The organism is Streptomyces sp. NPDC029152, assembly GCF_055564355.1.
Genome location: NZ_JBVHWR010000006.1, coordinates 283903 through 339065, shown reverse-complemented (window position 1 = coordinate 339065; position 55163 = coordinate 283903). Strand labels below are relative to the sequence as shown.

Below are 55163 nucleotides of genomic sequence, written 5' to 3'. Positions count from 1 at the left end.
GGTGCTCACGCCCCTGCTGCGCCTGCTCGGCCGCACCCTCCTGCTCACGGTCACCTGTCTGCTGGCGGCCGTGCTGTGCGCCGGCGTCGCGCTGCCGGTGCCGGTGTGGGCGCTGGGCGTGATGCTCGTCGTCCTCGGCTTCTGCCTGGGCGTCGGCCAGCCGCTGTCCATGACGACCGTCGTCCAGGCGGCCCCCGACGAGGCCCGCTCCACCGCCCTCGCCCTGCGCCTGACCGGCAACCGCCTCGGCCAGGTCGCCGCGCCCGCCGCGGCCGGTCTGATCGCCGGCGTCGCGGGCGTGGCCGCGCCCTTCGTGATGCTCGGCGCCCTCCTCCTGCTGTCCTCCGGCGTCGCCCTGCGCTCCCCGGCCGGGCCGGCGCCCGACCGCGCGTCCGCCGACGGCCCCGGCCGGGCCCGTACGGCGCGTCGTACGGCGCGACAGGGCCGCGGCCGCCGCGAGGGCCCGCCGGGCCACGGGGGATGACGGCGGCCACCACGAGGGAGGCGGCCGCACTCGTCCTGGCCGACGTCCTGCCGCCGGTCGCCGGAGGAGGCGTCGGCGTCGCGCGGGCGGCCCGGGACGGTCTCCGCCGGACCCGGGCGGCCGGGGACTGTCGTCCGGGGGCGCCGCCCCGACGGCCGCCCGCCCGGCGCCCCGAGCGTGTGGACCGGCCCGGCGCCCGCCGGGCCCGGAGGAGTGATCCCGTCGGCACCCGGCCCTCCGGGAGGGTGAACCGCGCCACCATGGTGGCCGCCCCTGGTGCCGTAAAACTATCGGCGCTAGTTTGGGGCCGGACGACGATGCCCGCCCGGAAGGAACGCGATGAAGGCACACGACGGCATGTACATCGACGGGGCCTGGCGCCCCGCCGACGGCCGGGACACGATCGACGTGGTGAACCCGGCCGACGAGCAGGTGATCGGCAAGGTCCCCGCCGGCACCGCCCTGGACGTGGACGCCGCCGTACGGGCCGCCCGCGCCGCCCTGCCGGGCTGGGCCGCCACCCCGCCCGCCGAACGCGCCGCGCGTCTGGCCGCCCTGCGGGACGTGCTGGTGGCCCGCAAGGACGAGATCGCCGAGACCGTCACCGCCGAGCTGGGCTCGCCGCTGCAGTTCTCGCAGGCCGTGCACGCCGGCGCCCCGATCGCGGTCGCCGGCTCCTACGCCGAGCTGGCGGCGACGTACTCCTTCGAGGAGAGGATCGGCAACTCCGTCGTCCACCACGAGCCGATCGGCGTGGTCGGCGCCATCACCCCCTGGAACTACCCCCTCCACCAGATCGTCGCCAAGGTCGCCCCGGCGCTGGCGGCGGGCTGCACGGTCGTCCTGAAGCCCGCCGAGGACACCCCTCTCACCGCCCAGCTCTTCGCCGAGGCGGTGCACGAGGCCGGCGTCCCCGCGGGCGTCTTCAACCTGGTCACCGGCCTCGGCCCGGTCGCCGGCCAGGCCCTCGCCGAGCATGCGGACGTCGACCTGGTCTCCTTCACCGGCTCCACCGCCGTCGGCCGGCGCATCGGCGCGATCGCCGGCGCCGCCGTCAAGAAGGTCGCCCTCGAACTCGGCGGCAAGTCCGCCAACGTGATCCTCCCGAGCGCCGATCTGGCCAGGGCCGTGAACGTCGGCGTCGCCAACGTCATGTCCAACTCCGGCCAGACGTGCAGCGCCTGGACCAGGATGCTGGTCCACCGCGACCGGTACGACGAGGCCGTGGCGCTCGCCGCCGAGGCCGCCGCGAAGTACGGCGACCGGATCGGCCCGGTCGTCAACGCCAAGCAATGGGAGCGGGTGCGCGGCTACATCGAGAAGGGCGTCGCCGAGGGCGCCCGCCTCGTCGCGGGCGGCCCCGAATCCCCGCGCGAGCGGGGCTGGTTCGTCAGCCCGACCGTCTTCGCCGACGTGACCGAGGACATGACCATCGCCCAGGAGGAGATCTTCGGGCCGGTCCTGTCCCTCCTGCGCTACGAGGACGAGGAGGACGCCCTGCGGATCGCCAACGGCACGGTGTACGGCCTCGCCGGGGCCGTCTGGGCCGGGGACGAGGCGGAGGCGGTCGCCTTCGCCCGCCGCATGGACACCGGCCAGGTCGACATCAACGGCGGCCGCTTCAACCCGCTGGCGCCCTTCGGCGGCTACAAGCAGTCGGGCGTGGGCCGCGAACTGGGCCCGCACGGCCTCACCGAGTACCTCCAGACCAAGTCCCTCCAGTTCTAGACCCAGGGGAGCCGTTCACGTCATGGCCGTCCGCACCGCTGTCCGTGCCGCCGTCGTACCCGCCGTAGGCGCCCCGCTGGAGGTCACCGGGATCGAGCTGCCCGAGCCCGGCCCCGGCCGGGTCCGGGTGAGGCTCGCCGCCGCCGGGGTCTGCCACTCCGACCTGTCCCTGTCCAACGGCACCATGCGCGTGCCGCTGCCCGCCGTCCTCGGCCACGAGGGCGCCGGCACGGTCGTCGCCGTCGGCGAGGGCGTCACCCACGTCGCGCCCGGCGACGGCGTCGTCCTCAACTGGGCCCCGTCCTGCGGCGTCTGCCACCCCTGCTCGCTCGGCGAGGTCTGGCTGTGCGCCGACGCCCTGGCCGGCGCCGCGAACACGCACGCCCGCCGCGCCGACGACGGCACCGGCCTGCACCCCGGCCTGAACGTCGCCGCGTTCGCCGAGGAGACGGTGGTGCCCGCGTCCTGCGTCCTGCCCTGTCCGGACGGCATCCCGCTCACCGACGCCGCCCTGCTCGGCTGCGCCGTCCTCACCGGCTACGGCGCCGTCCACCACTCGGCGAAGGTCCGGGAGGGCGAGACGGTCGCCGTGTTCGGCGTCGGGGGAGTGGGCCTCGCCACCCTCCAGGCGGCCCGGATCGCGGGCGCGTCGAAGATCGTCGCGGTCGACGTCTCCCCGGAGAAGGAGGAACTGGCCCGCGCCGCCGGCGCCACCGACTACCTGGTCGCCTCCGACACCACCGCCCGCGAGATCCGCGCCCTCACCGGCAAGCAGGGCGTCGACGCGGCCGTCGAGTGCGTCGGCCGGGCCGTCACCATCCGCACCGCCTGGGACTCCACCCGGCGCGGCGGACGCACCACGGTCGTCGGCATCGGCGGCAAGGACCAGCAGGTCACCTTCAACGCCCTGGAGATCTTCCACTGGGGCCGCACCCTGTCCGGCTGCGTCTACGGCAACGCCGATCCGGCCCGCGACCTGCCCGTACTGGCCAAGCACGTCCGCGCCGGCCGCCTCGACCTGGGCGCCCTGGTGACGGAACGCATCGCCCTGGACGGCATCCCGGCGGCCTTCGAGAACATGCTGGCGGGCAAGGGCGGCCGGGCGCTGGTGGTCTTCTAACGCCTCGCGTCCGCGGGGCGCGGCTCCGGAGTCCCGCCCGGCTCCGGAGTCCCGCCCGGCTCCGGGGCCCCGCCCGGTTCCGGAGCCGCCGCCGCGCGCCTCCTGGACCGCGACACCGCCACGCCCGCCAGGCACAGCGCCCCGCCCGCCAGGGTCAGCAGCCCCGGCACCTCGCCGAGCGCCAGCCACGACATCAGGACGACGAGGGCGGGCACCGCGTACGTCGTCGCGCCCATCCGGCCGGCGGTCGTCCGGGCCAGGGCGTACGCCCACGTCGTGAACGCCAGGGCGGTCGGGAACACGCCCAGGTAGACCATGTTGAGCGTCGCGGAGGCGGGCGCCGTCGCCGCCTCCCGCACCAGCTGCCCGGCGAACGGCAGGCAGACCACCGCCCCGACCAGGCACCCGAACGTCGTCACCTGCAGCGCGCTCGCCCGGCCCAGCGCCGGCTTCTGGGCGACCACCCCGCCCGCGTACGCCACGGCCGCCAGCAGGCACAGCACCACCCCGGACAGCGAGGAACCGCCCTCGCCGGACATCGACAGGCCCACGGTCACCGCACCGGCGAACGACACCGCCATCCCCGCCACCAGCCGCGGCGGCAGCGCGTCCCCGAGCAGCCGGGCGCCGAGCAGCGCGATGAGGATCGGCCCGACGTTCACCACCAGGGCGGCCGTACCGGCGTCCACCTGCTGCTCGCCCCAGTTCAGGACGACCATGTAGAAGCCGAACCACAGCAGCCCGGACATCACGATCCCCCGCCGGGCCGGCCGGGGCGGCAGGCCCTCCCGGCGCACCAGGCAGATCACCCCCAGCGTCAGCGCGCCCGACAGCAGCCGCCCGAGCGCCAGCGCGCCGGGCGAGTAGGCCTCGCCCGCGCTGCGGATGGAGACGAAGGCCGAGGCCCACAGGACGACGGTGACGGTGGCGGCGCCGGCGGCGAGGAGGCCGGCACGGCGGGACGGGGCGGTGCTCATCATGCTCCAGAGGCTAGGCAGGAAGGGGGCGTGGGACCGGCGGGTTCCGGACGGGGTGCCCGCGCTCAGCGCAGCAGCGCCGGGTCGATGCCCAGCAGCCCGGACAGCGCGTCCTCGCCCGCCGGCGTCACCTTCACCGCCCGCTCCGAGCCGATGCGCACGCACCAGCCCGCGTCCAGGGCGTGCCGGCACAGGGCCGCGCCCGCGACGCCCGCGAGGTGGGGGCGGCGTTCGGTCCAGTCCAGGCAGGCGCGGGCCAGCGGCCGGCGGTTCGTGCGGTCGAGGCGGATCCCGGCGGCGTCGAACCAGCCGAGCCCCGCGTCGGTGAGCGCGAAGCCGGTGTCCTGGCGCAGCAGCCCGCGCCCGGTCAGCGCGTCGGTGACCGTGATCCCGAGCCGCCCGGCGAGGTGGTCGTAGCAGGTGCGCCCGCGGGCCATCGCCGACCCGGCGCTCGACGCCCGCAGGGTGCGCGGACGCCGCGTGGCCGCCTCGGGCGCGACCTGTGCGGCCAGGTCCTCCACGAGGTGCGCGATCCGCTCGTCGGCCAGCCTGACGTACCGGTGCCGCCCCTGCCGCTCCTCGGTGAGCAGGCCGCCCGCGACGAGTTTGCCGAGGTGTTCGCTCAGCGTCGACGCGGCGACCCCCGCGTGCCGGGCCAGTTCGCCGGCGGTCCACGCCCGCCCGTCGAGCAGCGCCAGCAGGCAGGAGGCCCTGGTCTCGTCGGCGATCAGCCCCGCCAGCCGCGCGAGCCCGGGCGCTTCACCGTCCTTGTCGGTCATGCGTCCAGGATGCGGCACGGACCCTTCGGCGGGCGCCGAAGGGTTCAGGCCGGGGAAACAAGCGCTCTTTTCGATTCATTGGAGGGCATAAGGGTACGAAGAGGGCGCGAGTGGGAGGCGGCATGGTGGACACGGACGTACGGCACCGGAACCACGTCACGGTGACCGGTGATCCCGACGGGCCGGTGGTGGTCCTGGCGCACGGCTTCGGCTGCGACCAGAACATGTGGTGCCTGGTGGTGCCCCGGCCGGCCGGGCGCTGCAAGGTCGTCCTGTTCGACCAGGTCGGTTCGGGCCGTTCCGACCTGTCGGCCTGGGTCCCCGAGCGGTACGCGTCGCTGGACGGCCACGCGCAGGACGCGGTCGACGTCCTGCGGGCGCTGGACCTGAGGCGGGTGACGTTCGTCGGGCATTCCGTGAGCGCGACGGCCGGCGTCCTGGCCGCCCGCGCGGCACCCGACCGCATCGGCTCCCCGGCCATGGTCGCCCCCTCCCCGCGCCACCTCGACGACGACGGGTACCGCGGCGGCTTCACGGCGGCCGACGTCGAGGAACCGCTCGCCTCGCCGGAGTCGAACCACCTCGGCCGGTCGTCCGCGACGGCGCCGGTCGTCATGGGCGACCCCGACCGGCCGGAGCCGGGCCGGGAACCCACCGACAGCTTCTGCGCGACCGACCCGGCGATGGCCCGCGTCTTCGCGCGCACCACGTTCCTCTCGGACGCCCGTGGGGACCTGGAGGGGGTGAAGGTGCCCACGCCGGTCCTCGAACGCGCCGAGGACGCCATCGCTCCCCGGGAAGGCGGCGCCTTCGTGCGGTCACGTGTCCCCGGCGCCCGTCTGGTCACCCCGGACGCCACCGGACACTGCCCCCGGCTCAGCGCCCCCGAGGCCACCGCCGACGCCCTGCTCTACTTCCTGGACCGCGTCCATGGCACCCGCCGAGCCCCCTGACCCCGCCCCCGGCGCCGGCCGGGGCGGGCGGACGGCGCCGACCGGTGGCGTGCCGGGCCCGGAGGACAGCGCCGAGGACCTCTACGACTCCGCCCCCTGCGGATTCCTGTCCACGGCCATGGACGGCACCATCGTCAAGGTCAACGCGACGCTGCTGGACTGGCTCGGCCTGGAGCGGAGCGAGGTGGTGGGCCGGACGCGCTTCTCCGACCTGCTCACCGTCGGTGGCCGCCTCTACCACGAGACCCACTTCGCACCCCTGCTGGGCCTGCGGGGCGAGATCGGCGGGATCGCGCTGGAGATGCGGACGGCCACGGGCGGACGACTACCGGTGCTGGTGTCCGCCGCGGTCAAACGGAACGCGGACGGCGAACCGGTACTGATCCGCACCACCGTCTTCGACGCGTCCGACCGACGCGCCTACGAGGAGGAACTGCTGCGCCGCAGGACGGCCGCCGACGAGGCCCGCGACCTGGCCGAGGCGGTGCGGCGGGATGCGGAGGCGGCACGCACCCGCTCCGAGGCCGACCGGGCCCGGCTGACCGACGCCCTCGCCGTGCTCCAGCAGGCCCTGCTGCCCGCCGAGCTGCCCACCGTCCCGGGCCTGGAGGTGGCCTCGTACTACTACACGGCGTCACCCGACCGGCTCGGCGGCGACTTCTACGACCTGTTCGCCCTCGACGCCAGGCGCTGGGCGTTCTTCCTCGGCGACGTGACCGGCAAGGGCCCCGAGGCCGCCGCCGTCACCTCCCTCACCCGCTACACCCTGCGGGCGGCCGTTTTCCACGACTCCGACCCGGTCAGTGCCCTGACCACCCTCAACGCCGTCCTGTACGACCGCTACGGCGACGAGGCGGACCCGCGCCACTGCACTGCCGTCGTCGGTGTCGTCGAACCGGACGCCGACCGGGGCCGCGCCGCGGTGCGCCTCGCCTCCGGCGGCCACCCGTCGGCACTCGTCCTGCGGGCCGGTGCCCCGGTCGACGGCCCCGGGCGGGCCGGCTACCTCACCACTCCCGGCGGCATGCTGGTCGGCGCGCTGCGCGACGCCTCCTTCACCCCCGCCACGACCGTCCTCGGACCCGGCGACACCGTGCTGCTCTACACCGACGGCCTGACCGAGGCCCGCACGGACCCCGGCCGCGCCGTCCTCTACGGTGAACAGCGGCTCCGGGACTTCGCCGCCCGGCAGGCGTCGACGGCGCCCGGCGACGTGATCGCCGCCGTGGCCGCACTGCTGGAGAAGCTCGGCGACGGTGTCGACGACGACACCGCCCTCCTCGCCCTGGGCGTCCCTAGCCGTCCCGCGTGAGCCGCTCGTACTGCTGCGCCAGCCCGTCCAGCAGCGCCGTCAGCCCGGTCTCGAAGGCCCGCTCGTCGATCTTCTCCTGCTGCTCGGCCAGGAGATGGGCCTTGCCGAGGTGGGGGTAGTCGGCGGGGTCGTAGGCGCTGGCGTCGTCCGGGAAACCCCGGGCGAAGGAGCCGAGCGCGGAGCCCATGACGAAGTACCGCATCAGCGCGCCGATGGACGTGGCCTGCGCCGGCGGCCAGCCCGCCGCGACCATCGCGCCGTAGACGGCGTCCGCGAGGTGCAGCGCGGCGGGGCGGCGGCCGGGTCCGTGGGCCAGTACCGGGACGATGTTGGGGTGGTCGCGCAGGGCCGCCCGGTAGGAGACGGCCCAGTCGTGCAGTGCGGTCCGCCAGTCCCGGCCGTCCTCGAACATCGACAGGTCGACCTGCGCGCTGACCGAGTCGGCCACGGCCTCCAGGATCTCGTCCTTGGTGCGGAAGTGGTTGTAGAGCGAGGGCCCGCTGACCCCCAGTTCCGCCGCGAGCCGGCGCGTGGAGACGGCCGCGAGGCCCTCCGCGTCCACCAGCGCGCGGGCCGTCTCGACGATCCGGTCGGTGCTGAGCAGGGGCTTGCGCGGTCGGGCCATGGCGCACATAGTAGGGCTGCGACCATAAACTAGCAGTGCTAATTTAAATGTCCGGCTTTCAAGAGACGTCTGTCCGGATCCGTCTTCTGTGGGGTGACCCGTCATGAACCTGGAGCTCAGCGAGGAGCAGGCCGCCGTACGGCAGCTCGCCCGGGACTTCGTGGAGCGCGAGATCGCCCCCCACGTCGTCGCCTGGGACCGTGCCGAGGAGGTGGACCGGTCCATCGTCAAGAAACTCGGCGAGGTCGGCTTCCTCGGACTCACCGTCGACGAGGAGTACGGCGGCTCCGGCGGCGACCACCTCGCGTACTGCCTGGTGACGGAGGAGCTGGGACGCGGCGACTCCTCCGTGCGGGGCATCGTCTCCGTCTCCCTCGGCCTGGTCGCCAAGACGATCGCCGCCTGGGGGGACGAGGAGCAGAAGCGCCGCTGGCTGCCCGGGCTGACCTCCGGCGAGTACGTCGGCTGCTTCGGCCTGACCGAGCCCGGCACGGGGTCGGACGCCGGCAACCTCTCCACGCGCGCGGTCCGCGACGGCGACGACTACGTCGTCAACGGCACCAAGATGTTCATCACCAACGGGACCTGGGCCGACGTCGTCCTGCTCTTCGCCCGCTCCACCGACGCCCCCGGCCACAAGGGCGTCTCCGCCTTCCTGGTCCCCACCGACACCCCCGGCCTGACCCGCCGCACCGTCCACGGCAAGCTCGGCCTGCGCGGCCAGGCCACCGCCGAACTCGTCCTGGAGGACGTCCGCGTCCCGGCCTCCGCGATGCTGGCCCCCGAGGGCAAGGGCTTCTCGGTCGCCATGTCGGCGCTCGCCAAGGGGCGGATGTCGGTCGCGGCCGGCTGCGTCGGCATCGCCCAGGCCGCCCTGGACGCCGCCGTGCGGTACGCGGGCGAGCGCGAGCAGTTCGGGAAGACCATCGCCCACCACCAGCTGGTGCAGGAGCTGATCAGCGACATCGCCCTCGACGTGGACGCCGCCCGGCTGCTGACCTGGCGCGTCGCCGACCTGATCGACCGCGGGCAGCCCTTCACCGTCGAGTCCTCCAAGGCCAAGCTGTTCGCCTCGGAGGCCGCCGTCCGCGCCGCCAACAACGCCCTCCAGGTCTTCGGCGGCTACGGCTACATCGACGAGTACCCGGCCGGCAAGCTGCTGCGCGACGCCCGCGTGATGACCCTCTACGAGGGCACCAGCCAGATCCAGAAGCTGGTCATCGGGCGCGCCCTGACGGGCGTCTCGGCCTTCTGAGTACCCGGACTGAGTACGTCGGCGGATGTGTCCCGGGCCACGTCCGCCGACGCTTGTCCCCATGAGTGACACACCGGTCAAGCAGCAGAGCACCGCCGCCTTCTACGGGCAGGCCGTCGCGTCGTTCGCGGTCGCCATGATCGCCACCTCCATCGGCATCTACCAGCTCCGGGCCGACGCCTGGGTGCGCGCCTTCCTCGCCATCGCCGTCCTGTACCTCGTCACGTCCGCCTTCACGCTGGCCAAGATCATCCGGGACCGGCAGGAGGCCGGGCAGATCGTCAGCCGCGTCGACCAGGCCCGGCTGGAGAAGCTCCTCGCCGAGCACGACCCCTTCGAGAAGCTGGGATGACCTGCGGCCGGGCACCCCTAAGCGGCCGCTCAGCTTCGGCGGTATGGTGGAGCTCCTGTCACCGAGAGGGGCGAACAAGCGATGAGTACGGCGGCCGAGACGGCGGGCGGCGACATCGAGCCGTGGGAAGAGGTCACGCCTGACGCGGCCCGGCGACTGCTGGTCGCCGCCGTGGAGGCCTTCGCCGAGCGCGGGTACCACGCGACCACGACCCGCGACATCGCCGGGCGGGCCGGCATGAGTCCGGCCGCGCTCTACATCCACTACAAGACCAAGGAAGAGCTGCTCCACCGCATCAGCCGGATCGGCCACGACCGGGCGCTCGGCATCCTGCGCACGGCGGCCGAGGGCGAGGGCAGTGCCACGGAGCGGCTCGCCGAGGCCGTCAGCTCCTTCGTGCGCTGGCACGCCGGACGGCGCACCACCGCGCGCGTCGTGCAGTACGAGCTGGACGCGCTCGGTCCGGACGCCCGTGCCGAGATCGTCGCGCTGCGCCGCCAGGTCGACGCGCAGGTGCGGCGCATCATCGAGGAGGGCGTGGCCTCGGGCGAGTTCGAGGTGGCGGACGTGCAGGGCACGACGCTCGCGGTGCTCTCCCTCTGCATCGACGTCGCCCGCTGGTTCAACGTGAACGGCCCCCGCACGCCCGACGAGGTCGGCGCGCTCTACGCCGACCTCGTGCTGCGGATGGTGCGGGCCAAGGAGTCCGGCGCCGCTCAGGGGCGGTAGCGGCTCACGGGTGGCGGCGGCTCACAGGTAGTAGCGCGAGACGGACTCGGCGACGCACGCCGGCTTGTCGCCGCCCTCGCGCTCCACGGTGAAGGCGACGGACACCTGGATCCCTCCCGCGACGTCCTCGACGCCGGTGATCGTCGCCGTGGCGCGCAGCCGCGAGCCGACCGGGACGGGGGAGGGGAAACGGACCTTGTTGGTGCCGTAGTTGACGCCCATCCTCACGCCCTCGACCTGGATCAGCTGCGGCCCGAAGAGCGGGAGCAGCGACAGGGTCAGGTACCCGTGCGCGATGGTGGTGCCGAACGGGCCCGCGGCGGCCTTCTCCGGGTCCACGTGGATCCACTGGTGGTCGCCGGTCGCCTCCGCGAACAGGTCGATCCGCTTCTGGTCGACCTCCAGCCAGTCGGTGTACCCCAGCTGCTCGCCCACCGCCGCCTTCACGTCGTCGGCGGATGTGAAGATCCTCGGCTCTGCCATGTCCCGGCCTCCCGCGTCGAAATTTTCTAAGCAACTGCTTAGCATGGTGGCCGCCGGAGCCCATGTCAACGGACCCGGCGGGTGACGGGGTCGGTAGGGTTCGAGGAGTGCCTCAGATTCCCGAGAAGATCCACGAGCTCACGGTCGGCCAGCTCGCCGCGCGCAGCGGCGCCGCCGTCTCCGCCCTGCACTTCTACGAGTCCAAGGGCCTGATCAGCAGTCGCCGCACCTCCGGCAACCAGCGCCGCTTCAGCCGCGACACCCTGCGCCGGGTCGCCTTCGTGCGGGCCGCGCAGCGCGTCGGCATCCCGCTCGCCACGATCCGCGAGGCGCTCGCCGAGCTGCCGGAGGGACGCACGCCCACCGAGGAGGACTGGGCGCGGCTCTCCGAGGCCTGGCGCTCCGAGCTGGACGAGCGGATCAAGCAGCTGAACCGGTTGCGGGACCACCTCACCGACTGCATCGGCTGCGGCTGTCTGTCCCTGGACACCTGTGTCCTGTCCAACCCCGACGACGTCTTCGGCGAAAGCCGCGCGGGCTCCCGCCTGCTGGTGGAACGCAGGACGGGGACGGCGCCGGCCGGCAGGCGCACGCCGGCCCCGTCCGACGCCGCGTGCTGCGACTGAAGGACCCGGTCCCGGCGCCCGGCGGTCACCGGCCCCGGTCCGAGGCGCCGGTCGCGCACCGCGGGACCGCGCACCGGCGCCGCCCCCGAGCACGGCCACGGCGCGCACGGGCCCCGCATCCGGTCCGGCGCCGCCCGTGCGCCGTCGGGTGCGCGCGTCGCGGCGTTCCCGGGGGCGGCGCGGGACGGCGCGCCCGCAGGCCGCCGGCTCCGCGTCCGGGGGACGTGCCGGGCGCCGCCGGACGGGGTTCACCTCCCGCGGCGCCGGGCCGTCCGCCACTCGGTCAGGCCCGCCTCGACCAGCTCGGCGTTCGACCGGGCGGGCCGGCCGTCCGGCAGGAGCAGGGTGTCCTCCAGGCCGATGCGGGTCGCGAGGCCCAGCCGGCCGGCCAGGCGCAGCACCGGCCAGGCGCCGCCGTCCTCGCCGTGCAGCAGCACCGGGCGGCCGTGCGCCGTGCCCAGGCCGGCCAGCAGGGTCCGCGCGGACGCCTGCGCGGTCGCCGCGCCGGTGTCCGTGACCTCCGCCAGCACCCGCAGCACCCTCGGCCCCAGCGGCGAGCGCGCGAACCGTTCCGCGCCGTCCGTGCCGGACCAGACGCCCGCCTCGACACCCACCCCCCGCTCGATCAGCGCGGCGGCGACCGCCTCGGCGCCCGGCTCGTGCCAGTTGACCGAGGCGTGGTCGGGCAGCGCCTCCCAGCTCCGGATGCGCGCGACCCGGGCGTCCGGCTCGGGCTCGGCCCAGGCTCCCGTGGTCACCCCGACCGGCACCGCCTCCGGCACCCGCGCCCGTATCGCCCCCAGGGTCGCCGCGAGCACCCGCGGCGACAACGTGTCCTGTCCGCACGGGGACTTGGGATGGACATGGACGTCCGTGGCCCCGGCGGCCACCGCCCCGGCCACGGCGTCCGCCATCGCCTCCGGCGTCAGCGGCACCACCGCACCGTCGGCGGCCCCGCGGGCCCCGTTCACGCACACCTGCACCATCCCCCCATGGTGCAGGGCGCCACTGACAACACCCGTCGGGGGCGCGGCGTCCCCGGCGCACCCCCTCGGCCGCTACGCCGACATCAGCAGCCGTTCACGCCGGGCCTCCGCCAGGGCCTTCGGGGTCAGCACCGGACGCGGCACCAGGATCCCGCAGTCCGTGCAGACCGGGCCCGTCGACGGTTCGTGGTCCAGGTCGTGCTTCCAGACCAGCCGGTCCCCGTCGCACACCGGGCACACCGACCCCGGTTCGCGCTCCAGCGCCGAGATCAGCCGTCGCAGCACCTCCGCGAGCGGCCCGTCGGGATGGACCTCCGGGTCGTCGCACCAGGCCACCCCGAAACCGCCCCAGGTCAGCCGGTGCCAGTCGTCCACGCTGCCCGGCCTGCGCAGTCCGTCGTGCTTCTCCTTCCTGCGCCGCTCGGCGAACTCCACCTCGTAGGCCAGCCACACCGAACGCGCCTCCTCCAGCTCCTCCAGCGCGGCCACGAGCCGCGCCGGGTCGGGGGAGCGGTCCTCGGGGCCGAACCCGGCCCGCGAGCACAGATGGTCCCAGGTCGCCCTGTGCCCGTAAGGGGCGAACCGCTCAAGGCACTTGCGCAGCGAATAGCGCCGTAGCGCCAGGTCGCACCGTGGATCGCGGACCTGTCTCGCCAGACTCCGGAAACCGGCCATCGCCCTGCACCTCCGTCACACCTGCACCTGCTTCTCGGTCACTTCGGTCACTTCGGCGTCGTCGTACGGAGTCGTCCTCCCGACGTCGCCGAGTAGACGTATCGACGCGCGATCCGGCTCCATCCGATTTCCGATGTCTCCCATCAGCCGATCGCACCCGCTCCGAAAACTGACGCATGTTCACCTCGCAACTCGGGGATACCGGCGGTAACGTCCGGGCCCACCCTCGTCGGGAGGAGCTGCCATGCAACGGCGCACCCCACGCAACGCCCTTGACAGACTGAGAACTCCCCGCCGCTTCCACGGGTTCCTGAAGAGCGCATCGGTATGCGCCCTCATCGCCGGTCTTCTGTCACCGCTTTCCCCCGCGGTGGCCGCCGACACGGGCGCCACCACCCCCACGACCGCGCGGGCGGCGGCCGCCGACCACTGCGGCGGCCGGTGTTCCGACATCCTGCCGCCCGGCCAGAACGGCAACGCCACCCTCGCCCAGATCCTCCTCAACCAGGCCTTCGGCACCCAGCCCGCGCACGCCGAGGACCAGCTCGGCCCCTACGCGAACCTGGCCACCGGCTACCCCGGCCTGACCAACGACAAGATCAACGCCTTCTTCGGGGACGCCTCCTTCGGCGTCCCCGCCGACCAGGTCGCCTCCACCGTCCGCCCCGCCGGACGCGACGACGTGACGATCGTCCGCGACAAGAAGACCGGCGTGCCGCACATCACCGGCACCACCCGCTACGGCACCGAGTTCGGCGCCGGCTACGCCGCGGCCCAGGACCGGCTGTGGCTGATGGACCTCTTCCGGCACGTCGGACGCGGCCGGTTGACCTCCTTCGCGGGCGGCGCCCCCGCCAACCAGGGCCTGGAGCAGCAGTTCTGGCGCAGCGCCCCCTACACCGAGGCCGACCTGGAGGCGCAGATCGAGAGCGCCGCCGCGAAGGCCGGAGAGCGCGGCGCCCAGGCCCTCGCCGACGTGGACGCCTACGTCGCCGGCGTCAACGCCTACATCGACGCCTCCGACAAGGGCCGCTACTTCCCCGGCGAGTACGTCCTGACCGGCCACAAGGACGCCGTCACCAACGCCGGCGCCATCGAGCACTTCGAGCGCGCCGACCTGGTCGCGCTGGCCTCCGTCATCGGCTCCCTCTTCGGCTCCGGAGGCGGCGGCGAGGTGAACAACGCGCTCTCCCTCCTCGCCGCCCAGGAGAAGTACGGCGTCGCCGAGGGCACGAAGGTCTGGGAGTCCTTCCGCCAGCGCAACGACCCCGAGGCGGTCCTCACCCAGCGGGACGGCAGCTTCCCGTACCTGCCCCGCCCCGACGCCCCGCAGGGCCGCGCCCTGCCCGACGCCGGCTCGGTCCGGGCCGAACCCCTGGTGTACGACCGCACCGGCAGTGCGGCCGGGGCGGGCGCGACCGGCGCCTCCGCCACGGCCGCGGACACCGCCGTCACCTCCGCCCGGCGCGGCATGTCCAACGCCCTCGTCGTCAGCGGGAAGCACACCGCGAGCGGCCACCCGGTCGCCGTGTTCGGCCCGCAGACCGGCTACTTCGCACCCCAGTTGCTCATGCTCCAGGAACTCCAGGGCCCGGGCCTGAGCGCCCGCGGCGCCTCCTTCGCGGGGCTGAGCATGTACGTCGAGCTGGGCCGCGGCCAGGACTACGCCTGGAGCGCGACCACTTCCGGCCAGGACATCATCGACACCTACGCGGTCGAGCTGTGCCAGGACGACCACCACTACCTCTACCGTGGCACCTGCACGCCGATGGAGAAGGTCGAGCGGAAGAACGCCTGGAAGCCGACCGTCGCCGACTCCACCGCGGCCGGCTCCTACACGATGCGGGTCTGGCGCACGAAGTACGGTCCGGTCGAGTACCGCGCCACGGTCGGCGGCAAGAAGGTCGCCTACACCACGCTGCGCTCGTCCTTCCTGCACGAGGCCGACTCGATCATCGGCTTCCAGATGCTCAACGACCCGGACTACCTCACCGGCCCCGAACGCTTCCAGGGCGCGGTGCAGCACATCAACTACACCTTCAACTGGTTCTACGCCGACTCCGAGCACACCGCGTACTACAACAGCGGCGACAACCCGGTGCGGGCGAACGGCGTCGACGCCGAGTTCCCGGTGTGGGCGGGCGAGGCGTACGAGTGGCAGGGCTGGGACCCGGCCGCCAACACGGCCCGGTACACGCCCCCGTCGGCCCATCCCCGCTCCGTCGACCAGGACTACTACGTCTCCTGGAACAACAAGCAGGCCGAGGACTATCCGGCCGCCTCCTGGGGCAACGGCTCCGTCCACCGGGGCAACCTCCTCGACGACCGCGTGAGGAAGCTGGTCGCCGCCGGCGGTGTCACCCGGGCCGCGCTGGTGAAGGCCATGGCCGAGGCGGGCCTCGCCGACCTGCGGGCCGAGGACGTGGTGCCCGGCCTGCTGAAGGTGATCGAGTCCGCGCCGGTGACCGACCCCGCGGCCGAGGCGGCCGTGGTCCGGCTCAAGGCGTGGCTGGCGGCGGGCGCCCTGCGCACGGAGACCTCGGCCGGGTCGAAGAAGTACGCCCACGCCGACGCGATCCGCACCCTGGACGCCTGGTGGCCGCTGCTGGTGAGGGCCGAGTTCGAACCCGGCCTCGGCGGCGACCTGTACACCGCCTTCACCCGCAACCTGCCCGTCGACGAGTCACCGTCCGCCGCCCACGGCCCGACCGGCGCCCACGCCGGCAGCGCCTTCCAGTACGGCTGGTGGAGCTATGTCGACAAGGACGTCCGGTCGGTGCTCGGCGAGCCGGTCAGGGGACCGCTGGCGCGGGAGTACTGCGGCGGGGGCGACCTCGCGGCCTGCCGGGACACCCTGGTCTCCACCCTGAAGGAGGCCGCGGGGCGCACGGCCGCCCAGGTGTATCCCGGCGACGACACCTGCGGGGCCGGCGACCAGTGGTGCGCCGACTCGGTGATCCACCGCACCCTCGGCGGCATCGGGCACGGCGGCGTCTCCTGGCAGAACCGGCCGACCTACCAGCAGGTCGTGGAGTTCACGTCCCACCGGTGACCGGCCGGCACCGCGGCCGGCGGCAGAGGTCAGCGGTAGAGGAGGTACTGGCGGCGGGTCCTGCGGAACGCCGCCAGTTCCCTCTCCCAGCCGTCCACCACCTCGTCGGTGTCCGCGCCCGCGTCGATCATCGTGCGCACCTGCGTGGAGCCGGTGAGCTTGTCGATCCAGTCGTCCGGCCGCCAGGCGAAGCCGTCCCAGGTCCGCTTCGCGGTCACCAGGAGGGCGATCCCGGTGCGCACCGGGTCGAAGGCGGCCCGGTCGTGCACGTGGAGCTGCACGCCCCCGACCGTCCTGCCCTGGAACTTGGAGAAGGCGGGCGCGAAGTACGCCTCCCGGAAGCGCACGCCCGGCAGGCCGAGTTCGTTCGCGGCGGCGGCCCAGCGCCCGTCGACGCCCTCCGCGCCGAGCAGTTCGAACGGACGGGTGGTGCCGCGCCCCTCCGACAGGTTGGTGCCCTCGAACAGGCACGTGCCCGAGTAGACCAGAGCGGTGTCCGGCGTCGGCATGTTCGGGCTCGGCGGCACCCAGGGCAGCCCGGAGGCGTCGTAGAACTCCGACCGCTTCCAGCCCGTCATCGTGACGGTCTCCAGCGGCACGGGCGACGGCAGGAACTCGCCGTTGAACAGCAGCGCCAGCTCGGCGACGGTCATGCCGTGCGCCTGGGCGATCGGCCGCCGCCCGACGAAGGTGGCGAACTCCTCGTGCAGGACGGGCCCCAGGGCCGCCCGTCCGGTCACCGGGTTCGGCCGGTCCAGCACCACGAACCGCTTGCCCGCGAGCCGGGCCGCCTCCATGCAGTCGAACAGCGTCCAGATGTACGTGTAGAAGCGCGCGCCGACGTCCTGGATGTCGAAGACGACGGTGTCCACGCCGGACGCCGTGAAGACGTCGGCGAGCGGCTGTCCGCTCTTCAGGTACGTGTCGTGGACGGGCAGCCCGGTCGCCGGGTCGTCGTAGCGGCCCTCGGAGCCGCCGGCCTGCGCGGTGCCGCGGAAGCCGTGCTCGGGACCGAAGACGGCCGTCAGGTTCACCCGGCCGTCGGCGTGCATCACGTCCACGATGTGGCGCGCGTCCCGGGTGACGCCGGTGGGGTTGGTGACGACGCCGACCCGCTCGCCCTCCAGCAGGGCGTAGCCGTCGTCGGCCAGCCGCTCGAAGCCGGTGCGCAGCCGGCGGCCGCCGCCCGAGGGGGCCGCCTGGGCCGGGCCGGCGCCGGCGGCCGAGGCGGTGGCCGCCACCGCGGCCGTGGTGGCGAGCAGGGTCCGTCTGGACAGCGTCATGCGGTGACCTCCGTGATCGCGGCGGGTGTCATGCGCACGCACGCTAACCCGCGCCCTGGGCCCCGCGGAACGACCCGGACCGCGGTTCACCTCTTCCGCCGGGCATACCGACTGGTTAGTCTGTCGTCCGGCAGCGCCCGAGCCGTGTCGAAGGAGACCGATGGTGGAAGCCGTGCAGGATGCCGGAGTCGTCGTCACCGGGGCGGGAGGCGGCATCGGCGCCGCGCTGGCCCGCCGCTTCGCGGCCGAGGGCGCCCGGGTGGTCGTCAACGACCTGGACGCCGGACGGACGAAGGCCGTCGCCGAGGAGATCGGCGGCATCGCCGTCCCCGGGGACGCCTCCGCGATCATCGGCGAGGCCCGCGACGCGCTCGGCGGCACGGTCGACGTCTACTGCGCCAACGCCGGCGTCGCCTCCGGCGGCACGGAGGCCGCCGAGGAGGCCGTCTGGGCGCTCGCCTGGGACGTCAACGTCATGGCCCACGTCCGCGCGGCGCACGAGCTGATCCCCGACTGGCTGGAGCGCGGCGGCGGGCGCTTCGTCTCCACCGTCTCGGCGGCCGGGCTGCTCACCATGATCGGCGCCGCCCCCTACAGCGTCACCAAGCACGGCGCGTACGCCTTCGCCGAGTGGCTGTCCCTCACCTACCGCCACCGCGGCGTCAAGGTGCACGCCGTCTGCCCGCAGGGCGTGCGCACCGACATGCTGACCGCCAGCGGCAGCGCGGGCGAGCTGGTGCTCGCGCCGACCGCGATCGCGCCCGAGGACGTGGCGGACGCCCTGTTCGAGGGCATCGAGGAGGACCGCTTCCTGATCCTCCCGCACCCCGAGGTCGCCGGGTACTACGAGGCCCGCGCCGCCGAACCCGAACGCTGGCTGCGCGGCATGAACCGCCTCCAGCGGCAGTGGGAGGAGGCGGCGGCCCGATGACCGGCTCCCGTTACGCCGCCCAGCCCTGGCTGGACCTGCTCACCGACGCCCAGAAGGCCCCGCTCCACCCGGACGCCTCCCTGGTGCACGCCCTGCGCCGGGCCGCCGCCGAGGCCCCCGACCGCCCCTTCCTCGCCTACTTCGACGGCCGCCTCTCCTACCGCGAGGCGGACGAGCTGACCGACTCCGTCGCCGGGCACCTCGCCGCCCGCGGCCTGGAGCGCGGCGACCGGGTCGCGGTCCTGCTGCAGAACTCCCCGCACTTCGTGCTCGCCGTCCTCGGCGCCTGGAAGGCGGGCGCGGTCGTCGTGCCGGTCAACCCCATGTACAAGTCGGGGGAGGTCGGCCACGTCCTGCGCGACGGCGAGGTCGCCGCCCTGATCTGCTCCGACCGGGCCTGGGAGGCGTACCTGCGCGAGACGGCGGCCGGCTCGCCGGTGCGGATCGTGCTCACGGCCTGCGAGCTGGACCTCCAGACCCGCGGCGACGCCCGCGTGCTGGCCTTCGAGCGGCTGCCGCGGGCCGCCGACGCCGACGACCTCACCGAGGCGGCCCGCGCCGGCCACGAGGCGCCCGGGGGCCGCGACCCCGAGTCCGACGGCACCGCGCTCATCAGCTACACCTCGGGCACCAGCGGCACCCCCAAGGGCGCCACCAACACGCACCGCAACATCATGTACAACGCCGAACGGCAGCGCACCGGCCTCGGTCTGCCCGAGGCGCCGGTCTACTTCGCGCTGGCGCCGCTGTTCCACATCACCGGCATGGTCTGCCAGCTCGGCGCCTGCCTGAACAGCGTGGGCACGCTCGTCCTGGCGTACCGCTTCGAGGCGGGCGTCGTCCTGGACGCGTTCGCCGAGCACCGGCCGCACTACACGGTCGGTCCGTCCACCGCCTTCATGGCGCTGGCCGCCCACCCGGACGCCACCCGGGAGCACTTCGCGTCCTTCGCCACCATCTCCTCCGGCGGCGCCCCGCTGCCGCCCGCCCTGGTGGAGAAGTTCCGCGCGGGCTTCGGCCCGTACATCCGCAACGGCTACGGGCTCACCGAGTGCACCGCGCCCTGCGCCTCCGTGCCGCCCCACCTGGAGGCGCCCGTCGACCCGGTCTCCGGGACCCTCGCGGTGGGCGTGCCCGGCCCCGAGACGGTCGTGCGGATCGTGGACGACCAGGGCGAGGAGGTGCCCTTCGGCGAGCAGGGCGAGATCGTCGTCAGCGGGCCGCAGGTCGTCCCCGGCTACTGGCGCCGTCCCGACGCCACCGCCGAGACCTTCCCCGGCGGCGAGCTGCGCACCGGCGACATCGGCTTCATGGACGACCGGGGCTGGCTCTACGTCGTCGACCGCAAGAAGGACATGATCAACGCCTCCGGCTTCAAGGTCTGGCCCCGCGAGGTCGAGGACGTCCTCTACACCCACCCGGCGGTGCGCGAGGCCGCCGTCGTCGGCGTCCCCGACGGGTACCGCGGGGAGACCGTCAAGGCGTACATCAGCCTCCGCCCGGGCGCCGACACCGACCCGGACGCGCTGGCCGCGTACTGCAAGGAGAGACTGGCCGCCTACAAGTACCCGCGTCAGGTGGAGATCCTGACCGACTTGCCGAAGACGGCGAGTGGGAAGATCCTCCGTCGGGAACTGCGTTCCCGTACGCACGACGACGGACAGTGAGACAACGGAAAGGCAGGTGACGGCAGTGCCCAGGACCACGGACGGGGACGGCACTCCGGTGCCGCAGCGGCTCCTGGCCGCCGCCACCCGGCTCTTCGCGGAGCAGGGCTACGACCGCACCTCGGTGCAGGAGATCGTGGAAGCGGCCGGCGTCACCAAGGGCGCGCTCTACCACTACTTCGGCTCCAAGGACGACCTCCTGCACGAGGTGTACGCGCGCCTCCTGCGCCTCCAGCAGGAACGCCTGGACGCCTACGCGGACTCCGACGGGCCGGTCGAGGAGCGGGTGCGCGACGCGGCGGCCGACGTGGTCGTCACCACCATCGACAACCTCGACGACGCGTCGATCTTCTTCCGCTCCATGCACCAGCTGAGCCCGGAGAAGAACAAGCAGGTGCGCGCCGAGCGCCGGCGCTACCACGAGCGCTTCCGGGCGCTCATCGAGGAGGGCCAGCGGGCCGGCGTCTTCACCAAGGAGGTCCCGGCCGACCTCGTCGTGGACTACCACTTCGGCTCCGTGCACCATCTGTCGACCTGGTACCGCCCCGACGGCCCGCTCAGCCCGCAGGAAGTGGCCGACCACCTGGCCGACCTGCTGCTGCGGGCGCTGCGTCCGTGAGGCGACCGGTGAGGTGATCGGCCAGGGCCGCGGCCGCGGGATTGCGCGGCCGCGGCCCCCGCCCGGTCAGCACGACCGTACGGCCCGGTTCCGGCTGCCGGACCGAAACGCACGGCAGCCCGGCCCGCTCGCCGACCCGCCGCGGCACGAACGCCACCCCGATCCCGGCCCGCACCAGGTCGACCAGCAGCCCGATCTGGGTGACGTCGCAGGTGATGCGGCGCTCCAGACCGCAGTGCGCGGCCAGACGCCGCACCGCCGTCTCCAGGCCGGTGCCCGCGCGGAAGTCGACGAACGGCTCCTCGGCGAGGTCCTTGATCAGCGTCCGTCCGGCCTCGGCGAGAGGGTGGCCCGGAGCGGTGATCAGCACCAGCTCCTCCTGCCAGGACGCGTACGGGACGAGCCCCTCGGGCAGCGCGCCCGCGTCCGGCACGAGATACGCGAGGTCCAGTTCGCCGGCGCGCAGCGCCTCGGTCAGTTCACCGACCGGCGCGTCGCGCACCGACACCTGGACGCCGGGGAACCGGCGGTGGAACGTGGCCAGTTCGGCGGGCAGGTCCACGCAGGTCAGCGTCTGGATCGTGCCGATGGCCACCCGGCCGGTGGCCAGCCCCGTCACCGCCGCCACCGCGTGCCGCGCCTCCTCGGTGCCGGCCAGCAGCGCCCGGGCCCGCGGCAGCAGGGCACGGCCCGCCTCCGTCAGCACGGCCCGGCGGCCGGTGCGGTCGAACAGGTCGGCGCCCAGCTCCCGTTCGAGGTTGCGCACCGAGGTGCTGAGCGCCGACTGCACGATCAGTTCGCGGCGCGCGGCGGCGGTGAAACTGCCCTCGGTGACGACCGCCATGAAGTGACGGAGCTGACGGATCTCCATCCATCTATTCTAGAGATGGGCCGTAGCGAAACGATCTGTTGGACCGACGGCCGGTCCGCGAGCCAGCCTGAGGGCATGACTCGCAGACCTTCGCCGTGGTCCCGTTTCGCCGCGTTCTTCCGTGCTCTCGTGCACACGGACCATCACTACTCCGGCGGCTACTAGGGGAACTTCCGCCGGAGACGCTCCCGCTAGAGGTACTTCTTGATCTCCCGGCGCGCCAGCGAGCGCTGGTGCACCTCGTCCGGACCGTCGGCGAGCATCAGCGTGCGGGCACCGGCGTACAGCTCGGCCAGCGGGAAGTCCTGGCTCACGCCGCCCGCGCCGTGCAGCTGGATCGCCCGGTCGAGGATGCCGACCACCGCGCGCGGTGTGGCGATCTTGATGGCCTGGATCTCGGTGTGGGCGCCCCGGTTGCCGACGGTGTCCATCAGCCAGGCGGTCTTCAGCACCAGCAGCCGCAGCTGCTCGACGGTGACCCGCGCGTCCGCGATCCAGTTCTGCACGACGCCCTGCTGGGCCAGCGCCTTGCCGAAGGCCGTGCGGGAGGTCGCGCGGCGGCACATCAGCTCGATCGCCCGCTCGGCCATGCCGATCAGCCGCATGCAGTGGTGGATCCGGCCGGGACCGAGCCGGGCCTGGGCGATGGCGAAGCCGCCGCCCTCCTCGCCGATCAGGTTCGACACCGGTACGCGCGCGTGGTCGAAGGTCACCTCGGCGTGGCCGCCGTGGTAGTGGTCCTCGTAACCGAAGACCTGCATCGCCCGGTTCACGGTCACGCCCGGCGTGTCGCGCGGGACCAGCACCATCGACTGCTGGCGGCGGATGTCCTCGCCGTCCGGGTCCGTCTTGCCCATCACGATGAAGATCCGGCAGTCCGGGTTCATCGCCCCGGAGATGTACCACTTGCGGCCCGTGACGACGTACTCGTCGCCGTCGCGCTCGATGTGCGTGGTGATGTTCGTGGCGTCCGAGGAGGCCACGTCCGGCTCGGTCATCGCGAACGCCGAGCGGATCTCACCGGCGAGCAGGGGTTCGAGCCACTGCTTCTTCTGCCGCTCGTCGGCGAACTGGGCCAGCACCTCCATGTTCCCGGTGTCGGGCGCCGCGCAGTTCGTCGCCGTCGGCGCCAGCTGCGGGCTGCGGCCGGTGATCTCGGCGAGCGGCGCGTACTGGAGGTTGGTCAGTCCCGCCCCGTACTCGGCGTCGGGCAGGAAGAGGTTCCACAGGCCCTGGCGGCGGGCCTCGGCCTTGAGGTCCTCCACGACCTGGGGGGTGTCCCAGGGGGAGGCGAGGAGGGCGCGCTGCTCGTGGGCGACCTGCTCGGCCGGGTAGACGTGCTCGTCCATGAAGGCCAGCAGCCTGGCGCGGAGTTCCTCGGTGCGTGCGTCGAACGCGAAGTCCATGGCGGTTCAGCCTTCCTGGAGGGTGGTCAGGCCGTGCTCGATGAAGACGGGGACGAGTTCGCCGATGCGGTCGAAGCCGCGGCCGACCGTCTGGCCCAGCGTGTAGCGGTAGTGGATGCCCTCCAGGATCACGGCGAGCTTGAACCAGGCGAACGCCGTGTACCAGGCGACCGAGGACACGTCACGCCCCGAGCGCTCGGCGTACCGCTCGATCAGCTCGGAGGGGGCGGGGTGGCCGGGTGCCTGGGCCGTGGTGGAGACGGGGGAGTCGGGCATGCCGAGCGGCCGGCTGTACATGACGAGGAGACCGAGGTCGGTGAGCGGGTCGCCGAGCGTGGACATCTCCCAGTCGAGGATCGCCCTGATCTCGTCGTCCTCGCCGCCGATCAGGACGTTGTCGAGCCGGTAGTCGCCGTGCACGACGGTCGGCGCGGGGGAGCGGGGCAGCTCCCGGCCGAGGGTGGCGTGCAGCTCGTCGATGCCGGCCAGGTCGCGGTTGCGGGAGGCGTCCAGCTGCTTGGCCCAGCGGCGGAGCTGGCGGTCCAGGAAGCCCTCGGGGCGGCCGAAGTCCCCGAGGCCCACCTCGGCGGGGTCCACCGCGTGCAGTCCGACGAGCGTGTCGACCAGGTTCAGCACGGCGGCCCGGGTGCGCTCGGGGCCGAGCGGGGCGAGCTGGCCGGCGGTGCGGTACGGGGTGCCCTCGACGAACTCCATGACGTAGAAGGGCGCTCCGAGGACCTCCTCGTCCTCGCACAGCAGCACCGGGCGCGGCACCGGTACGTCCGTCGGGTGCAGGGCGTCGATCACCCGGTGCTCGCGCCTCATGTCGTGCGCGGTGGCCAGCACGTGGCCGAGCGGGGGGCGCCGCACGACCCACCTCGAGGCGCCGTCCGAGATCGCGTAGGTGAGGTTCGAACGACCGCCTTCGATCAGCCGGCCGGACAACGGGCCGTTCACCAGGCCGGGCCGCTCGCGGGCGAGCAGGGCACGCAACCGGTCGAGATCGAGTCCGGGCGGGTGGTCGGGGCTCATCGGCGCTCCTCGGGCAGGCGAACGATACCCGACTCATGATGCCGACCGGTCGGTATGGCGTCCAGTGGGTGGGTGGAACGTGATCGGGGCCACCCTAGGCCGACAGCTCCCGGCGCGGGGGCGCGGGGAGCTGTCGGGTGCCCGGGAGCGGGTGCGGGAGCGGGTGCGGCCCGTCGGTCAGTGGTCGTCCCAGTGGCCGTCGTGGGCGGCGTGGCGGTGGCCGTCGTGGAGGTAGTCCACGTGGTCGCCGTGCTGCACGCGCGCGTGCCCGCAGTCCTCGCCGTGCCGGTGGTCGTGGCTCTCGTGGGCCGTGTGCCCCGAGGTCTCGCACTCGTCCCAGTGGCCGCCGTGCTCCCGGTGCAGATGCCCGTCGTGCGCGTAGTCGACGTGGTCGCCGTGCGGGACCTCGGTGTGGCCGCAGGCCGGGCCGTGGGCGTGGTCGTGCGCGGTGTGTTCCTGGTGGAGGGTGGTCATGGCGATCACCTTAACGGTGCATATCAGTACATTCGGCTTGCGTCACGTCCGAGTACCCCAGAGGGTCGAAGCCATGAAGGCGATCAGCTACGCGCGGTACGGCGGCCCCGAGGTGCTGGAGTACGGAGACGTCCGCGATCCGCGGGTGGGACCCGACTCGGTGCTGGTGAAGGTGCGGGCCGCCGCCGTCAATCCCGTGGACTGGAAGTGCCGCGAGGGCCACCTCGACGCGCTCCTCGAGCCCGTGTTCCCGGTGGTCACGGGATGGGACGTGGCGGGGGTCGTCGTGCAGCCCGGCGCGTCCGTCACGGAGTTCGCCGTCGGGGACGAGGTGATCGGCTACGTCCGCGAGGACTTCCTCTCCCGGGGGACCTTCGCCGAGTACGTGGCGGCGCCCGTGCGCACCCTCGCGCGCAAGCCGCGCAACCTCTCGTACGAGGAGGCGGCCGGGCTGCCGCTGACCGGGCTGACCGCCTATCAGGTGCTGGTGAAGACCCTGCGGGTCAAGCGGGGCGAGACCCTCCTCGTGCACGCCGCCGCGGGCGGGGTCGGCTCCGTCGCCGTCCAGCTGGGCCGGTACCTGGGCGCGCGGGTCATCGGCACGGCCAGTGAGCGCAACCACGACTACGTGCGGGATCTCGGCGGGGAGCCGGTGGTGTACGGGGAGGGTCTCGCCGAACGGGTGCGGGGGCTGGCGCCCGAGGGGGTGGACGCGGTGTTCGACACGGTCGGCGGCGAGACGCTGCGGATCTCGGCGAACCTGCTGGCCACCGAGGGGCGTCTGGTGTCGATCGCCGACCCGGACGCCGTCGGCTACGGCGGGCGGTACTTCTTCGTACGCCCCGACGCGGAGGACCTGCTGCGGCTGACCGGACTGGCGGAACAGGGGGTGATCGCCGTGCACGTGGCGGAGACGTTCCCGCTGGAGCGGGCGGCGGACGCGCACCGGCGGAGCGAGGAAGGGCGGACGCGGGGGAAGATCGTGGTGACGGTGAGCGGGGAGGCGGAGGGAGCGCCGGACGCGTCCGGGAGGCCCTGGAGGACCTAGAGGACCTAGAGGACCTAGAGGACGAGGACCGCGCCGCACACCGCCAGTCCCACCGTGCACAGCGCGGCCGCCGCGGCGTCGCCGGGGGCCATCACCCGGGGCCTGCTCGTCGAGGCGAGGGCGCCGATGCGGCGGTGGGCGACGTACAGGAGGACCAGCCAGAGCGCGCAGCACAGCGCCGCGGCGACGACCGCGGAGGGCGTCGGGCCGCCGTGCAGCGCGGCCTTCGCGGCGAGCACGGTGACGACGGTGCCGGACAGGGTCGTGCGGCGCCAGGCGAGGCGGGTGCGCTCGGGCTGGAGCCCGGGGTCCCGTTCCGGTGCGGTGCCGGGGCGGGGGCCGGGGTCCGCGCTCATCCCTCCCACCCGGCGAGGACCACGACGACCATGACGAGGGCGACCACGGCGACCACGAGGCTGAGCAGCGCCGGGAAGCGGGAGACGGGGAGGTCCTCGCCGCGGCGCATGGCCCGCTCGCAGCGCACCCAGTGGTTGACGGCTCGCAGGGAGCACAGGACGCCGGCCGCGAGGAGCGCGAGGGCGAGTCCGACCCGCCAGCCCCAGCGCAGGTCGGGCAGGAACTGGTCCACCGCGAATCCGCCGCCGATCAGGGCGAGGGCGGTGCGCAGCCACGCGAGGAAGGTGCGCTCGTTGGCCAGCGAGAACCGGTAGTCGGGCGTCCCGCCTTCCTGGCGTACCTCCTCGGGCGCGAACCAGAGCCGGAGATTCTGTACGAATGCGATCACGCGGGGACCCTATCGGGCGACGTGCGGCGCGTGGACGGGGTGCCTGCGGCGGCCTGTGCGGGTTCGGTGGGGGTGCGCGGGTGCCTGCGGCGCCTCTGCGGCTCCGGTAGGGGTGCGCGGGTGCCTGCGGCGGCCTGTGCGGGTGTGGTGGGGGTGCGGGGTGCCTGCGGCGCCTGTGCGGGTTCGGTGGGGGTGCGCGTAGCGCCTTGGGTCCGCTGGTGGGTCGGGGCCGCGCCGGGGGGTGTCCGTCCTCGGAACGGCGCGGAATCGGGTGCTGACCAGCAGGCGGGGCGTTGACGCGCCAACCGCTGCGGGCGGACACCCCCCGACACGTCCCCTTCCCGCCGTACGCGACTGACCCGCCGTCCCCGCTCAACTGCGGGCAGCCGCCGTGCGCCGCCGTCCCAGCTGGGGGCAGCCGCCGTGCGCCGCCGTCCCAGCTGGGGGCAGCCGCCGTGCGCCGCCGTCCCAGCTGGGGGCAGTCGTGCCGCTGGGGCGGCACGGGTGGGCGGTGGGGGTCCCCCCGCTCGAGCGAAGCCGAGAGTGGGGGAGGCAACCCGGCAGCGCGGGGCGCGCGCCCACCCCCGCCCCACACCCACGCCGGGCACTCCTGCGACGCAGGGTCACCTCACCCACCCTCCCCCCGCCAAGCCCGCAGCCGCGCATACGCCGCCAACCCGTCCGGCACCCACTCCCACTCCCGGATCCGCTGCTCCACCTCCGTCTCCTCCAGGAACCCCCACCACGCCACCTCCTCCACCTGCGGGGCCACGCGCGAGGTGACGCGCACGTCGTACACCGCCGACCACCACGTCCGCCCGGCCCCGTCGTCGTACAGGAACTTGAAGAGGAACTCCGGCCGCGCGAGCCCTTGCACCCCCAGCTCCTCCTCCGCCTCCCGCGACGCCGCGTCGTCGTAGGACTCACCCGCGCCCACCACCCCGCCGACGAACATGTCGTACAGGGACGGGAAGACCAGCTTCGTCGGCGTGCGGCGGTGGACGAAGACGCGGCCCCGCGCGTCCCGGGCCCGCACGAACACGCAGCGGTGGCGCAGCCCCCGGGCGTACGCGTCACCCCGCCGGGCCTGCCCGGTCACCCGGTCGTTCTCGTCGACGATGTCGAGGATCTCGTCAGCGCTCATGACCCCATCCAAGCAGCGGCCGACGGGGGCCGGCGTCAGCGCCGTTGCAGGTCCCGCGCCGGGTCGCGCTCGCCCGTGCCCTGCGGCATCGCCGGATGCATTCCGAGCAGCACGATGCCCGTCACCACCGCCGTGAGACCGCCCGCCTCCCACGCCAGCGCCCCGGCGTCGGTCCGCAGCCGGTCGCCGAGGAAACCGACCCCGCAGGCGATGCCCGCGAGCGGCTGAGCCGCCGTCAGGGCGGGCAGCGACCTGCGCAGCGGCGCCGTCTCGAACGCGCTCTGCACCAGGACCAGGCCGGTGACGCCGAGCCCCAGCACCGCGTACGGCTGCCAGCCGGTCAGCAGCCCCGTCAGGCCGCCCGCCGACAAGCGCTGCCCGCTCACCCGGGTCAGCGCGTCCTGCACCCCGTACACCAGCCCCGCGGCCAGCGCCAGCAGCGCCGGTCCCCAGGTCAGCCGTACCCGGCCGGCACACGCCGTGAGCAGCAGGGCGAGGCCGAGCACCACGCCGAAGACGACCCAGTGGCGTACGGGGTCGGTCACCGTGCTGCCGCCGCGCGGCTCGCCCGCCACGATGAACGCGCTGACCCCGCCGGCCAGCAGGGCGAGGCCCGCCCAGCCCTGGCGGCCCAGCGGCTGCCGGGTCTGTGCGCGGGAGAGGGCCAGGGCGAAGAGCAGGTTCGTCGCGAGGAGCGGCTCGACCAGGGTGACCTCGCCGTCGGCCAGCGCGATCGCGCCCATCACCATCCCGGCCGCCATCAGACCCGTGCCGCCCAGCCAGCGGGGCACCCGCATCAGGTCGAGCAGCAGCCGCGGGGAGAGGAAGTCGCCCAGCGGGGCGCGCTGGGCGGCGTTCTGCTGGAGGACGAACCCGAAGCCCAGACAGCACGCGGCGCTCACGGCGAGAACCAGAACCAGAACCGACACGCTGCGTACCTCGATCGTCAGGCCGGGCCACGGGGTGCGTGGGAACCGACTCTAGTGCGGGCGGGTCCGGTGCGCCGGGCGAGTGCCCGCATCCGGGTGTCCGGCACCGTCGGGACCCGACGACCCGCGTCACAAGTTCCCCTTTTTCAAGGGCAGTTGACGCGTGTAACGACGCTGCGGGCCTTGACGTCAAGCCTTGGCTGCCGGTTTGCTGTGCGTGATCAGTGCATGGCAAACCGGCTACGACGACCGACCGGGTCGCGTGAGGAAGTTCCCGCGGTGCCCCCACCCCCGCCTCCCCTCGGCCGCGGCCGCAGACGCACGGCCCGGTCCTTCGACGAAGCGCTCGACGACGCCGAACTCGTCACCGCACGGAGCGCGTTGGCCCAGGGGCGCTGGCAGTCCGCCCGTTCCCTGCTCGTCCACACGGGGGACGACTGGGACCGCCGCGGGCACCGGGTCACCGTCCTCGCCAGGGAGACCTACTGCGCCGCCTGGGCCCGCGAGTGGCTGCTCGCCGAGCCCGACTCCGCCGACGCCCGCATCCTGCTCTCCCTGGCCCTCGTCCACCGCGCCCTGCGCGGGAAGGAGAAGCCGGACAGGGCCCGGGAGGCGTGCCGGGACGCCGCGGCGCTCGTGCCCGCCGATCCCACGCCCTGGCTCGGACTGCTCCTGCTGGAGCGCGCGCTCGGCACGGACGGCGAGGTCGTCCGCGCCTTCGAACAGGTGCGCGTCCGGTACGCCGACCACCACCACGCCCACCATCTGATGGTGGCCCGGCTCGCCGAACGCCGCGACGACGCCCCGGATCCGTTCCACGAGGCCTACGACTTCGCCGACTGGGCCTCCGAACAGGCCCCCGCCGACTCCCCGCTGGCCGTCCTGCCGGTGGTCGCGCACGCCGAGCGCTACCGGGTGCTGGCCGCCGCCGGACACCTGTCCGCCGACCCGCGGGCGTCCGGCCACTGGGCCGGCCGCCGGGCCCGGCTGGTGATGAAGGCGGCCTTCGACTGGTGGCTGGAGTGGGAGCAGGACGGCCATCCGCGCCGCCTGGTCGACCTCAACTTCCTCGCGCACGCCAAGTCCTGCGAGGGCCGCGGCGCCGAGGCCGCCGCCCTGTTCCACCGCATCGGCGAGCACGCCACGCCCGCCCCGTGGTCGTACCCCGACCGCGACCCGTACCCCGCCTTCCGTGCCGCCCGCGCCGTCGCGCTGGGCACGACCTGACACCCCGACACCCCACAGTGAGGACGGTTCCCCCGATGGCCACGGGCAGTTCGCGCACGACCGGATCCACGAGCGACGGCGGCATCAGCACCTTCAAGGGGGAGGAGCGGGCGCTGCGCGCGGACCGGCTGGGCACGGGGGGCCTGCTCCTGTCCGTCCTCGCCGCCACCGGGCCCCTCATGGTGGTAGCCGGGGTCATGCCCACCACGTTCGCGGTGATGGGCATCGTCGGGCAACCGCTGCTCTTCGTGATCCTGGGCGTGGTGCTGATCCTGTTCAGCGTCGGCTACGCCGAGATGAGCCGCCACGTCCACAACGCGGGCGCGTTCTACGCGTACATCTCCCGCGGCCTCGGCGGCACCGCCGGCGCGGGCGCCGCCCTCGTCGCGCTGGTCGCCTACAACGCCCTCCAGGTCGGCATCTACGGCATCCTCGGCTTCGAGGTCTCCGGTCTCCTCGCCACCTACGCCGACCTCGAGGTCGCCTGGTGGATCCCCGCGCTGCTGGCCGTGCTCGCGGTCGGCACGCTGGGCTGGCTGAAGATCGACGTCAACGCGCGCGTGCTCGGTGTGCTGCTGCTCATCGAGGTGGTGCTCGTCGTCGTGTTCGACGTCGCCGCCGTCGCCGATCCGGGCCCCCAGGGACTGTCGCTGCACGCCTTCGACCCCGGCACACTGACCGGGGCGGGAGTCGGGACCGCCCTGTGCTTCTGCATCGCCGCCTTCCTCGGCTTCGAGCAGGCGCCCGTGTACGCCGAGGAGACCAGCCGGCCGCACGTCCTGGTGCCGCGCGTGATGTTCCTCGCCGTCGGCGGCGTCGCCGTCTTCTTCGCGCTCAGCAGCTGGGCCCTGACCGTCGCCACCGGCCCCGGCCGGATCGTCGGCACCGCGCAGGAGCAGAGCGCGGGACTGCTCTTCTTCCTCACCGAGTCACGGCTCGGCTCCACCTTCACCGACGTCCTGCACGTGCTGTTCGTGACCGGCATGTTCGCGGCCCTGCTCAGCTTCCACAACGTCGTCGCCCGGTACGCCTTCGCCATGGGCCGGGAGGGCCTGCTGCCCGCCGCCTTCGGACGCACCAGCGGCACCAGCGGCGCGCCCGGCACCGGCTCGCTGCTCCAGACCGCCGTGTCCGCCGTCGTGGTCGCCGGCTTCGCGATCGCCGACGACGGGCCGGCCGGCGACCCGACCGAGCCGGTCCTGCACCTGTTCACCTGGGGCGGCAACATCGGTGCCCTCGGGGTGATCGTGCTGATGGCGGCGGCCTCGTTCTCCGTGGTCGCCTTCTTCGTCCGCCGCGGCGCCGCCGGCCCCCAGGGCGTCCGCCTGGCGACCTCCGCCGTCGCGGGCCTCGCCCTGCTGGTGATCGCCGGGTACACGGTGAAGGACTTCGACGTCCTCGTCGGCGCCGGCCCCGGCTCGGCCCTGAGCTGGATCCTGCCCGGCGTCATCGGCCTCGCCGCGGCCGGCGGCCTGGTGCAGGGCCTGGTCCTGCGGGCCCGCGCGCCAGAGCGGCACGCCCGCATCGGCCTGGGCAACGAGGCCTTCCGGCTGGACAGGGCGGCCGACGAGGTGTCCTGAGCCCCGCGAGCGGTACGCACGACGACGGCGCCCGCCCCCGGTGGACCGGGAACGGGCGCCGTCGTCGTGGCCGTGCGGGACACGGCCGTCGTACCGCTACAGCACCAGGGAGAGCAGCAGGACCAGACCGCCTCCGACCACCGAGATGATCGTCTCCATGAGGGACCAGGTCTTGATGGTCTGGCCGACGTCCAGGCCGAAGTACTCCTTCACCAGCCAGAAGCCGGCGTCGTTGACGTGGCTGAAGAAGAGCGAGCCGGCGCCGATGGCCAGGACCAGCAGGGCCGCGTGGGTCGTCGACATGTCGGCCGCCAGCGGTGCGACCAGACCGGCCGCCGAGACGGTCGCCACCGTCGCCGAGCCGGTCGCCAGCCGGATCGCCACCGCGATCAGCCAGGCCAGCAGCAGCGCCGGGATCGACCAGTCCTCGGAGATCTCCAGGATCATCTGGCCCACGCCGGAGTCGATCAGCGTCTGCTTGAAGCCGCCGCCCGCGCCGACGATCAGCAGGATGCCCGCGATGGGCGCGAGCCCCTTCTCGACCAGGCCCGAGACGCGGTCCTTGGCGAAGCCGGCGGGCCGCAGCAGCGTGAAGATGCCCACGATCACGGCGGCGAGCAGGGCGATCAGCGGCGAGCCGACGACGTCGAAGACGCGCTGCACCAGCTGGTCGGGGTCGTCGACGATGATGTCGACGAGCGCCTTGGCGAGCATCAGCACGACCGGCAGCAGGATGGTGACGAGGGTGGCGCCGAAGCTCGGGCGCTTCTCCAGCGTCTCGGAGGCGCGCTGCGGGATCATGCGGTCGGGGGCGGGGACGTCCACCCAGCGGGCCGCGTACTTCGAGAAGACCGGGCCGGCGATGATCACCGTCGGGATCGCGACCAGGACACCGAGCGCCAGGGTCACGCCGAGGTTGGCGCCGAGCGCGTCGATCGCGACCAGCGGGCCGGGGTGCGGCGGCACCAGACCGTGCATCACGGACAGACCGGCCAGCGCCGGGATGCCGATGCGCATCAGGGAGTAGTTGCCGCGCTTGGCGACCATCAGCACCACCGGGATCAGCAGCACGATGCCGACCTCGAAGAACAGCGGCAGCCCCACGACGGAGGCGATCAGCACCATCGCCCACGGCATCGACCGGATGCTCGCCTTGGCCAGGATGGTGTCCACGATCTGGTCGGCGCCGCCGGAGTCGGCGAGCATCTTGCCGAGGATCGCGCCGAGGGCGATCAGGACGCCGACACCCGCGACCGTCGAGCCCAGCCCGGCGGTGAAGCTGGCTATGACCTTGTCCAGCGGGGCCCCGGCGAACGCGCCGAGCGCCAGCGTCCCGATGGTCAGGGACAGGAAGGCGTGCAGCTTGAACTTGGTGATGAGCAGGACGATGACGGCGATGCCCAACAACACGGCGATGCCCAGCTGGGCGTGGCCGGCCGAGGTGATGGGCTCGGCGGTGTCCGCTGCCAGCATCTCGACGCTGAGTCTGGTCACGGTGATTCCCTTGCGGTGATGGGGATTCGGGGGAGGGCGAGGCCGCGCGCACCGGTGGTGGCACGGCCCCGGGGGAGGTCGTGGGGGGACGGCCCGCTACCGGGCCGCCGGGTCACAGGGCCGGTTCGGGGAGGGCCTTCAGGGCGTTCGCCGCCCGTTCGGTGATCTCCTCGGGGCTGCCGGCGACGTCCACCGCGACCCCCGCCTCGTCCGGCTCCAGCGGCTGGAGCGTGGCGAACTGGGAGTCGAGCAGGGCCGTCGGCATGAAGTGCCCCTCGCGGTGCGACATCCGGTCCTCGATCAGCTCGCGGCTGCCCGTGAGGTGGACGAAGACGACGCCGGGAGCGGCGGCCCGCAGCCGGTCGCGGTACGACCGCTTGAGCGCCGAACTGCTCACCACCCCGCCGAGCCCGGCCCGCCCGTGCGCCCAGCCGCCGATGGCGTCCAGCCAGGGCCAGCGGTCCTCGTCGGTGAGCGGGGTCCCGGCCGTCATCTTGGCGATGTTGGCCGGCGGGTGGAAGTCGTCGCCCTCGGCGTAGGGAACGCCGAGCCGGGCCGCGAGCAGGGGACCGATGGTGGTCTTCCCGGTGCCCGCCACGCCCATGACCACGACGACATGGGGGGTGTGCAGTTGCTGCATCGCACTCTCGCTGTCTTCGTCGACACGTGATGTCCAGGCAACTGAAACCTATTAGGTACGACGAATTCAAGAGTGTGTGATGTATAAGTCTGACTTTTTGTTCCCGTGACGCGCCCCGTACGCTGAGTGCATGAGCACACCGGGCCGGGGGCTGCACGGCCGCGTACTGGACACCCTCGGCCCCGCGATCACCGCAGGCGACTACCCCGCGGGCAGCGTCCTGCGCACGGACGAGCTGGCGCAGCGTTTCGAGGTGTCCCGCTCCGTGATGCGCGAGGCCGTCCGCGTGCTGGAGTCCATGCACCTGGTCGAGTCGCGCCGCCGCGTGGGCGTGACCGTCCTGCCCGAGTGCGAGTGGAACGTCTACGACCCGCAGGTCATCCGCTGGCGCCTGGCCGGCGCCGACCGCCCGCGCCAGCTGCGCTCGCTGACCGTGCTGAGGTCGGCGGTCGAACCGGTCGCGGCGGGACTGGCCGCCAGGAACGCCACCCCGGAGCAGTGCGCCGAGCTCACCGAGTGCGCGCTCGGCATGGTGGCCAACTCGCGCGGCCACAAGCTGGAGGGGTACCTCTTCCACGACGTGGCCTTCCACCGCGTCATCCTGACCGCGTCCGGCAACGAGATGTTCGCCCGCCTCGGCGGCGTCGTCGCCGAGGTCCTGGCCGGCCGCACGCACCACGACGTGATGTTCGAGGACCCCGACCCGGCCGCCGTCACCCTGCACGTCCGGGTCGCCGAGGCCGTCCGTGCCCGGGACGCCGAGCGCGCCGAGCGGCTGACCCGCGAGATCACGGTCGGGGCCCTCCAGGAACTGGACATCCTGGCGCCGTAGCGGGGCCTAGGCGAGGAACTCCCCGTCGACGTACACCCACGCCCCGTCGACCCGCTCGAACCGGCTCCGCTCGTGCAGCGAGCCGCCGCGGTACGAGGCGCGGAAGGTGACCGTGCCGGTGGAGTGGAACGCGGACCCGTCGGCCGTGTCCAGGATCTCCAGCCCGGTCCACCGCGTCCCCGGGTCCAGGTCGAGACGCGCCGGCCGCGTCCTCGGGTGCCACGTCCGCAGCAGGTACCCCGCGTCGCCCTTCACGAAGGCGCTGTACCGCGAACGCATCAGCGCCTCGGCGCTCGGCGCGGACGCCGCCCCCGCATGGAAACGGCCGCAGCACTTCTCGTACGCCTCGGGCAGCCCGCACGGGCAGGAACGCGTGGTCATGGCGGCCATTGTGCCCCCTCGGACGCCGCCCCGGAAAAACAGAAGACCCCTGCTCAGCAGGGGTCTCGTCTGGTGTCCGAGGGGGGACTTGAACCCCCACGCCCGATAAAGGGCACTAGCACCTCAAGCTAGCGCGTCTGCCATTCCGCCACCCGGACAAGGTGTCTGTCGTGCGGGGTGTTCCCCGCGGCGACGACGTAAACATTACCAGGCTTTCGGGGGTGCCCGATCACCCCCCGTCCCGGCGTGAACGGCGTGTGACGGGCCGGGTCCGGTCTTGGGCCCCGGCGGCCGGAGGGGGAGGATGAGGGGGACCCACCAGCAGTGACAGCGGGAGGAAGCACGTGAGCGAGTCGGGCACGGCCAGGAGCGTCACCGGCGAGGACGAGGTCGTCGACCTCTGCCGCGAGCTGATCCGGATCGACACCAGCAACTACGGCGACCACTCGGGCCCCGGAGAGCGCGAGGCGGCCGAGTACGTCGCCGAGAAGCTCGCCGAGGTGGGCCTCGAGCCGCAGATCTTCGAGTCCCACCCGGGACGCGCCTCCACGGTGGCCCGGATCGAGGGCGAGGACCCGTCCCGGCCCGCGCTGCTCATCCACGGCCACACCGACGTCGTCCCGGCCAACGCGGACGACTGGACCCACCACCCCTTCTCCGGCGAGGTCGCCGACGGGTGCGTGTGGGGACGCGGCGCCGTCGACATGAAGGACATGGACGCGATGACCCTCGCGGTCGTCCGCGACCGGATGCGCAGCGGCCGCAAGCCCCCGCGGGACATCGTCCTGGCGTTCCTCGCCGACGAGGAGGCCGGCGGGACGTACGGCGCGCGCCACCTGGTCGACAACCACCCGCACCTCTTCGAGGGCGTCACCGAGGCGATCAGCGAGGTGGGCGGTTTCTCCTTCACCGTCAGCGAGCAGCGCCGGCTGTACCTGATCCAGACGGCCGAGAAGGGCATGCACTGGATGAAGCTGACCGTGGCCGGCACCGCCGGGCACGGGTCGATGATCCACCGCGACAACGCCATCACCGAGCTGTCGGAGGCCGTCGCGCGCCTCGGCCGGCACCGGTTCCCCGTCCGCGTCACGAAGACCACCCGGGCCTTCCTCGACGAACTGGGCGACGCCCTCGGCACCGAGCTGGACCCCGAGAACATGGAGGGGACGCTCGCCAAGCTCGGCGGCATCGCCAAGCTCATCGGCGCGACCCTGAGCAACACCGCCAACCCCACGCAGCTCGGCGCGGGCTACAAGGTCAACGTCATCCCCGGCGAGGCGACCGCCCACGTCGACGGACGGTTCCTGCCCGGACACGAGGAGGAGTTCCTCGCCGACCTCGACCGGATCCTCGGGCCGAACGTGCGGCGCGAGGACGTCCACTCCGACAAGGCCGTCGAGACCACCTTCGACGGAGCCCTCGTGGACGCGATGCAGTCCGCGCTGGTGGCGGAGGACCCGGCCGCGAAGGCCATCCCGTACATGCTCTCCGGCGGGACGGACGCCAAGTCGTTCGACGACCTCGGCATCCGCGGCTTCGGCTTCGCGCCGCTCAAGCTGCCTCCGGAGCTGGACTTCGCGGGCATGTTCCACGGCGTCGACGAGCGTGTGCCGGTGGACGGCCTGCGGTTCGGCGTGCGAGTGCTCGACAGGTTCATCGACGCGTCCTGAACGGCCCGCCGGAACGAGGCTTCACCCTTCCCGTATTCGACCGTCCGTGCGGACGCTTACCGGGAAGGGTGAATGCGCTCATAAGCTCGTAGCCTCATTACTCCTTCCTCGTTACAAGTGATGCGATCGGCAATCTCGGATCGCCTTTGCCAACTAGGAGGAATAATGCTCAAGAAGGTCGCCGCCGCTGCGGTCGCCACCGGTGGTCTGGTTCTCGCGGGTGCGGGCGTGGCCGCCGCCGATTCCGGTGCGCAGGGTGTCGCCGCCCACTCCCCGGGCATCGTTTCCGGCAATGTCGTCCAGGTTCCCGTCCACGTTCCGGTGAACGTCTGCGGTAACACGATCTCCGTGATCGGCCTGCTGAACCCCGCCTTCGGCAACGTGTGCGTCAACAAGTGACGTCGCGTCCCGCCCCGTGAGGGACCGAGTCCGCGGCCCCGGAGCGCGCGCCATGCGCTTCCGGGGCCGCGGCCTTGGGACAAAGGACATCCAGCGTGCACCAGTGCCGGGACGACGGAATTCCCGGCGCTACGGGACTACGGCAAGACAGGGAATGCGGAAATGCGACAGGTCACCCGCAAGGGCCTGATGACGATGGCGGCCGCCACCGGCGTGCTCGCCGCCGTGGGCGGCGCCGCCCACGCCGACTCGGGGGCGCACGGATCCGCCTCGGACTCACCCGGCGTACTGTCCGGCAACACGGTGCAGGCGCCCGTGCACGTGCCGGTGAACGTCTGCGGCAACACGGTCGACGTCGTCGGCGTCCTCAACCCGGCGATGGGCAACGCGTGCGCCAACCGGGGCGGCGGCTCCGGCGGCCACGGCGGTTCGCACGGGGGCTCGCAGGCCGGCGGCCACGCCACCGACTCGCCCGGGATCATCTCCGGCAACCACGTCGAGGTGCCGGTCCACGTGCCGGTGAACGTCTGCGGCAACACGGTCGACGTCGTCGGCGCCCTCAACCCGGCCACGGGCAACGACTGCGCCAACGAGGGTGGCGGAGACCACACCACCCCGCCGGGCAACCCCGGCGAACCCGGTAACCCCGGCGAACCCGGTAACCCGGGCACCCCCGCCACCCCGGGCGACGAGACGCCGGGCGGCTCCTCGCACGGCAACCAGCCGGGTGCCCGGGCCGTCGCCCCGCCCCGGAGCGACGCGCAGCTCGCCGAGACCGGCAGCGAACTGCCGCTGGGGCTCGCCCTGCCGGTGGGCGCGGGCATGCTGCTCGCGGGCACGATGCTCTACCGCAAGGCGCGCGCCTCGGCCTGACACGGCGGACCGGCACACCGACCGGACCCCGCACGGCGGGGCCCGCTCCGGTTCTCTCACCGGCGCCCGGGCCGCCCCGGGCGCCGGTCACCAGGTGGCGCGCACCTGGCGGATGATCCGCCGCCGCAACCGCACCCTGCGGCTGCCGTCGCGCAGCAGGCTCAGGCGGTACAACTCCCAGTGTCCGTACTCGGCGTGGTCGGTCAGCAGACGGGTCGTCTCCTTGCGGGAGACCCCGCGAGGCACGTACACGTCGACAAATTCGTATTCCGGCATCGCATCTATTGTGCGGGCTGGGGCCCGGTACGGATAGCGTCTGCACTATGTCTGATGCTGCGCAGCCCACCGCTGCCGAGGTACGCGCCGCCGCCGAGGCGGTCAAGACCGCGCTCGACCGCCACCTGGCCGCGGTCGAACGCCGGTCGGGGGAGGACGACCCGGCCGTCTACCAGGCGTTCAACGAGCTGGCCGCGGCCGCGGAGGCGTACGACGAACTGCTCTACGACCGCTATGACGAGGTGACCCCCTTCGAGATCCCCGGCGCCGACGAGACGCCGCCGTACACCGGCCCCGAGGAACCGAACGCGCTGAGCGTGCTGATCCGCCGCGACTACGCGGTGGCGGAGCCGCAACGGCTGATGGCCCAGGCGCGGCGGATCGAGGCGGCCGGCGACGATGCGGACGTGGGTGCGGACGTCTCCGGCACGGTCCACGGGGCGCTCGGCATCCTGTTCGGCGAGTTCGAGGCGGACGAGATCGCCTCCCGGCACAAGGAGTTCGGCCTGGAGGAGGGCGACTCCACGCTCTGGGTGACGGCCTCGGACGAGAGCGCCGAACCGGGCGAGTGGCTGGAGGCACCGTTCGACCAGGTCGACTCCCAGCGGGTGGTCTGCCGCTTCGACGTCAGCGCGGTCTTCGACGACGAGTTCGACGACGATGACGATGACGACGTGCCGGACCTGGAGGAGGACCTCGACACGGACCTGGACGAGGAGCCCGACGAGGACGAGGACGACGAGCCGGAGCGGCTGCGGGCGGACCGCTGAGCGGCCCACCACGCACGGCGGCGGTCACGGGGTGCGTCCCCGCGACCGCCGCCGTCGTATCCGTGCGGGGCGCCCGCGCCCCGCGGCTCAGCCGCTCACCGGGACCTGCGGAGCGAGCAGCGCCGGCAGCCGGGTCGTCCGCGGTCTGGCCCGCACCTCGGCGACGGCGCGGGGCAGCGCCTGGTCCACGCCGTGCACCACGGACAGGTGACGGGCGGCCCGCCCGAACGCCGTGTAGACCCACGGGCGGCTGAGCGCCTGCGCGGCGTCGCCGGGCAGGACCACGACCACCGCGGGCCAGCGGCCGCCGACCGCCTGGTGCGCGGTCAGCGCCCAGCCGTGCCGCACGGTCCGCTCCAGCCGCTCCCTGGGGACGACGACCGTCTCCCCCGCGCAGGACAGGTGCAGTCCGTCGGCGTCGGCCTTCACCACACGGCCCGGCAGCGTACGGCCCGGCACGGGGGAGTAGGCGACGCGGTCGCCGGGGTCAAAGCCGCCGAAGCGGCCGGGGCCCGGATTCAGCCGCTCCTTCAGGGCCGCGTTGAGTGCCCGCGTGCCCGCCGCGCCGCCGTGGCCCGGGGTGATCACCTGGGTCTCCTCGGCGGGGACGCCGATCGCGCGCGGCACCGAGTCCGCGACGAGCTGCACGGTCCGGTGCACGGCCTCGCCCGCGTCCCGCACGGGCACGATCACGACCTCCTTGCCGGGCGCCTCGACCTGTCCCAGCTCGCCGATGCCGATGCCGGAGACCAGCTCGCCCAGCGGGCCCGGGTCCGGACGCCGAGAGGCGACCTGGGGACAGATCCGCGCCGCCAGCAGATCCGCGAAGACCCGCCCCGGCCCCACGGACCACAGCACGCCCGGGTCGCCGGCCAGCACCAGCCGTGCCCCGTCGGGCAGCGACTCCGCCAGCAGGGCGCCCGTCTCGACGTCCACCTGCGGCGCGTCGAGCACGACGAGCAGATCGAGGTCCAGCGCGCCGTCCGCGTCCCGCCCGGGCCCCTCGGACCCGGCCAGCAGCCCGGCCAGGGTGACGACGCGCGGGTCGTCCGGGGCCGGGTCGTCCGGTGCGGGGGAGTCCGGGTGCGGCGCCGCCGTCCGGTCGGCCGACAGGGCGGCGAAGCGGTCGCGGCCGAGCGGGCCGTGCGCGGCGGCCCAGGCGCGCAGCCCGAGGCCGTGCGCGGCACGCAGCAGGGCCGCCGGTTCGGCCAGGGACGCCTCCCCGCCGGTGTGCAGGACCAGCCCGTGCTCCGCGACCGCACGGATCAGGTCGGCGGCGGAACCCCGCGCGGACGCGGCGGCCCGCTCCCAGTCCTCCGCCGCGCCGCCCTGCTTCGGCACCGAGACGACCAGCCGGGCCAGGCCGTCGGCGAGGCTCTCCTCCGCGAGCGCGTACCGCTCCAGGCCGACCAGGACCCGCACCGGGCGCTCCTCGGCCTCGGCCTCGTCCGTCCCCTCCGCCCCCGCGTCGCCCGGGCGGACACCGGCCTCCTCCAGGGCGTCCTGGAAGACCAGGGCCTCGCCCTCGGCGAGGGTGCTCTGCACGGCGGCGTCGGGGTCCGGCACGCCCCGCTGGGCCAGCGCGGCCGTGAGCCGCGGCAGCTCCAGGGCCGTGTGCCCGGACAGGGCCGCCTGCTCCAGCAGCCAGACGGTGACCGCACGTCCCCGCCGCTCGTCGTCCGGGCCGCACTCCGCGCCGAGCAGCGCCCGGGCGAACCCGTCGGCCTGCTCCGGCCGCACCCCGGTGACCCGCAGCAGCTGCCAGGGGTCCGCTCGCAGCGACTGCTCCGCCTCCTCGCCGAGGAGCGCGGCGGCCTGCGGCGCGAGCGTCTCGGGAGCGCCACCCTCGGCCAGGACGCGCCGCACGGCCCGGACGGTCTCCGGCGCGGGTCCCGCGGGCACGGCGGCGGGACCGGCCGGCGTCGGCTGCGGGCGTCGTACCGGCTCGGGGGCGGGGCGGCGGGGCGCCGCGGGCCGGGACCCGCCGGAGCCCGCGGCGGCCGGCTTCTCGCCGCTCTCCACGGCGCGCACGGCGGCGAGCAGCTCGGCCGCCGTGCCGCTGAGCTTGCCGCCGCTGTCGATCGGCTGCCGCTTCTCGGCCTTGCGCCGCTCGATCCGCTCCCGCTCCAGCCGCTGGGCGGCCAGCTCGGCCTCGGCCTCGGACAGCTGGGCCGCCGTGCCCTCCCCCGCCGCACCGGCGCCGTCCCCGGCCTGCGGCGCGTCCTCAGCGGCCGGCGGCTCGCCCTCCCCGGCGGTGTCCTCGGCATCGGTGACGCCGGGCTTGCGGGCCAGCGGCTCCCCGGCAGCCTCCGCGTCGGCGGCCCCGCCGCCGGACGGGGCGCCGTCCACGGCGTCGCTCGGCTCGGCCCCCTGCGCGGCGCCCGGTGTCCCCGGCTCGGCGTCCACGGCGTCCGCGGTGTCCTCGGCGGGTTCGGGCTGCGTGCTCACAGCGTGCTCCAGTCGTGATCGGGATAGCGGTGCACGGGCGCCGACACGTCGTCGAGCGCCCGGCGGATCTCGTCAGGAAGACTAAGGGCCTCCACTGACAACGCCGCCGTGAGCTGCTGCGCGTTGCGCGGGCCGATGACCGGGGCGACCACCCCGGGCCGGTCCCGGACCCAGGCCAGGGCGACCTGGAGCGGGGTCACCGCGAGCCCGTCCGCCGCCGTCGCCACCGCGTCCACGATGTGACCGGCCGTGTCGTCGAGGTAGGGCTCGACGAAGGGGGCCAGGTGCTCCGAGGCGCCCCGCGAGCCCGGCGGGGCCGCGCCCTTGCGGTACTTGCCCGTGAGGACCCCCCGGCCCAGCGGCGAGGAGGGCAGCAGACCGATGCCCAGGTCCAGGGCGGCCGGCAGCACCTCGCGCTCGACGCCGCGCTGCAGCAGCGAGTACTCCACCTGCGTGCTCGCCAGCCGGTTGCGCACGTCCGGCGCCGCCAGCTGCCAGGTCGCCGCCTTGGCCAGCTGCCAGCCGCAGAAGCCGGAGACCCCGGCGTAGCGGGCGCGGCCGCTGCCGACCGCCACGTCGAGGGCGTGCAGCGTCTCCTCCAGCGGTGTGTGCGGGTCGAAGGCGTGCAGGTGCCACACGTCGACGTGGTCCGTGCCGAGCCGGGCGAGGGAGGCGTCCAGCGCGGAGAGCAGGTGGCCGCGCGATCCGTCGGAGCGGCGGTCGGGGTCCGCGACGCTGCCCGCCTTGGTCGAGATCACCAGGTCCCGGCGCGGCACCAGGCCCTCCATGAGCCGGCCGAGGAGGTACTCGGCCTCCCCGTCGCCGTACACGTCCGCGGTGTCGACGAGCGTCCCGCCCGCTTCCCAGAAGGTCTTCAGAAGGTCCGCCGCGTCGTGCTCGTCGGTGTCCCTGCCCCAGGTGAGGGTGCCCAGCCCGATGCGGGACACGCGCAGGCCGGTGCGGCCGAGATGCCTCTGCTCCATGAACGCCGACATTACTGGCCACGGCTTGCGCCGTGGGGGCCTGTGGACGACCGGGTGCGCGCGCTAGGGTCGGGGCACCACAGACGTTACTGATCGGTAAGGGGAATCGGCCATGCAGCTCGGGATCAACCTCGGCTACTGGGGTGCCGGAATGGACGCGGACAACCTGGCCGTGGCCAAGGAGGCCGACCGGCTCGGCTACGCCGTGTGCTGGGCCGCCGAGGCCTACGGCTCGGACGCCGCGACGGTGCTCACCTGGGTCGCCGCGCAGACCGAGCGCATCGACGTCGGCTCGGCCATCTTCCAGATCCCCGCCCGCCAGCCGGCCATGACCGCGATGACGGCCGCCACCCTCGACTCCCTCTCCGGCGGCCGGTTCCGCCTCGGCCTCGGTGTCTCCGGGCCCCAGGTCTCCGAGGGCTGGTACGGCGTGAAGTTCGACAAGCCGCTCGCCCGCACCCGCGAGTACGTCGAGATCGTGCGCAGGGCGATGACCCGGGAGCGGCTGTCGTACGAGGGGCGGCACTGGACGCTGCCGCTGCCCGGCGGCCCCGGCAAGCCGATCAAGCTGACCGTGCACCCGCAGCGCGAGCACATCCCGCTGTACATCGCCGCCATCGGCCCGAAGAACCTGGAGCAGACCGGCGAGATCGCCGACGGCGCCCTGCTCATCTTCCCGTCCGCCGACCACCTGGAGGAGACCGCGATCCGGCACCTGCGCGCCGGGCGCGAGAAGGCCGGGAAGACCCTCGACGGCTTCGACGTCGTCCCCACGCTGCCGCTCGCCCTCGGCGACGACAAGGACGTCACCGCGCTCGCCGACACCTTCCGCCCCTACACCGCGCTCTACGTGGGCGGCATGGGCAGCCGCGAGCAGAACTTCTACAACCAGCTCGCCCAGCGCATGGGCTACGAGCGCGAGGCCGCCGAGATCCAGGACAGGTACCTGTCCGGCGACAAGCAGGGCGCCGCCGCGGCGGTACCGCACGACCTGATCGACCGGACCACCCTGCTCGGCAGCGTCGACCGGATCGCGGACCGGATGAAGGCGTACGCCGCCGCCGGTGTCACCACGCTGACCCTCGCTCCCGCGGGCTTCACCCTGGACGAGCGGATCGCCGCGCTCCGCGCCGGCACCGAGGCCCTGGAGCGCGCCGGGCTCGCCTGAGGGCGGCGCGCGTCCTGAAGGGCCCTGCGGCCGTGGTGGGGGCTCGGGGGTCTTCCCCGCCACGGCCGTCACGCGGAACAACGCGTCCGCGCGCACGGGGTTACGCCCTCCCGCACGCGCGCCCTCCTTCGTTCGGCGGACTCGTCCGTCGCACCTGTTGCCGTGTCCCGCGTCCCGCACTTGACTCGTTCTTTGCGGAATCCACGGAATCCACGGATCCGCGGGACCCTGCGGAGGCAGAGAGGTGCCGGCGATGCTTTCGGTCAAGAGCCTGTTCCAGGAGATCCTCGACAACGACGAGACGTTCCGCCTCTTCTGCTCCATCGCCGCCAGCGGCGAATCGCAGGGCGGCTGGGAGAACGCGCGCATCGCGGCGCTGGTGCCCGAGAGCGAACGCTCCCTCGCCCCCAAGATCGCCCGGCACGGCGCGGACGAGGACAAGCACGGGCGGATCTTCAACGCCCTGCTGAGGAAGCGCGGCCTCGAACCCGTCGAGGTGCCCCCCGACACCGACTACACCATGCTCCTGGAGCGGCACGGCATCGGCCTCGCCCACGAGAAGCTCAAGGCCGACCGGTCCCTGACCGTGCGGGACGTCATCACCTACCTCGCGCACAGCAGGGTCACCGAGCAGCGCGCGGCCGAGCAGATGGCGCTGCTCCTCAAGCACTTCGCGGACCATCCCGACCTGGGACGGGCCGTGCGCGTGATCTCGGCCGACGAGGACAACCACCTCGCCTACTCCCACGAGGAACTGCTGCGCTACGCCGCCGCCGGACACGGCCGCCACATCCGGCGGACGCTGCGCGAGTGCGCCCACGCCGAGATCCGCGTCCACCGGGACGTCAGCCTCGCGGTGATGGCCCGCATGGGCCGTCTGCTCGGCTGGTCGCGGGCGAGGTCGGCGCTGCTCGCGGCGGGCATCCACGCGACGTACGCCTACGAGCGGCTGGCCGGCTGGCGCCGGATGGTGACCCTGCGGACGCCCGAGCGGCGCGACGCGCTGGGCGGACCCGCGACCGCGGCCCCCGAACTCGCCTGAGGGGCCGGCACCCGCCGCGCTACAGCCAGCCCCGCCGCTTGAACGTCCGGAACAGCAGCACTTCCAGCACGGCCATCACGACGATCACCACCGGGTAGCCCCACACCCAGCGCAGTTCCGGCATGTGCTCGAAGTTCATGCCGTAGACCCCCGCGAGCATCGTCGGCACGGCGGCCATGGCCGCCCACGCGGAGATCTTCCGCATGTCGTCGTTCTGCCGGACGCCCGTCTGCGCCAGGTGCGCCGACAGGATGTCCGAGACCAGCCGGTCCAGTCCCTCCACCGACTCGTTCACGCGCGTGAGGTGGTCGCTCACGTCCCGGAAGAAGGGACGGGCCCTGTCGTTCACGAACGGCACACCGGCGCCGAACGCCCCCGTGCCGGCCAGCCGGGCCAGCGGCGGCGCCAGCGGCCCGGTGGCGCGGCGGAACTCCAGGACCTGCCGCTTGAAGTTGTAGATCCGGGACGCGGTGTGCCGGGACCCGCCGCCCTCCGGTGAGAAGACCTCCGCCTCCAGCTCCTCCAGGTCGGTCTGCAGCTCGACCGCCACGTCCAGGTAGTGGTCGACGGCGGCGTCCGCTATCGCGTACAGCACGGCGGTGGGCCCCTTGCCGAGCAGTTCCGGCTCGTGCTCCAGGCGCTGCCGCACCGCCTTCAGCGGAGCGCCTTCGCCGTGCCGGACGACGACCACGAACGCGTCGCCCAGGAAGACCATGATCTCGTCGGTGGACACGGTGTCGCTCTCCGGTTCGTACACCACCGGCTTGAGGACGGCGAAGAGCGAGTCCTCGTACACCTCCAGCTTGGGCCGCTGGTGTGCCTTCAGGGCGTCCTCCACGGCCAGGGGGTGGAGCCCGAACTCCTGTGTGACCAGGTCGAACTCCTCCTCCGTCGGCTCGTGCAGCCCGATCCACACGAAGCCGCCCGCCTCCCGCGCCTCGCCGAGCGCGTCGGAGAAGTCCTCGGGTCCGTCCGTCCGGCGCCCGCCCCGGTAGACAGCACAGTCGACGATCACCGAACGCAGTCTCCTCTCACCCCGTCGCCCTCGCACCGCCTCGTGCGCCTACCCTGGCCGCATGCCCACGCTGATCCTGGTTAGGCACGGACGTTCCACCGCCAACACCGAGGGGCTGCTCGCCGGCTGGACGCCCGGCGTCGCCCTCGACGAACGCGGGGCCGCCCAGGCCGCCGCGCTGCCCGGGCGGCTCGCCGGACTGCCGCTCGCCGAGGTCGTCGCCAGCCCGCTGCAGCGCTGTCAGGAGACGATCCGGCCCCTGCTCGACGCCCGCCCCGGTCTGCGGGCGCACACCGACGAACGGATCGGGGAGTGCCACTACGGCGACTGGTCCGGCCGCAAGCTCGCCGAACTCAAGGACGAGCCCCTGATGGAGGTCGTGCAGGCGCACCCCTCCGCGGCGGCGTTCCCCGGCGGCGAGTCGATGCGCGCCATGCAGACCCGCGCCGCCGAGGCGGTACGCGAGTGGAACGCGCGCGTGGAGCGCGACCACGGCGCCGACGCCGTCTACCTCATGTGCTCCCACGGCGACATCATCAAGTCCCTCGTCGCGGAGGCGCTCGGCCTCCACCTCGACCTCTTCCAGCGCATCTCCGTCGAGCCCTGCTCCGTCACCGCGATCCGCTACACCCGGCTGCGGCCGTTCCTCGTCCGCCTCGGCGACACCGGGGACTTCGCCTCCCTGGCGCCGCGCGAGGAACCCGCGGAGGGCGACGCCCCGGTCGGTGGTGGTGCGGGCGCACCGTGATCGTCGGCCGCAGTAGGGTGAAGCGATCGCAGCAGTGACCGCCCCCCGATTCCCGCTTCCCCCGACTTCCCATGGAGACAGGACGTGTCCCGTCAGGTGTTCCTCTACGACCGCCCGGATCGTTTCGTGGCCGGCACGGTCGGGCTTCCCGGACGCCGTACGTTCTTCCTCCAGGCCATCGCCGGCTCCCGGGTGACCAGCGTGGCACTGGAGAAGACCCAGGTCGCCGCGCTCGCCGAACGCATGGACGAACTCCTCGACGAGGTCGTGCGGCGCAGCGGCGGCAGCACCGTCGTACCCGCCGTGGCCCCCACGGAGATCGCCGACACGGCGCCGCTGGAGACCCCCGTCGAGGAGGAGTTCCGGGTCGGCACCATGGCGCTCGCCTGGGACGGCGAGGACCAGTGCATGATCATCGAGGCGCAGGCCCTGGTCGAGATCGAGGCCGAGTCCGAGGAGGATCTGGCCGAGGCCGAGGAGCGGCTCCTCCAGGACGAGGAGAACGGCCCCCCGATGCTCCGGGTCCGCCTCACCGGCGCGCAGGCCAGGGCCTTCGCCAAGCGCGCCCTCGACGTCGTCAACGCCGGGCGGCCGCCGTGCCCGCTGTGCAGCCTCCCGCTCGACCCGGAAGGACACGTATGTCCGCGCCAGAACGGATACCGCCGCGGAGCGTGACCACCGACGCGGCGACCGCCGAGCTGCTCGCCCGGGGCGAGCTGACCGTGCGCGGCCGCATCCGTGAGGCGTCCAACGCGGCGCTGTACTGCACGGTGGCTCACGAGGGTCGCGAGGCGGCCTGCATCTACAAGCCCGTGGCGGGGGAGCGCCCCCTGTGGGACTTCCCGGACGGCACGCTCGCCCAGCGCGAGGTCGCCGCGTACGAGGTCTCCGAGGCGACCGGCTGGGGCCTCGTGCCGCCCACCGTGCTGCGCGACGGCCCGTACGGCGAGGGCATGGTCCAGCTGTGGATCGACGCCGTGCCGGAGTCGGAACTGCTCGCCCTGGTGGAGGCCGAGGAGCCCGGCCCCGGCTGGAAGGCCGTCGCGTTCGCCGAGGTCGGCGAGGGCCGCACGGCGCTGCTCGTGCACGCCGACGACGAGCGGCTGCGCCGGCTCGCCGTCCTGGACGCCGTCGTCAACAACGCCGACCGCAAGGGCGGCCACCTGCTGCCCGCGGCGGGGGCGCGGCTCTACGGCATCGACCACGGGGTGACGTTCCACGCCGAGAACAAGCTGCGCACGCTCCTGTGGGGCTGGGCGGGCAACCCGCTGACCACGGAGGCCCTGGCGGCGCTCGACGCCCTCCGGGAGGCCCTGGGGGACGGCGCACCGCTGGCGGCCCGGCTCGGCGAGCTGATCACCCCCGCCGAACTGGACGCCACGCGCGCGCGTGTCGACGCCCTCCTGGAGTCCGGGAGGCACCCGGAACCGGGCGGGGAATGGCCGGCCATCCCCTGGCCGCCGGTGTAGGAACCGACCCGCACAGCGGCCGGTATCGCGCAAGAGCGCCTTACCGGCCATCCGGTCCGGTCCGGTTCGTGGACGGAACACCCGTCCGGTTAGGCTCATGACATGCATGCCTGGCCCGCTTCCGAGGTCCCCGCCCTGCCTGGTCAGGGCCGCGACCTGAGGATCCACGACACCGCGACCGGCGGCCTCGTCACCCTCGACCCCGGTCCCGTCGCCCGTATCTACGTCTGCGGCATCACCCCGTACGACGCCACCCACATGGGGCACGCGGCGACCTACAACGCGTTCGACCTCGTGCAGCGCGTGTGGCTCGACACCAAGCGGCAGGTTCACTACGTCCAGAACGTCACCGACGTCGACGACCCCCTCCTGGAGCGGGCCGAGCGGGACGGCGTCGACTGGACCGCCCTCGCCGAGAAGGAGACCGCCCTCTTCCGCGAGGACATGACCGCGCTGCGCATGCTCCCGCCGAAGCACTACATAGGCGCCGTGGAGGCCATACCCGGCATCGTCCCGCTCGTCGAGCGGCTGCGTGACGCCGGCGCCGCCTACGAGCTCGAGGGGGACGTCTACTTCTCCGTCGAGTCCGACCCCCACTTCGGCGGCGTCTCCCACCTCGACGCGGCCGCCATGCGGCTGCTGTCCGCCGAGCGCGGCGGCGACCCGGACCGGCCGGGCAAGAAGAACCCGCTCGACCCGATGCTGTGGATGGCGGCCCGCGAGGGCGAGCCGAGCTGGGACGGCGGCTCCCTCGGCCGCGGACGCCCCGGCTGGCACATCGAGTGCGTGGCCATCGCCCTCGACCACCTCGGCATGGGCTTCGACGTCCAGGGCGGCGGCTCCGACCTGGCCTTCCCGCACCACGAGATGGGCGCCTCGCACGCCCAGGTGCTCACCGGCGAGTTCCCCATGGCCAAGGCGTACGTCCACGCCGGCATGGTCGCCCTCGACGGGGAGAAGATGTCGAAGTCCAAGGGCAACCTGGTCTTCGTCTCCCGGCTGCGCCGCGACGGCGTCGACCCGGCCGCCGTCCGGCTCACCCTGCTCGCCCACCACTACCGCTCCGACTGGGAGTGGACGGACCAGGTGCTGCGGGACGCCGTCGCCCGGCTGGAGCGGTGGCGCGCCGCCGTGTCCCGGCCCGACGGCCCGCCCGCCGAGGCGCTCGTCGAGGAGATCCGCGAGGCCCTCGCGAACGACCTGGACTCCCCGGCCGCGCTGGACGCCGTCGACCGCTGGGCGGCCCTCCAGCAGGAGACCGGCGGCACGGACACCGGCGCGCCCGGTGTCGTCTCCCGCGCGGTGGACGCGCTGCTGGGCGTCGCGCTGTAGGGCCCGGACAAAGAGGCAAGGGGGCTTCCGCGGCCAACGCCTGCGGAGGCCCCCGCCCCTGTGGTGGGGTGTGGACGTCTGCTGACCGAACGGCCGGCCCGCGGGGCCGGCCCCTTGCGGAAGGACGCACAGTGTCACCCACCGATCGCTCCTTCGCACGACGAGGCATCCTCACCGGCACGGCCGCCCTGTCCGGGGCGGCGCTGCTCGGCGGTACCGCCCGCGCGGCGGGGCAGGTCCCCGCCCGGACCGCCTGGCCCAGGCGGTTCCCGCTGCCCGACGGCTTCGAGCCCGAGGGCATCACCATCGGCACGGCGCCGTTCGCCTACTTCGGTTCCATGGCGAACGGGGACATCTTCCGGGCGAGCCTGGCCACGGGCCGCGGCACGGTCGTGGCCGAGGGCCTCGGCGCGGGCCACGCCAGCGTGGGCATGCGCATCGACCCGCGCGGCAGGCTCTTCGTCAGCGGCGGCAACAGCGGGGAGATCCGCACGGTCGACGTCCGGACGGGCCGCACGGAGAAGGTGTACGCCACCGGCGGCACGTTCGTGAACGACGTCGTCCTCACCCCGGGCGCCGCCTGGTTCACCGACTCCTTCTCGGCGGTGCTCCACAGACTGCGCCTCGACCGGCACGGCCGGCCCGGTGCCCTGGAGACGGTGCCCCTGGGCGGCGACTGGGAGCAGGGCCCGGACTTCACCGCCAACGGCATCGAGCGCACCCCCGACGGCAGCGCGCTGCTCGTGGTCAACGCCTTCGCGAACGGCGGCGGCCTGATGCGGGTCGACCCGCGCACCGGAACGGCCCGCGCCGTCGACCTCGGCCCGGCCCGGCTCCCCGACGGGGACGGCCTGCTGCTGCTCGGCCGGACCCTCTACGCCGTCCAGCAGGCGCAGAACGCGATCGACGTGTTCCGGCTGAACACGGCCGGCACCCGGGGCACCGCGATCACCCGCATCACCGACCCGCGCTTCCGCATCCCGACGACGGTCGCGGCCTGGGGGGAGCGGCTGTACCTGCCCAACGCGCGCCTGGACGTCGATCCGCCGCAGCCCGACACCGAGTACGACGTCGTGGCGGTGGACCGGATCTGAGGTGTGCCGGGGGCGTGCACGCCCCGTCCCGTCACTCCTCCGACGACTCCTCGTCGTCCCCGCCCGGCTTCGGCGGCCTCGGCGGTCGGGTGCGGCCGCCGGGGTTGTCCCGCAGGAAGGGGGCGCCGGGCGTGCCGTCGCCGCCGTCCGCCGTGGCGTGCCCGCCCGGCCCGGAGCCGCCGTCCCGGCGCCGCAGGTACCGCTCGAACTCCCGGGCGATCGCCTCGCCCGACGCCTCCGGAAGCTCCGCGGTGTCCCGGGCCTCCTCCAGCGACTGCACGTACTCCGCGACCTCGCTGTCCTCCGCGGCCAGCTGGTCCACGCCGACCTGCCAGGCGCGCGCGTCCTCGGGCAGCTCGCCCAGCGGGATGCGCACGTCTATCAGGTCCTCCAGACGGTTCAGCAGGGCCAGCGTCGCCTTGGGGTTGGGCGGCTGCGACACGTAGTGCGGCACCGCCGCCCACAGCGACACGGCCGGCACGCCCGCGTGCGTGCACGCCTCCTGGAGGATGCCGACGATGCCCGTGGGGCCCTCGTACTTGGTCTCCTCCAGCCCCATGCGCCGGGCCAGGTCGGCGTCCGACGTGGTGCCGCTGATCGGTACCGGGCGGGTGTGCGGGGTGTCGCCCAGCAGGGCGCCCAGCACGACGACCAGCTCCACGCCCAGCTCATGGGCGAAGCCGAGCAGTTCGTTGCAGAACGAGCGCCAGCGCATGGACGGTTCGATGCCGCGGACGAGGACGAGATCGCGCGGCTTGTCACCGCCGACGCGGACCACCGAGAGCCGGGTCGTCGGCCAGGTGATCTTGCGGACACCGCCGTCCATGAACACCGTGGGGCGGTTCACCTGGAAGTCGTAGTAGTCCTCGGCGTCCAGCGCCGCGAAGACCTCGCCCTTCCACTCCTTGTCCAGGTGCGCGACCGCGGCGGAGGCGGCGTCACCGGCATCGTTCCAGCCCTCGAACGCGGCCACCATGACCGGGTCGATCAGCTCGGGAACCCCCTCGAGCTCGATCACCCAGCGCCTCCTTCCGACGTGCCCTCGCGTACCCCCCAACCTTACGGCGTGCCGAGGGTACGCCCGCAGCCCCCTCGCGCGGAGGGGGTGAACGGATCACTGCCCCGTTCACCCCCTCCGGACACCCCGTCGCTCACGCGGCCCCGGTGCCGGAGGCAACTCGCCCGGCCTCAGGAGCCGGTGAGCCGGCGGGAGCCGTTCGCGATCCCCGTACCGAAGGCCCGGGCTCTCCCGCCGCCGGCGAACGCGGCGCACGGCGGGGCGGGTTCACCGAGGGGGGAGGGGCGCCTCCGTGCGGGGGCGCCCCTTGCGCCGTACGGGCCGTCCGGCCGCCGGACGGCCCTCCGGCAGCCCTACTTCTCGTCGAGCAGGTCCTGCACCTTCGCGCGGACCTCGTCCGTGGCCAGGCCGCGGATGGTCAGCGTCGTCCGGCGGCGCAGCACGTCGTCCTGCGTCTCGGCCCACTCGTGGTCCCGGGCCCACACGACCTGCGCCCAGATCTCCGGGGCGTCGGGGTGGACGCGCTCGGCCAGCTCGGGGTTCTCGTTGGCGATGCGGGCGATGTCGAAGGCCAGCGAGCCGTAGTGGGTGGCCAGGTGCCTGGCGGTGTCCGCCGCCATGCGCGGGCCGGGCGCCGGACCGTCCACCAGCAGCCGGTGCGCCACGGCCCGCGGGTTGGCGACGCCGGGCAGCGGCAGCTTCTTCGGCAGCGAGTCGATCGGCTCGAAGTCGTCGCCGAGCGGGTGGCCCGGCAGCGACTCCAGCTTCTTCATCACCGTACGGCCGATGTGACGGAAGGTGGTCCACTTGCCGCCCGCGACGGACAGCATGCCGCCCCGGCCCTCGGTGACGACCGTCTCGCGCTTGGCCTTCGCCGTGTCACCGGGGCCGCCCGGCAGCACGCGCAGACCCGCGAACGAGTACGTGATCAGGTCCCGGTCGAGCTGCTGGTCGCGGATGGAGAACGCGGCCTCGTCGAGGATCTGGGCTATGTCCTTGTCGTTGACCGCGACGTCGCCCGGGTCGCCCTCGTACTCCTCGTCCGTGGTGCCGAGCAGCAGCATGTCCTCCCAGGGGAGGGCGAAGGTGATCCGGTACTTGTCGATCGGGGTCGCGAGCGCCGCCTTCCAGGGCGCGGTGCGCTTGAGCACCAGGTGCGCGCCCTTGGACAGCCGGATGGACGGGGCCGCGTTCGGGTCCTCCATCCGGCGCAGGTGGTCGACCCAGGGGCCGGTCGCGTTGAGCACCAGGCGGGCGTCGACCCCGAACTCGTCGCCGGTCAGCCGGTCCTTCAGCTCGGCGCCGGTCACCCGGCCCTTGGTGAAGCGCAGGCCGGTGACCTCGGCGTGGTTGAGGACGACCGCGCCCGAGTCGACCGCCGCGCGGACGGTCATCAGCGCCATGCGGGCGTCGTTCATCTGGTCGTCGCCGTACACGGCCACGGCCTTGAGGTTGTCGGTGCGCAGCTCCGGCACGTCCTGCGCGGCCCTGGCCGGGGAGAGCAGGTGGCCGACGCCGTCACCGAAGGCGGACAGCGCCGAGTACGCGAAGACACCGGCGCCGAGCTTCGCCGCGCCGTGCGGCCCGCCCTTGTACACGGGGAGGTAGAAGGTGAGCGGGTTCGCCAGGTGGGGGGCCACCTGCCGGGAGACCGCACGGCGCTCGAAGTGGTTCTCCGCGACCAGCTTCACCGCGCCGGTCTGCAGGTAGCGCAGTCCGCCGTGGAGCAGCTTGGAGGAGGCGGAGGAGGTGGCGCCGGCGAAGTCGCCGGCGTCGACCACGGCCACCCTGAGGCCGGACTGCGCGGCGTGCCAGGCGGTGGAGATGCCCAGGATGCCGCCGCCGATCACGAGAAGGTCGTACGACGCCTTGGAGAGCTGCTCCCGGGTCTCGGCCCGGCTCGGGTTCGAGCCGGAGGCCGGGTGCGTCCCCAGGGCAGGCACGGACTGCAGGGTGGGCTGAGTGGTCATGATGGTTCTTACTCCTCGTCAGCTTTCGTCGGCGATCCAGCCCATGGTCCGCTCGACGGCCTTGAGCCAGCTCTTGTACTCACGGTCGCGGGTCTCCGCGTCCATGCGGGGGGTCCACTCGGCGGCCCGCCGCCAGTTGGCGCGCAGGTCGTCGGTGCTGTTCCAGAAGCCGACGGCGAGACCGGCGGCGTAGGCGGCGCCGAGGCAGGTGGTCTCGGCGACCATCGGGCGCACCACGGGGGCGTCCACGAAGTCGGCGAGGGTCTGCATCAGCAGGTTGTTGGAGGTCATGCCGCCGTCGACCTTGAGGGCCGAGAGCTCGACGCCGGAGTCCTTCGTCATGGCGTCGGCGATCTCGCGGGTCTGCCAGGCGGTGGCCTCCAGGACGGCGCGCGCGAGGTGCGCCTTGGTGACGTACCGGGTCAGACCGGCGATCACACCACGGGCGTCGGAGCGCCAGTACGGGGCGAACAGGCCGGAGAAGGCCGGCACGAAGTAGGCGCCGCCGTTGTCCTCGACCGACAGGGCGAGGGTCTCGATCTCGGCGGCGGTGGAGATCAGGCCCATCTGGTCGCGCATCCACTGCACCAGCGAGCCGGTGACGGCGATCGAGCCCTCCAGGGCGTAGACCGTGTCCTGGTCGCCGATCTTGTAGCCGACCGTGGTCAGCAGGCCCGAGTACGAGTTGATGATCTTGTCACCGGTGTTCATCACCATGAAGGTGCCGGTGCCGTACGTGGACTTGGTCTCGCCCTCGGAGAAACAGGTCTGGCCGAACAGGGCCGCCTGCTGGTCGCCGAGCGCGGAGGCGACGGGAACGCCGCCGAGCAGGTCGCCGAGCCTGCCGCCCTTGATCTCCCCGTAGACCTCGGCGGAGGAGCGGATCTCGGGGAGCATCTCCGTCGGCACGCCGATGGACTCGCAGATGCGCGGGTCCCACTCCATGGTGTGCAGGTTCATCAGCAGGGTGCGGGAGGCGTTGGTGACGTCGGTGACGTGCTTGCCGCCGTTCACGCCGCCGGTCAGGTTCCAGATGACCCAGGTGTCCATGGTGCCGAAGAGCAGGTCGCCCGCCTCGGCGCGCTCGCGCAGGCCGTCGACGTTGTCGAGCAGCCAGCGGGCCTTGGGACCGGCGAAGTAGGAGGCGAGGGGGAGTCCGGTCTCGCGGCGGAAGCGGTCCTGGCCGACGTTGCGGCCGAGCTCGCGGCACAGGGCGTCGGTGCGGGTGTCCTGCCAGACGATGGCGTTGTGGACGGGTTCACCGGTGTTCTTGTCCCAGACCAGCGTGGTCTCGCGCTGGTTGGTGATGCCGATGGCCTTGATGTCGTCGCGGGTGATGCCGGCCTTCTCGACCGCTCCGGCGACGACCTCCTGGACGTTGGTCCAGATCTCGGTGGCGTCGTGCTCGACCCAGCCCGGCTTGGGGAAGATCTGCTCGTGCTCCTTCTGGTCCACGGCGACGATGCGGCCGTCGCGGTCGAAGACGATGCAGCGGGAGGAGGTGGTGCCCTGGTCGATGGCGGCGATGAAGGGGCCTGCGGTGTGGGCGTCGGTCACTGTGTGCTCCTGGGGTTCCGTGGTGTGGCGGCCGGTGCGTACGGCGCGTGTGCTGCGGTTCGGTGCTTGCCGAGCGGGGGACGGCTCAGGCGAACGCGACGTTGTAGACACCTCCCGCGATCGCTCCGCCGATCAGCGGGCCGACGACCGGGATCCAGGCGTAGCCCCAGTCGGAGCCGCCCTTGTTGGGCAGGGGCAGCAGTGCGTGGACGATGCGCGGGCCGAGGTCGCGGACCGGGTTGATCGCGTAGCCCGTCGGGCCGCCGAGGGACAGACCGATGGACACCACCACGAACGCGGTGACCAGCGCGCCCAGGGTGCCGAGGCCGTTGCCCTCGTCGTTGAGGCCCTGGGTGAGGATGGCGAGCAGCAGGACGAAGGTGCCGATGATCTCCGTGGCGAGGTTCTGCACCGTGTTGCGGATCTCGGGACCGGTCGAGAAGACGCCCAGCACGGGTCCGGCCCCGGTCTCCTGCGCCTCGACGGCCTTGGCCGCCGTGTCCTGCGTGCCCGGGCCGCCGACGATCTCACGGTCGGTGAGGTGGGCCTGGAACTGGCCGTAGTAGGCGACCCAGACCAGGACCGCGCCGATCATGGCGCCGAGGAGCTGACCCGCGAAGTAGGTCGGGACGTTGCTCCAGTCGCCGTCCTTGATCGCGATGCCGACCGTCACGGCCGGGTTGAGGTGCGCGCCGGACAGCGGACCGGAGATGTACGCCGCCGTCATGACGGCGAAGCCCCACCCGAAGGTGATGGCGAGCCAGCCGGCGTTGCGCGCCTTGGACGCCTTGAGCGTCACGGCGGCGCAGACGCCGCCGCCGAGCAGGATGAGTATGGCGGTACCGATGGTCTCGCCGATGAAGATGTCGGAGCTGGACACCCGCGACTCCTT

At 73.5% G+C, this 55163-nt stretch carries 54 protein-coding genes and 1 tRNA gene (1 of these 55 running past the window's edge); 28 read left to right on the top strand and 27 right to left on the bottom strand.

The genetic code is table 11. The annotated features are described in order from the left end of the window. The 3 genes from ACZ4V6_RS15810 to ACZ4V6_RS15800 all read left to right on the top strand — a co-directional run. Positions 1–484, top strand: the 3' end of a protein-coding gene (locus tag ACZ4V6_RS15810; RefSeq protein WP_467827162.1) for an MFS transporter. Its footprint begins 791 nt before the window's first position; the window shows 484 of its 1275 coding nt (coding positions 792–1275); its start codon lies off the left edge, out of view; it ends in the stop codon at positions 482–484. Positions 485–823: 339 nt separating this feature from the next. Further along, positions 824–2212, top strand: coding sequence for an aldehyde dehydrogenase family protein (locus ACZ4V6_RS15805; protein ID WP_467827159.1), 1389 nt, complete (start codon positions 824–826; stop codon positions 2210–2212). 22 nt (positions 2213–2234) lie between these two features. Continuing rightward, entirely contained in the window at positions 2235–3332 is a 1098-nt protein-coding gene (locus tag ACZ4V6_RS15800) for a Zn-dependent alcohol dehydrogenase (protein WP_467827156.1), read from the top strand. Here ACZ4V6_RS15800 and ACZ4V6_RS15795 read toward each other — a convergent pair. Beyond that, positions 3329–4309 (bottom strand): DMT family transporter, encoded by a 981-nt coding sequence (locus ACZ4V6_RS15795; RefSeq protein ID WP_467827392.1) that lies wholly within the window; start codon positions 4307–4309, stop codon positions 3329–3331. The two genes, ACZ4V6_RS15800 and ACZ4V6_RS15795, sit on opposite strands and share 4 nt — an antisense overlap. Before the next feature lie 65 nt (positions 4310–4374). Further along, positions 4375–5088 carry an ArsR/SmtB family transcription factor gene (locus tag ACZ4V6_RS15790; RefSeq protein ID WP_467827153.1) on the bottom strand — a complete coding sequence of 238 codons (714 nt, stop codon included), beginning with the start codon at positions 5086–5088 and terminating at the stop codon, positions 4375–4377. A 122-nt stretch (positions 5089–5210) separates the two neighbouring features. On the opposite strand from ACZ4V6_RS15790, the gene ACZ4V6_RS15785 reads away from it, so the two are divergent. Beyond that, the gene (locus ACZ4V6_RS15785) at positions 5211–6041 is read left to right on the top strand and encodes an alpha/beta fold hydrolase (RefSeq protein WP_467827150.1); all 831 of its coding nucleotides are present in this window, start codon (positions 5211–5213) and stop codon (positions 6039–6041) included. Continuing rightward, positions 6019–7353 (top strand): PP2C family protein-serine/threonine phosphatase, encoded by a 1335-nt coding sequence (locus ACZ4V6_RS15780; protein ID WP_467827147.1) that lies wholly within the window; start codon positions 6019–6021, stop codon positions 7351–7353. The genes ACZ4V6_RS15785 and ACZ4V6_RS15780 overlap by 23 nt, the downstream gene beginning before the upstream one ends. Here the strand turns inward: ACZ4V6_RS15780 and ACZ4V6_RS15775 are convergent. After that, complete coding sequence (locus ACZ4V6_RS15775; protein WP_467827144.1) at positions 7337–7978, bottom strand: TetR/AcrR family transcriptional regulator; 642 nt, start codon at positions 7976–7978, stop codon at positions 7337–7339. The two genes, ACZ4V6_RS15780 and ACZ4V6_RS15775, sit on opposite strands and share 17 nt — an antisense overlap. Positions 7979–8081: 103 nt before the next feature. Between ACZ4V6_RS15775 and ACZ4V6_RS15770 the strand changes: the two genes are divergently transcribed. The 3 genes from ACZ4V6_RS15770 (at position 8082) to ACZ4V6_RS15760 (ending at position 10314) form a co-directional block, all read left to right on the top strand. Next, positions 8082–9233: an acyl-CoA dehydrogenase family protein gene (locus ACZ4V6_RS15770; RefSeq protein WP_467827141.1), complete on the top strand. Its 1152-nt coding sequence runs from the start codon at positions 8082–8084 to the stop codon at positions 9231–9233. 61 nt (positions 9234–9294) lie between these two features. Beyond that, the gene (locus ACZ4V6_RS15765; RefSeq protein WP_467827138.1) at positions 9295–9585 is read left to right on the top strand and encodes a YiaA/YiaB family inner membrane protein; all 291 of its coding nucleotides are present in this window, start codon (positions 9295–9297) and stop codon (positions 9583–9585) included. Positions 9586–9666: 81 nt separating this feature from the next. Continuing rightward, positions 9667–10314 carry a TetR/AcrR family transcriptional regulator gene (locus tag ACZ4V6_RS15760; protein WP_467827136.1) on the top strand — a complete coding sequence of 216 codons (648 nt, stop codon included), beginning with the start codon at positions 9667–9669 and terminating at the stop codon, positions 10312–10314. Positions 10315–10335: 21 nt separating this feature from the next. Here the strand turns inward: ACZ4V6_RS15760 and ACZ4V6_RS15755 are convergent, their stop codons facing one another. After that, the gene (locus ACZ4V6_RS15755; protein ID WP_467827135.1) at positions 10336–10797 is read right to left on the bottom strand and encodes a MaoC family dehydratase; all 462 of its coding nucleotides are present in this window, start codon (positions 10795–10797) and stop codon (positions 10336–10338) included. A gap of 107 nt (positions 10798–10904) precedes the next feature. On the opposite strand from ACZ4V6_RS15755, the gene soxR reads away from it, so the two are divergent. After that, positions 10905–11423: a redox-sensitive transcriptional activator SoxR gene (gene soxR, locus ACZ4V6_RS15750; protein ID WP_467827134.1), complete on the top strand. Its 519-nt coding sequence runs from the start codon at positions 10905–10907 to the stop codon at positions 11421–11423. A 248-nt stretch (positions 11424–11671) separates the two neighbouring features. Here the strand turns inward: soxR and ACZ4V6_RS15745 are convergent, their stop codons facing one another. Then, complete coding sequence (locus ACZ4V6_RS15745; protein WP_467827132.1) at positions 11672–12409, bottom strand: 3-keto-5-aminohexanoate cleavage protein; 738 nt, start codon at positions 12407–12409, stop codon at positions 11672–11674. A 72-nt stretch (positions 12410–12481) separates the two neighbouring features. After that, on the bottom strand, positions 12482–13084 hold the full coding sequence (locus tag ACZ4V6_RS15740) for a hypothetical protein (RefSeq protein WP_467827130.1): 603 nt from the start codon (positions 13082–13084) through the stop codon (positions 12482–12484). 244 nt (positions 13085–13328) lie between these two features. On the opposite strand from ACZ4V6_RS15740, the gene ACZ4V6_RS15735 reads away from it, so the two are divergent. Next, positions 13329–16136, top strand: coding sequence for a penicillin acylase family protein (locus ACZ4V6_RS15735; RefSeq protein ID WP_467827128.1), 2808 nt, complete (start codon positions 13329–13331; stop codon positions 16134–16136). Positions 16137–16165: 29 nt separating this feature from the next. Here ACZ4V6_RS15735 and ACZ4V6_RS15730 read toward each other — a convergent pair whose 3' ends face one another. Next, positions 16166–17419, bottom strand: a complete 1254-nt coding sequence (locus ACZ4V6_RS15730) for an exo-beta-N-acetylmuramidase NamZ family protein (RefSeq protein ID WP_467827126.1) — start codon at positions 17417–17419, stop codon at positions 16166–16168. Positions 17420–17579: 160 nt separating this feature from the next. On the opposite strand from ACZ4V6_RS15730, the gene ACZ4V6_RS15725 reads away from it, so the two are divergent. The 3 genes from ACZ4V6_RS15725 to ACZ4V6_RS15715 are packed head-to-tail and all read left to right on the top strand — an operon-like array spanning position 17580 to position 20636. Continuing rightward, entirely contained in the window at positions 17580–18350 is a 771-nt protein-coding gene (locus ACZ4V6_RS15725) for an SDR family oxidoreductase (protein WP_467827123.1), read from the top strand. Further along, positions 18347–20017 carry a class I adenylate-forming enzyme family protein gene (locus ACZ4V6_RS15720; protein ID WP_467827121.1) on the top strand — a complete coding sequence of 557 codons (1671 nt, stop codon included), beginning with the start codon at positions 18347–18349 and terminating at the stop codon, positions 20015–20017. The genes ACZ4V6_RS15725 and ACZ4V6_RS15720 overlap by 4 nt, the downstream gene beginning before the upstream one ends. 25 nt (positions 20018–20042) lie before the next feature. Beyond that, positions 20043–20636: a TetR/AcrR family transcriptional regulator gene (locus tag ACZ4V6_RS15715; RefSeq protein ID WP_467827118.1), complete on the top strand. Its 594-nt coding sequence runs from the start codon at positions 20043–20045 to the stop codon at positions 20634–20636. Here ACZ4V6_RS15715 and ACZ4V6_RS15710 read toward each other — a convergent pair. From ACZ4V6_RS15710 to ACZ4V6_RS15695, 4 genes are all read right to left on the bottom strand, one after another. Continuing rightward, positions 20575–21507, bottom strand: coding sequence for a LysR family transcriptional regulator (locus tag ACZ4V6_RS15710; RefSeq protein WP_467827116.1), 933 nt, complete (start codon positions 21505–21507; stop codon positions 20575–20577). The genes ACZ4V6_RS15715 and ACZ4V6_RS15710 overlap by 62 nt on opposite strands. Before the next feature lie 191 nt (positions 21508–21698). After that, positions 21699–22913: an acyl-CoA dehydrogenase gene (locus ACZ4V6_RS15705; protein ID WP_467827114.1), complete on the bottom strand. Its 1215-nt coding sequence runs from the start codon at positions 22911–22913 to the stop codon at positions 21699–21701. A 6-nt stretch (positions 22914–22919) separates the two neighbouring features. Then, a complete protein-coding gene (locus ACZ4V6_RS15700) occupies positions 22920–23945 on the bottom strand; it encodes a phosphotransferase family protein (RefSeq protein ID WP_467827112.1) in 1026 nt (341 codons plus the stop codon). 177 nt (positions 23946–24122) lie between these two features. Then, positions 24123–24419 (bottom strand): hypothetical protein, encoded by a 297-nt coding sequence (locus tag ACZ4V6_RS15695; RefSeq protein ID WP_467827109.1) that lies wholly within the window; start codon positions 24417–24419, stop codon positions 24123–24125. Positions 24420–24492: 73 nt separating this feature from the next. Between ACZ4V6_RS15695 and ACZ4V6_RS15690 the strand changes: the two genes are divergently transcribed. Next, a complete protein-coding gene (locus ACZ4V6_RS15690) occupies positions 24493–25467 on the top strand; it encodes an NADP-dependent oxidoreductase (RefSeq protein ID WP_467827106.1) in 975 nt (324 codons plus the stop codon). A 14-nt stretch (positions 25468–25481) separates the two neighbouring features. Here ACZ4V6_RS15690 and ACZ4V6_RS15685 read toward each other — a convergent pair whose 3' ends face one another. The 4 genes from ACZ4V6_RS15685 to ACZ4V6_RS15670 form a co-directional block, all read right to left on the bottom strand. After that, positions 25482–25823, bottom strand: a complete 342-nt coding sequence (locus tag ACZ4V6_RS15685) for a DUF202 domain-containing protein (protein ID WP_467827105.1) — start codon at positions 25821–25823, stop codon at positions 25482–25484. Continuing rightward, positions 25820–26212 (bottom strand): YidH family protein, encoded by a 393-nt coding sequence (locus ACZ4V6_RS15680; RefSeq protein ID WP_467827103.1) that lies wholly within the window; start codon positions 26210–26212, stop codon positions 25820–25822. Before ACZ4V6_RS15680 ends, ACZ4V6_RS15685 begins: the two co-directional genes overlap by 4 nt. Before the next feature lie 628 nt (positions 26213–26840). Next, positions 26841–27356 (bottom strand): NUDIX hydrolase, encoded by a 516-nt coding sequence (locus tag ACZ4V6_RS15675; protein ID WP_467827101.1) that lies wholly within the window; start codon positions 27354–27356, stop codon positions 26841–26843. Between the two features lie 35 nt (positions 27357–27391). Further along, positions 27392–28285, bottom strand: coding sequence for a DMT family transporter (locus tag ACZ4V6_RS15670; protein ID WP_467827099.1), 894 nt, complete (start codon positions 28283–28285; stop codon positions 27392–27394). A 279-nt stretch (positions 28286–28564) separates the two neighbouring features. Here ACZ4V6_RS15670 and ACZ4V6_RS15665 point away from each other — a divergent pair, with 279 nt between their 5' ends. Together ACZ4V6_RS15665 and ACZ4V6_RS15660 are read left to right on the top strand one after the other, a co-directional pair. Beyond that, entirely contained in the window at positions 28565–29512 is a 948-nt protein-coding gene (locus tag ACZ4V6_RS15665; RefSeq protein WP_467827096.1) for a tetratricopeptide repeat protein, read from the top strand. Between the two features lie 35 nt (positions 29513–29547). After that, positions 29548–31092 carry an APC family permease gene (locus ACZ4V6_RS15660; RefSeq protein ID WP_467827095.1) on the top strand — a complete coding sequence of 515 codons (1545 nt, stop codon included), beginning with the start codon at positions 29548–29550 and terminating at the stop codon, positions 31090–31092. A gap of 96 nt (positions 31093–31188) precedes the next feature. Here ACZ4V6_RS15660 and ACZ4V6_RS15655 read toward each other — a convergent pair whose 3' ends face one another. Together ACZ4V6_RS15655 and ACZ4V6_RS15650 are read right to left on the bottom strand one after the other, a co-directional pair. Beyond that, complete coding sequence (locus tag ACZ4V6_RS15655; RefSeq protein WP_467827093.1) at positions 31189–32586, bottom strand: GntP family permease; 1398 nt, start codon at positions 32584–32586, stop codon at positions 31189–31191. Positions 32587–32698: 112 nt separating this feature from the next. Further along, positions 32699–33226: a gluconokinase gene (locus ACZ4V6_RS15650; RefSeq protein WP_318217875.1), complete on the bottom strand. Its 528-nt coding sequence runs from the start codon at positions 33224–33226 to the stop codon at positions 32699–32701. Positions 33227–33356: 130 nt separating this feature from the next. Here ACZ4V6_RS15650 and ACZ4V6_RS15645 point away from each other — a divergent pair, with 130 nt between their 5' ends. Beyond that, positions 33357–34058, top strand: a complete 702-nt coding sequence (locus ACZ4V6_RS15645) for a FadR/GntR family transcriptional regulator (RefSeq protein WP_467827090.1) — start codon at positions 33357–33359, stop codon at positions 34056–34058. 6 nt (positions 34059–34064) lie between these two features. Here ACZ4V6_RS15645 and ACZ4V6_RS15640 read toward each other — a convergent pair whose 3' ends face one another. Further along, positions 34065–34439: a YchJ family protein gene (locus ACZ4V6_RS15640; RefSeq protein WP_467827087.1), complete on the bottom strand. Its 375-nt coding sequence runs from the start codon at positions 34437–34439 to the stop codon at positions 34065–34067. 70 nt (positions 34440–34509) lie between these two features. After that, positions 34510–34597, bottom strand: a tRNA-Leu gene (locus ACZ4V6_RS15635). A gap of 186 nt (positions 34598–34783) precedes the next feature. Here ACZ4V6_RS15635 and ACZ4V6_RS15630 point away from each other — a divergent pair. The 3 genes from ACZ4V6_RS15630 (at position 34784) to ACZ4V6_RS15620 (ending at position 37381) form a co-directional block, all read left to right on the top strand. Next, positions 34784–36109, top strand: coding sequence for a M20/M25/M40 family metallo-hydrolase (locus ACZ4V6_RS15630; protein WP_467827084.1), 1326 nt, complete (start codon positions 34784–34786; stop codon positions 36107–36109). Positions 36110–36274: 165 nt separating this feature from the next. Further along, positions 36275–36508 (top strand): chaplin ChpH, encoded by a 234-nt coding sequence (gene chpH / locus ACZ4V6_RS15625; protein ID WP_467827081.1) that lies wholly within the window; start codon positions 36275–36277, stop codon positions 36506–36508. A 162-nt stretch (positions 36509–36670) separates the two neighbouring features. Further along, on the top strand, positions 36671–37381 hold the full coding sequence (locus ACZ4V6_RS15620; RefSeq protein WP_467827079.1) for a chaplin: 711 nt from the start codon (positions 36671–36673) through the stop codon (positions 37379–37381). An 87-nt stretch (positions 37382–37468) separates the two neighbouring features. On the opposite strand, the gene ACZ4V6_RS15615 is transcribed toward ACZ4V6_RS15620, so the two are convergent. Continuing rightward, the gene (locus tag ACZ4V6_RS15615) at positions 37469–37657 is read right to left on the bottom strand and encodes a DUF5703 family protein (RefSeq protein WP_027758838.1); all 189 of its coding nucleotides are present in this window, start codon (positions 37655–37657) and stop codon (positions 37469–37471) included. Between the two features lie 47 nt (positions 37658–37704). Here ACZ4V6_RS15615 and ACZ4V6_RS15610 point away from each other — a divergent pair, with 47 nt between their 5' ends. Continuing rightward, entirely contained in the window at positions 37705–38427 is a 723-nt protein-coding gene (locus tag ACZ4V6_RS15610; RefSeq protein ID WP_467827077.1) for a hypothetical protein, read from the top strand. Positions 38428–38514: 87 nt separating this feature from the next. Here ACZ4V6_RS15610 and ACZ4V6_RS15605 read toward each other — a convergent pair whose 3' ends face one another. Both ACZ4V6_RS15605 and ACZ4V6_RS15600 read right to left on the bottom strand, forming a co-directional pair. Next, entirely contained in the window at positions 38515–40875 is a 2361-nt protein-coding gene (locus ACZ4V6_RS15605) for a helix-hairpin-helix domain-containing protein (protein WP_467827075.1), read from the bottom strand. After that, a complete protein-coding gene (locus ACZ4V6_RS15600) occupies positions 40872–41858 on the bottom strand; it encodes an aldo/keto reductase (protein ID WP_467827072.1) in 987 nt (328 codons plus the stop codon). Before ACZ4V6_RS15600 ends, ACZ4V6_RS15605 begins: the two co-directional genes overlap by 4 nt. A 112-nt stretch (positions 41859–41970) precedes the next feature. Here ACZ4V6_RS15600 and ACZ4V6_RS15595 point away from each other — a divergent pair, with 112 nt between their 5' ends. After that, positions 41971–43026 (top strand): LLM class F420-dependent oxidoreductase, encoded by a 1056-nt coding sequence (locus ACZ4V6_RS15595; protein WP_467827069.1) that lies wholly within the window; start codon positions 41971–41973, stop codon positions 43024–43026. 253 nt (positions 43027–43279) lie between these two features. Further along, positions 43280–44068, top strand: a complete 789-nt coding sequence (locus ACZ4V6_RS15590; RefSeq protein WP_467827067.1) for a ferritin-like domain-containing protein — start codon at positions 43280–43282, stop codon at positions 44066–44068. 19 nt (positions 44069–44087) lie between these two features. On the opposite strand, the gene corA is transcribed toward ACZ4V6_RS15590, so the two are convergent. After that, on the bottom strand, positions 44088–45083 hold the full coding sequence (gene corA, locus ACZ4V6_RS15585) for a magnesium/cobalt transporter CorA (protein ID WP_467827064.1): 996 nt from the start codon (positions 45081–45083) through the stop codon (positions 44088–44090). A gap of 61 nt (positions 45084–45144) precedes the next feature. On the opposite strand from corA, the gene ACZ4V6_RS15580 reads away from it, so the two are divergent. The 5 genes from ACZ4V6_RS15580 (at position 45145) to ACZ4V6_RS15560 (ending at position 49726) form a co-directional block, all read left to right on the top strand. Continuing rightward, the gene (locus ACZ4V6_RS15580) at positions 45145–45831 is read left to right on the top strand and encodes a histidine phosphatase family protein (protein ID WP_467827061.1); all 687 of its coding nucleotides are present in this window, start codon (positions 45145–45147) and stop codon (positions 45829–45831) included. Between the two features lie 84 nt (positions 45832–45915). Next, a complete protein-coding gene (locus ACZ4V6_RS15575) occupies positions 45916–46506 on the top strand; it encodes a DUF3090 domain-containing protein (RefSeq protein ID WP_467827058.1) in 591 nt (196 codons plus the stop codon). Next, positions 46470–47300 carry an SCO1664 family protein gene (locus ACZ4V6_RS15570; protein WP_467827055.1) on the top strand — a complete coding sequence of 277 codons (831 nt, stop codon included), beginning with the start codon at positions 46470–46472 and terminating at the stop codon, positions 47298–47300. The genes ACZ4V6_RS15575 and ACZ4V6_RS15570 overlap by 37 nt, the downstream gene beginning before the upstream one ends. 102 nt (positions 47301–47402) lie before the next feature. Continuing rightward, entirely contained in the window at positions 47403–48632 is a 1230-nt protein-coding gene (gene mshC / locus ACZ4V6_RS15565) for a cysteine--1-D-myo-inosityl 2-amino-2-deoxy-alpha-D-glucopyranoside ligase (RefSeq protein WP_467827052.1), read from the top strand. A 131-nt stretch (positions 48633–48763) separates the two neighbouring features. Beyond that, positions 48764–49726, top strand: coding sequence for an NHL repeat-containing protein (locus tag ACZ4V6_RS15560; protein WP_467827050.1), 963 nt, complete (start codon positions 48764–48766; stop codon positions 49724–49726). A 31-nt stretch (positions 49727–49757) separates the two neighbouring features. On the opposite strand, the gene ACZ4V6_RS15555 is transcribed toward ACZ4V6_RS15560, so the two are convergent. From ACZ4V6_RS15555 to ACZ4V6_RS15540, 4 genes are all read right to left on the bottom strand, one after another. Next, a complete protein-coding gene (locus ACZ4V6_RS15555; RefSeq protein WP_467827047.1) occupies positions 49758–50744 on the bottom strand; it encodes a PAC2 family protein in 987 nt (328 codons plus the stop codon). A gap of 353 nt (positions 50745–51097) precedes the next feature. Continuing rightward, positions 51098–52714, bottom strand: a complete 1617-nt coding sequence (locus ACZ4V6_RS15550) for a glycerol-3-phosphate dehydrogenase/oxidase (RefSeq protein WP_467827045.1) — start codon at positions 52712–52714, stop codon at positions 51098–51100. A gap of 18 nt (positions 52715–52732) precedes the next feature. Continuing rightward, entirely contained in the window at positions 52733–54271 is a 1539-nt protein-coding gene (gene glpK, locus ACZ4V6_RS15545; protein ID WP_467827042.1) for a glycerol kinase GlpK, read from the bottom strand. A gap of 85 nt (positions 54272–54356) precedes the next feature. Next, entirely contained in the window at positions 54357–55151 is a 795-nt protein-coding gene (locus ACZ4V6_RS15540; RefSeq protein ID WP_467827039.1) for an MIP/aquaporin family protein, read from the bottom strand. Between the last annotated feature and the right edge of the window lie 12 nt (positions 55152–55163).

Coding starts and splice junctions, on each gene's coding strand:
- ACZ4V6_RS15805 (WP_467827159.1), top strand. CDS start 824: ATGAAGGCACACGACGGCATGTACATCGACGGGGCCTGGCGCCCCGCC.
- ACZ4V6_RS15800 (WP_467827156.1), top strand. CDS start 2,235: ATGGCCGTCCGCACCGCTGTCCGTGCCGCCGTCGTACCCGCCGTAGGC.
- ACZ4V6_RS15795 (WP_467827392.1), bottom strand. CDS start 4,309: ATGAGCACCGCCCCGTCCCGCCGTGCCGGCCTCCTCGCCGCCGGCGCC.
- ACZ4V6_RS15790 (WP_467827153.1), bottom strand. CDS start 5,088: ATGACCGACAAGGACGGTGAAGCGCCCGGGCTCGCGCGGCTGGCGGGG.
- ACZ4V6_RS15785 (WP_467827150.1), top strand. CDS start 5,211: ATGGTGGACACGGACGTACGGCACCGGAACCACGTCACGGTGACCGGT.
- ACZ4V6_RS15780 (WP_467827147.1), top strand. CDS start 6,019: ATGGCACCCGCCGAGCCCCCTGACCCCGCCCCCGGCGCCGGCCGGGGC.
- ACZ4V6_RS15775 (WP_467827144.1), bottom strand. CDS start 7,978: ATGGCCCGACCGCGCAAGCCCCTGCTCAGCACCGACCGGATCGTCGAG.
- ACZ4V6_RS15770 (WP_467827141.1), top strand. CDS start 8,082: ATGAACCTGGAGCTCAGCGAGGAGCAGGCCGCCGTACGGCAGCTCGCC.
- ACZ4V6_RS15765 (WP_467827138.1), top strand. CDS start 9,295: ATGAGTGACACACCGGTCAAGCAGCAGAGCACCGCCGCCTTCTACGGG.
- ACZ4V6_RS15760 (WP_467827136.1), top strand. CDS start 9,667: ATGAGTACGGCGGCCGAGACGGCGGGCGGCGACATCGAGCCGTGGGAA.
- ACZ4V6_RS15755 (WP_467827135.1), bottom strand. CDS start 10,797: ATGGCAGAGCCGAGGATCTTCACATCCGCCGACGACGTGAAGGCGGCG.
- ACZ4V6_RS15745 (WP_467827132.1), bottom strand. CDS start 12,409: ATGGTGCAGGTGTGCGTGAACGGGGCCCGCGGGGCCGCCGACGGTGCG.
- ACZ4V6_RS15740 (WP_467827130.1), bottom strand. CDS start 13,084: ATGGCCGGTTTCCGGAGTCTGGCGAGACAGGTCCGCGATCCACGGTGC.
- ACZ4V6_RS15735 (WP_467827128.1), top strand. CDS start 13,329: ATGCAACGGCGCACCCCACGCAACGCCCTTGACAGACTGAGAACTCCC.
- ACZ4V6_RS15730 (WP_467827126.1), bottom strand. CDS start 17,419: ATGACGCTGTCCAGACGGACCCTGCTCGCCACCACGGCCGCGGTGGCG.
- ACZ4V6_RS15725 (WP_467827123.1), top strand. CDS start 17,580: ATGGTGGAAGCCGTGCAGGATGCCGGAGTCGTCGTCACCGGGGCGGGA.
- ACZ4V6_RS15720 (WP_467827121.1), top strand. CDS start 18,347: ATGACCGGCTCCCGTTACGCCGCCCAGCCCTGGCTGGACCTGCTCACC.
- ACZ4V6_RS15710 (WP_467827116.1), bottom strand. CDS start 21,507: ATGGAGATCCGTCAGCTCCGTCACTTCATGGCGGTCGTCACCGAGGGC.
- ACZ4V6_RS15705 (WP_467827114.1), bottom strand. CDS start 22,913: ATGGACTTCGCGTTCGACGCACGCACCGAGGAACTCCGCGCCAGGCTG.
- ACZ4V6_RS15700 (WP_467827112.1), bottom strand. CDS start 23,945: ATGAGCCCCGACCACCCGCCCGGACTCGATCTCGACCGGTTGCGTGCC.
- ACZ4V6_RS15695 (WP_467827109.1), bottom strand. CDS start 24,419: ATGACCACCCTCCACCAGGAACACACCGCGCACGACCACGCCCACGGC.
- ACZ4V6_RS15690 (WP_467827106.1), top strand. CDS start 24,493: ATGAAGGCGATCAGCTACGCGCGGTACGGCGGCCCCGAGGTGCTGGAG.
- ACZ4V6_RS15685 (WP_467827105.1), bottom strand. CDS start 25,823: ATGAGCGCGGACCCCGGCCCCCGCCCCGGCACCGCACCGGAACGGGAC.
- ACZ4V6_RS15675 (WP_467827101.1), bottom strand. CDS start 27,356: ATGAGCGCTGACGAGATCCTCGACATCGTCGACGAGAACGACCGGGTG.
- ACZ4V6_RS15660 (WP_467827095.1), top strand. CDS start 29,548: ATGGCCACGGGCAGTTCGCGCACGACCGGATCCACGAGCGACGGCGGC.
- ACZ4V6_RS15650 (WP_318217875.1), bottom strand. CDS start 33,226: ATGCAGCAACTGCACACCCCCCATGTCGTCGTGGTCATGGGCGTGGCG.
- ACZ4V6_RS15645 (WP_467827090.1), top strand. CDS start 33,357: ATGAGCACACCGGGCCGGGGGCTGCACGGCCGCGTACTGGACACCCTC.
- ACZ4V6_RS15640 (WP_467827087.1), bottom strand. CDS start 34,439: ATGACCACGCGTTCCTGCCCGTGCGGGCTGCCCGAGGCGTACGAGAAG.
- chpH (WP_467827081.1), top strand. CDS start 36,275: ATGCTCAAGAAGGTCGCCGCCGCTGCGGTCGCCACCGGTGGTCTGGTT.
- ACZ4V6_RS15620 (WP_467827079.1), top strand. CDS start 36,671: ATGCGACAGGTCACCCGCAAGGGCCTGATGACGATGGCGGCCGCCACC.
- ACZ4V6_RS15615 (WP_027758838.1), bottom strand. CDS start 37,657: ATGCCGGAATACGAATTTGTCGACGTGTACGTGCCTCGCGGGGTCTCC.
- ACZ4V6_RS15610 (WP_467827077.1), top strand. CDS start 37,705: ATGTCTGATGCTGCGCAGCCCACCGCTGCCGAGGTACGCGCCGCCGCC.
- ACZ4V6_RS15600 (WP_467827072.1), bottom strand. CDS start 41,858: ATGGAGCAGAGGCATCTCGGCCGCACCGGCCTGCGCGTGTCCCGCATC.
- ACZ4V6_RS15595 (WP_467827069.1), top strand. CDS start 41,971: ATGCAGCTCGGGATCAACCTCGGCTACTGGGGTGCCGGAATGGACGCG.
- ACZ4V6_RS15590 (WP_467827067.1), top strand. CDS start 43,280: ATGCTTTCGGTCAAGAGCCTGTTCCAGGAGATCCTCGACAACGACGAG.
- ACZ4V6_RS15580 (WP_467827061.1), top strand. CDS start 45,145: ATGCCCACGCTGATCCTGGTTAGGCACGGACGTTCCACCGCCAACACC.
- ACZ4V6_RS15570 (WP_467827055.1), top strand. CDS start 46,470: ATGTCCGCGCCAGAACGGATACCGCCGCGGAGCGTGACCACCGACGCG.
- mshC (WP_467827052.1), top strand. CDS start 47,403: ATGCATGCCTGGCCCGCTTCCGAGGTCCCCGCCCTGCCTGGTCAGGGC.
- ACZ4V6_RS15550 (WP_467827045.1), bottom strand. CDS start 52,714: ATGACCACTCAGCCCACCCTGCAGTCCGTGCCTGCCCTGGGGACGCAC.